Raw genomic sequence first — 57,144 nt, 5'->3', positions numbered from 1 at the left:
TGATTATCTCTCCTTTATGTCTTTGGATACGCGAGTTCAAAAGTTCATCTGAACAATGTGAATAAAACAGTACTGCCCCGAATAAACGGGGCAGCGTTCAACATATATATTGAATTATGGAGCCTTCGCGCCAACTGTCAGGTATGTGGACAAATTGTTGAACTGAGTGTTCAGCTTGTTGCCCAGGGCAGTGGCACCGGTGATGAGCGCGACGGAAATCAGCGCTGCAATCAGGCCGTATTCGATAGCGGTTGCGCCGGATTCGTCCTTGACGAAACGTGCGAAAATCTTGGTCATGGAAACTCTCCTGGTCTGTTGTTTGTTGTTCAGCACACCGACAACTGTTTCCGTTGTTCGGTTGGACAAAACCTACACAGAAGCGATTGCCATCCCCTTAAGAAATCGCCTTAACAAAGTGTGAACGCATTTCTAATTTTGGGATGGTAAATAACTTACTCAATACGTTGAAAAACCGCCTCTATTCTGAAAATTACACAATTTCATAAGTATTCGGACTGGCAATCAACCTCGGATATGCTTCATTTCGAGATTCACCCGCGCGCCAAAATGAAACGCAGGCGTCCAGAATGCCGACAGCAGTGTTTAATGTGACCCATATTAAAATGGTTAAACCGACTTTCGCCTTAACGCTTCATTAACCAAACCTGAGCATTATCTCTCGAATAGGAAATATTGTTCCGGCGTAAAAAAGGCATTTGATGGCAATGGCACTCCGTTCGCTGGCAAAAATCACAATTGCTGCCATGGCAATCCTGTTGCCAATGGCTGGCATTGCCACGTCTGACGACGACATGCTGCGGGTGTCAATGAACCATGCGCGGGTTCTGCGGCTGGATCGTCCCGTCAGCAAAGTGATTGTCGGAAACGCCAAGGTGGCGGACGCGACGGTTTCAGACGCGCATACAATTGTGCTGACTGGCCGCAGCTATGGGACAACCAATCTTGTGCTTCTGGATGCCGACGGCAACGCCATTGTCGATGAACGCATTCTGGTGTCGATTGACGAAGGCAACACGGTGCGCGTGTTCCGTCAAACTGAACGGACGGTGTTGTCCTGTACACCGAACTGTGAGCAGCACTCACAAAATGAAGGGCCTTAACACATCCCTTCATCAGAAAAAAGAAAAGCGGCCCGAAGACCGCTTCTCTTGAAAATATGGACTGGAAAAATCAGGCGTTATTCTCGTTGATCAAACGCTTTAGAAGTTCAACCTCATGGCCGAGCTTGGTATCTGCGCCAATCAGTTCCTCGATCTTGCGCACGGCATGCAGAACAGTGGTGTGATCGCGGCCACCAAAACGACGTCCGATTTCCGGAAAGGAACGCGGGGTCAGCATTTTTGACAGGTACATGGCGACCTGACGTGGTTTGACGATAACGCGTGTGCGACGGTTCGAGACAAGCTCCTGTCGAGACACGTTATAATGACGGGCCACAATACGCTGGATGTCTTCGATACGAACCCGCTTTGCTTCCCCGGCCCCTACCAGATGCGACAGAAGCTCGTCGACGCGTTCAACCGACAATAATGGCTCGAATGAACGACGGAAAATGAGCTGGTTGAAAGCACCTTCCAGTTCACGACCACTTGCCGTTACGCTGCGCGCAACATGGGTGAGAATTTCCTCGGGAATTTCCAGAGCCGGATCATCCTGTCTGGCAGTGCCGAGACGACGGTTCAGCATTTCATAACGCATGTCGTAGTCGGGGCCTTCGATTTCGACGGCCATACCGCCCTGAAGACGTGAACGAACACGCGGATCGAGCGATTCCAGTTCCCATGGAGCACGGTCAGCGGCCACAACAACCTGCTTTGCACTATCAAGCAACATATTCAGCAGATGGCAGAACTCGTGTTGGATCATCTTGCCCTGCAGGAACTGCATGTCATCGATGACCAGAAGGTCGATGTTACGCAGTGTATCCTTGAGGGTCAGGGCATCGTTGTCGCGGATCGCGGTCGCGAAACGCCACATGAAATATTCAGCTGTCAGGTAGACCACGCGCGAATTGCGCGGGCTGTCGATTGCAGCATTGGCAATGGCCTGAAGAAGGTGGGTTTTGCCCAAACCAACACCTGCATGGATAAACAGCGGGTTGAAGCGCACAGCACCTGCTCCAGCTTCAGCAATCGTCTTGGCCGCCGCCAGCGCAACACGGTTGGAAGAACCTTCAACGAAGGTATCAAAGGTAAAACGGCTGTCGAGCGGCGAACCGAACAGCGGTCCACCCGATGTCTGGCGTGCAGGCTGAGCCTGGCTTGCGGCTGCTGGTACAGACATACCAATCGGCTGGGCTGCTGCAGTTTTGCTGCGGGCAGCGACCGGTGCCATGGTCTCTGTTGCCGGTTCGGCGCGTTCAGCAGTCTGCGGAACGCGAACATTTGTACGGGTTGCCGAACGGACGAGAATCTCGACCTTCAGAACCTCAGGATCCTCACTCTGCACAAGGCTGGTGATCAGATCAATATAACGGTTGTTGATCCAGGACTTCAAAAACGTCGTTGGAACTGTGAAACGAACGACACTCTTGGAAACCGAATGAAGTTTAAGCCGCGCAAACCAGCTTGCGTAAACTTCAGGACCAACCTGCGCCTTCAAGCGTGCACTGAAGCGTTCAAACAGTGCATCTTGAGTCATCTTCGATTTGTCCCCTACCGGTTCAGAGCAAACGTCATCACATGCCTGCGATGCGCGGTCCCCGTTTACCGCCGCACCCATCACCAAATTCATTTGCATATTGCCGCCTTTCAAATTGCCAATCATAGCCTGACGAAAATACCCCGCCAGGGAAAACCTTCTCGTTATTGCCTTGAGCTACCCCCTCGTTAAGAATCGCTCAAAGTTCGTTTATTGCTCGCGAGCCGGTTGTCCCATTTCCCTCTTCATCATGGAGAGGCCTGCGATGCACTTGTCGGTGCTCCTTTCGTTTCAACTTCAGATCACTTTTTTCAAGACAAAGAAATTCCGCTCTACAACCATCACAGTTGCAGTTTGCATCGTGTCGATATCTGAAAAAACGGGATGAAAAACATCCCGCCGCAAGGAACTATCGAACCTTCGAATTCAATACTCGAAACAGTTGATGGATTGTAATCCGTGCCCCCTGACGAGGTGCATTTAGGCAGGATCGTAGGTTGAGATCAATGGTCATTTTTCTGCAAAGCCGAAGATCAGCCATTGACTCTGACTAACCATTTTGCATCACGCCGGGCCTATTTTGGAGAATCGCTTATGAATCAATGAGATTCAAATTTCTAGGCTTTCGCGAGGCTATCCAAATAAAAAAATTAAAAAAAAACTTGACTCGAAACCTCTGCCACCTTTCGCAGAGAAAGATAGGCTGCCTGATAAAGACCTCTCGCAAGCATTTGATTTAAAAGGATTTTTTGTGTCATCAGCTTGACTTGGGATTGTCATGTTAAATGCCGAGACGTTAATAAACGGTTACAAGCACAAAAAGCCCGGTCCGAAGACCAGGCTTTTAAAATTATATTCCAAAAGGATTATATTAGGCTGCGAGAGCCTTAACGCGCTGTGCCAAACGGGACACCTTGCGGGATGCGGTGTTGCCGTGAAGAACACCCTTTGTGGCTGCGCGCTGGATTTCCGGCTGAGCGGCCTTCAGAGCTTCGGTTGCAACAGCGAGATCGCCAGTTGCAATCGCTTCTTCAACCTTACGGATGAAGCCACGAACGCGCGAACGACGAGCCTTGTTGACTGCAGTGCGGCGAGCGATCTTGCGGGTCGCCTTTTTCGCCGAAGTTGTATTGGCCATGTATGCCTCTCTTCGAATTCGATTTAATTTCCACAACCACAGGACAGAGTCTTTCAAAGACCTCACGTTCCAGAATTGCGGGAGTTATTTAGACAAGCCTGACGGGCTATCCTTTACCGTGGGCGGGCATATAGCTCGAATGCGCGCGCCCGTCAACGCGCATTTTCAACGAAACCAGAGATTCCGACTCCATTGCGCGAAATATCAGCGATTGCGAAACGCCGGTTTCCGCTTCTCCACGAATGCAGCCATACCTTCCTTCTGGTCCTGTGTTGCAAAGAGCGAGTGGAACATACGCCGCTCAAACCGCAGACCTTCTGCAAGCGGCAGTTCAAAGGCGCGGTTGACGCTTTCCTTGGCCATAAGAACGGAGGCACGCGACAGGGAGGCTATACGTGTGGCGGCTTCCACAGCCTCGTCCAGCAGCTTCTCTGGCGCGACAATGCGGGACACAAGGCCAGCACGCTCAGCCTCGACAGCGTCCATCATACGGCCCGTCAAAATGAGATCCATAGCCTTGGCCTTGCCTACGGCGCGGGTTAACCGCTGCGAGCCACCCATGCCGGGTATAATGCCCAGTGTAATTTCGGGCTGGCCAAACTTTGCCGTATCCGATGCGATGATGAAATCGCAGATCATTGCAAGCTCGCAACCACCACCCAGTGCGAAACCGGATACGGCGGCAATGACCGGCTTACGGGTAGCCGCAACATCGTCCCAGCCACCGATAAAGTCGCCCAGATAGGCGTCGACAAAATCGAGCGTCTGCATTTCCTTGATGTCGGCACCAGCCGCAAATGCCTTTTCCGATCCGGTGATGACAATGGCGCCGATGGAATCGTCTGTCGTGAACGACTGCATAATGTGGCGCATCTCTTTCATGACCGTCGAGTTCAGCGCGTTCAGAGCCTTGGGACGATTGAGGGTGATGACACCAACCTCATCGCGCTTTTCCACCAGCAACGTTTCATAATCCATGGCCGTTCTCCCTAGGGCTCGTGTCAGGTCTGGCAAACCGCGCAATAGAAAGTAGAGCGACCTGCCTGCGTGATGCGTGTCACCGTACCCGCGCAACCGGGTGTGCGGCAAGCGTGCCCTTCCCGGTCGTAGACGGAAAAGGAGTGCTGGAAATAACCGAGCGTACCATCCGTCTGGATATGGTCTTTCAGTGACGATCCTCCTGCGGCGATGGCATCGGCAATCACGTCACGAATTTTCTGGGTCAGCAGAACCAGTCGGTCACTCGCCTCACCCGCTTTGGTCACCAGCGTACCGGCTGCCCGCTCCGGCGACAGGCCCGACCGCCACAGGGCCTCACAGACGTAGATATTGCCGAGACCTGCGATGATCTTCTGGTCAAGCAACACTGTCTTCAAGGGCTGCTTACGGCCCGCAAAACGGCTGGCAAGATAATCGGCACTCAAGCTGTTACCTGTGGGTTCCGGGCCAAGGCTTTCAAATGCCGGATAGCGATCGATATGGCGCCGATTGATCAGATGCATGAAACCAAACCGGCGCGGGTCATTATAGATCACGCGCTGCGGCCCACTTTCCGTTTGTAAATGAAAGATCACATGATCGTGCTTTTCATCCTTTGAACGTGGGTGATGGAACTCACCCGGCGTCTCAGGTTCACCCTTGCCACTGCTAACGCCCCCCGCCTCGATACGGAACGATCCGGACATACCAAGATGGGCAACGACCGTGCGGTCTTCCTCCAGATCAATCAGCAGATATTTGGCGCGGCGGCCAAGCGACAGAATCTTGCGACCGGCGAGATCAGAGCCAAAACCTTCCGAGAACGGAAACCGAAGATCAGCCCGACGCAATTCCACCGCGTCAACCAGCGCGCCTTCCATGGTGGGCGCCAGACCGCGCCTGACTGTTTCTACCTCTGGCAATTCGGGCATGGCATTCATCCAGTTGTTTATCGATGCGACTTTATGCTCTATAGACCACCTGCACATATCGCGGCCATTTGATACCGCCACAGATAGCGTCGCGAAAGCGTTTCCGCTATGGTCCGCCGCGCAATAAAGAATGGAGACAGACAATGACCGAGGCCCGCACCACCGCAGATGGCGGCATGGAAACGTCTTACGGCTTTCACAAGGTCGAAGAAGGCCAGAAGCAGGGCATGGTCAACGAGGTCTTCCATAAGGTCGCCAAGAAATATGACATCATGAATGATGTGATGTCGGCCGGTCTGCACCGCCTGTGGAAAGATGCGATGGTATCCTCGCTCAATCCGCGCAAGGATCCGACCTACAAGGTGCTGGATGTTGCGGGCGGCACGGGCGACGTTGCGTTTCGTATCGTGGAAGCCTCCAACCGGCTGGCGCATGCCACGGTTCTCGACATTAATGGCTCCATGCTGGGCGTTGGCCAGGAACGGGCTGCCAAGAAAGGTCTTTCCGAAAATTTGACGTTTGTTGAGGCAAATGCCGAAGAACTGCCGCTGGAAAGCAACAGCTTTGATGCATACACGATTGCATTTGGCATTCGTAACGTACCGCGTATCGATTTCGCCCTGAAAGAAGCCCACCGCGTTCTGAAACGTGGCGGCCGTTTGTTGGTGTTGGAATTTTCCGAAGTGGAAATGCCGCTGCTCGACCGGGTCTATGATCTGTGGTCGTTCAATGCCATTCCGCAGTTCGGCAAGATGATTACCGGTGATGCCGAGCCCTATCAGTATCTGGTGGAATCCATCCGCAAATTTCCCAAGCAGGAAGATTTCGCGACGATGATCCGCACCGCCGGGTTCTCGCGCGTCAGCTACACAAATTATACCGGCGGCATCGCTGCACTGCATTCCGGCTGGAAACTGTAATCCAATGACTTTCTACCGTCAGAACAGAGCATTTGCATGAGCTTACCGGGTGCATATTTCCGGCTGGCACGGGTCGGCTGGGTTCTCGTGCGTGAGGGCGTGTTTCTGGCACTGCCGTCCGATGATCTGCCCGCATCGGCAAAATTTGCCAAAGCGCTGCTGAAACCCTTTGCGCGCAACCGTGCCAAAAGTCGCGAGCGTAGCGACAGGCTGGCGCGTGCGGTGGAACGGCTCGGGCCGTCCTATGTCAAGATGGGCCAGTTTCTGGCGACCCGCCCTGATGTGGTGGGTGCCGAATTTGCCGATGACCTGGCTGGTCTTCAGGACCGTATGGCATTTTTCCCGATCAGCGCGGCAAAGGCCAATATCGAGGGATCGCTCGGCCGTCCGGTGACCGAGCTTTACCGCGAGTTTGGCGATCCGATCGCCGCCGCTTCAATTGCGCAGGTGCATCCGGCCATCGTGGATACGCCAAAGGGACCGCGCAAGGTTGCCGTCAAGGTCATCCGCCCCGGTGTGCGACAGCGCTTCCAGAACGATCTGGAAGCAATGTATCTGATTGCCGACCTGCAGCAGCGTTTCGTTCGTTCTGCCCGGCGCCTGCGTCCGGTTGAAGTCACTCGCGCGCTGGAGCAGACGACCAAGATCGAGATGGACCTGCGCCTTGAGGCTGCAGCCCTTTCAGAGATTGCCGAAAACACCAAAAACGACCCCGGTTTCCGCGTGCCTGACGTGGACTGGGAACGGACCGGCCGTGATGTCGTGACCATGGAGTGGATCGACGGCATCAAGATGTCTGACGTGGAGGCGCTGAAAGTGGCGGGCCACGATCTCGACAAGCTGGCCGATACGCTGATCCAGTCATTCCTGCGCCACACCCTGCGTGATGGCTTTTTCCACGCCGATATGCATCCCGGCAATCTGTTTGTCGATGCCAAGGGCATGATCGTTGCCGTCGACATGGGCATTGCCGGCCGTTTGGGGAAAAAGGAACGCCGATTCCTCGCCGAAATTCTCTATGGCTTCATTACCCGCGATTACATGCGCGTCGCCGAGGTGCATTTTGAGGCGGGTTATGTGCCCGGCCATCATGATATTGCGAGCTTTGCGCAGGCCATCCGCGCCATTGGCGAGCCGATCCACGGTCAACCAGCCGAAACCATTTCAATGGGCAAGTTGCTGACGCTGCTGTTTGAGGTTACCGAGCTTTTCGACATGGAAACCCGGCCTGAGCTGGTGATGCTGCAAAAAACGATGGTGGTAGTGGAAGGCGTTTCGCGCATTCTCAACCCACGCTTCAACATGTGGAAGGCTGCCGATCCGGTGGTTGGCAGCTGGATACGCGACAATCTCGGTCCCAAGCGCATCGTCACTGACTTGAAGGACGGTATGAAGGCGGCTGTAAAGCTGGCCGAGGCCATTCCGGAAATTGCCGCCAAGACCGAAAAACTGCATGGCGAACTGGTCTATATGAGCGAAAACGGCGTGCGTTTCGATCCGCAGACCGCAGAAGCCATCGGCAAGGCAGAAGCGCGTCACACCCGATGGGGCCGTATCGCGCTTTGGATCATTGCTTTGGTGCTAGTTTACATCGCAATACGGATCAGCTGATAGCGATCCCCAGCTCCGTGCGCAGCTTCTTGGTTAGCCCAGATGCTACCACGTCATAGGAGCAGCGCACATAATGCTCCAATTCCTCGCGCTCCAGCGGGGAATGGTCTGCGATCGATATCCATTTGCGTTTGGCGAAATAGGGCGCCTGACCTATGCCTTCGAGCGAGGTGAGGATTTCAAAACTTTCCTCGGAGCACTTCACGACAAGACGCCAGTTATCGCTGTTTCCGAGAACAGCAAAAACCTTTCCCCCGACTTTGGCAACGTGCGAATCCCACTGGTCGACAAAGGTCACACCCGGCCATTTCGACAACAGGTCATCAAAACCATCGCGGTCAAAAATGCTCATGCCAGTTTCTCCGCAATCATCGCTGCGAGACGGTCGGCAACTTCATCCTTGCCCATATCCGGCCAAGCCTCGACGCCATCTTTCGAAATCAGCTTTACCTGATTGCGCAGACCGCCCATCACACCGGTTTCCGGCGATACGTCATTGGCGATGATTATGTCGGCGCCCTTGCGGTCCAGCTTGGCGCGGCCATTATTTTCGACGTCCTGTGTTTCCGCCGCAAAACCGATAACCAAAGTCGGACGTTTTTCATGGTGGCCGACAGTTTTCAGGATATCGGGGTTCTCTGTCAGCATGAGTGCCGGTGGTGCATCACCCGGCTGTTTCTTGATCTTCTGATCGGACGCGGTCGCCACCCGCCAGTCCGCAACCGCTGCCACAAAGACGGCAATGTCGGCAGGCAGACGCCCAATCACCGCATCTCGCATTTCTTCGGCCCGCTCGACATGCACGGTCGTCACGCCAGTCGGGTCTGGGATAGTCACCGGACCGGAAACCAGCGTCACCTTGGCGCCCAGCCGTGCAAGGGCGGCGGCTATGGCGTGGCCCTGCCGTCCAGACGAGCGGTTGGCGATATAACGTACGGGATCAATCGGTTCATGGGTCGGGCCAGAGGTCACAATCGCCGTTTTCCCGGCCAGTGGTTTTGGCGCAGTGTCAAAAAGTACCGCGACGGCCTCAACGATCTGCAGCGGCTCGGCCATACGGCCCGTGCCGCCCTCGCCTTTCTCGGCCATTTCACCAGCCATCGGGCCAATGAAATGAATACCGTCGTTTTTCAATGTCACGATGTTGCGCTGTGTTGCACTGGCCGACCACATTTTCGGGTTCATGGCCGGAGCGATCAAGATTGGCTTGTCAGTGGCCAACAGCACGGTTGAAGCCAAATCATCGGCCAGACCATGTGTCATCTTGGCCATCAGATTTGCAGTAGCTGGGGCAACCAGAACAAGATCGCAATCGCGCGCCAGCCGGATGTGGCCGACATCCTGCTCATCCTGCCGGGAAAAAAGCTCGGTAAAGACGTGGGTGGCTGACAGTGCACCAACCGCCAGCGGCGTGACAAATTCCTGCGCACCTGCGGTCATCACGGGCGTTACCTTTGCGCCACGCTCTTTCAGGCGACGAATAAGATCAAGGCTCTTGTAAGCCGCGATCCCGCCAGAAATGACCAGAAGAATGTGTTTGCCTGAAAGTGTCATGCGCGAAGTAACCGATTGATGTTTCAACCGACCCTAGCGCATCGCAACCAAAATCGGAATCGATTTCGCAAGGTGCAAAACATCCCTCAAAAGCATGAAAGCGCCGTGCATCCTTGACACACGGCGCTCTCGGCATTGGTCACGGGAATGCTATTGATCGGCTATCACGCCGCCTTGGCAGCGTGATATTCCTTGATGGCAACCATCTTGATGGCCGGATAACGCTCAGATTCGTAGCGCAGCGAAAATGCATCCTGTGCTAGGAATACCGGATCGCCGTCCAGATCGCGGGCGATGTCGCCACGCTTGACGTTGAGGAACTTGTCCATTTCCGCAGGCTGGTCCGAGGAAATCCAGCGGCAAACCGAAAAGCGCGACATTTCGAACGACACCGGCAGGCCATATTCGCCCATCAGACGCTCTTTCAAAACGTCCAACTGCAGCGCACCGACCACACCGACGATCGCAGGGGAGCCGTCCTCTGGCGAGAACAGCTGCACAACGCCTTCTTCCGCCATCTGTTGTAGTGCTTCTTTCAGCTTCTTGGCCTTCATCGCATCTTCTAGTCGCACGCGACGCAGAATTTCTGGCGAGAAGTTTGGCACGCCTTGGAACACAAGGTTTTCACCCTCGGTCAGCGTATCGCCGATACGAAGTGTGCCGTGGTTGGGAATGCCCACCACGTCACCGGCAAAGGCCGTATCAGCCAACTGGCGCTGCGAGGCAAAGAAGAACTGCGGCGCCGTGAGACCCATCTGCTTGCCGGTACGGGCCAGACGCGCCTTCATGCCCCGCTCCAGCTTGCCAGAGCAAATCCGGGCAAACGCGATACGGTCGCGGTGGTTCGGGTCCATATTGGCCTGAATCTTGAACACAAAAGCCGTCATCTTGTCTTCCGCCGCATGAACGGTGCGAGTGTCTGCCACCTGGTCACGCGGTGGTGGCGCAAAATCGCCCAGCGCGTTGATGAGATCACGAACACCAAAGTTGCGCAGTGCCGAACCAAAGAACACGGGGGTCATGTGGCCTTCGAGAAAAGCCTGACGATCAAATGGGCGGCAAGCTTCTCTCGCCAGTTCCGTTTCTTCGATAAAGGCTTCACGCTCATTTTCTGGCAGACGGTCTGCAACTGCTCTTGGGCCATCAACCGGCAAAGATTCAACCTGCGTATCGACACCACGGAACGTGTTGTTGGCCAGATTATACGCACCGGAGAATGTCTTGGCGCGGCCAACTGGCCAGGTTATCGGCGCGGTGTCCAGCGCCAGTTTTTCTTCCACCTCATCTAGAATTTCAAATGGGTCGCGGCTTTCACGGTCCATCTTGTTGATGAAGGTGATAATCGGGATGTCGCGCATACGGCAGACTTCAAACAGCTTCAGCGTCCGCGGCTCGATACCCTTGGCGGCATCGATAACCATGATCGCGGCATCCACTGCCGTCAGCGTGCGATAGGTATCGTCCGCAAAGTCTTCGTGGCCCGGTGTATCGAGAATGTTGAACACCCGGTCATTATATTCAAAGGTCATCACCGAGGTGACGACCGAGATGCCGCGCTCGCGCTCGATCTTCATCCAGTCCGAACGGGTCTGGATACGGTCCTTCTTCGCCTTCACTTCACCGGCCAGCTGGATCGCTCCGCCGAACAGCAGCAGTTTTTCGGTCAGCGTCGTCTTACCGGCATCCGGGTGCGCAATAATCGCGAATGTGCGACGGCGGGATACCGCCTCGGCGAGTGTTTCAGCCATTGAGAAATTCCTGTTGATTGGCGCCGTCTTTACAGTTTCAAGCCGCGATATGCAATTGACCTGCACCATGGTGACAAAGCAAATGGCACTATGCCTTACGATATATCCCCATCTCCGCAGCTTAAACTCATCCGTCTTGCCAATGGCGAGGGGTTGGAACTGCCGTCGTACGAAACCAGCGGCGCTGCTGGCATGGACCTGCGCGCTGCCGTGGATGCCGATGCCCCGGTTATCCTGAAGTCCGGTCAGCGCATGCTTGTGCCGACAGGTTTCATCTTCGAAGTGCCCGTTGGCTTTGAAGCGCAAATTCGCCCTCGTTCCGGTCTTGCCATCAAGAACGGTATCACCTGCCTCAATTCACCAGGCACTGTGGACAGCGATTATCGCGGTGAAGTCAAAGTCATTCTCGCCAATCTCGGGCAAGAAGACTTCGTCATCGAACGCGGCATGCGCATCGCCCAGATGGTGATTGCACCTGTGACGCAGGTTGTTGTTAGCGAGGTCAGTGAAACCTCCGAGACCAGCCGTGGAACGGGCGGCTTCGGTTCAACTGGGACTGCCTGAGGGATCTTAAAACACATCGGTTTGCGCGCGCCTGCATCGCCCGAATTGTCCATGATTGAAAAGTTCATGCCAGTTGGATACACCGCACAGCAGAATGTGTTTTCGGAGCCTTCCATGACAATCGGCACCCTGCTTGCCTACGCCACAGCCCTGTTCATTGCCGCTGCCATTCCCGGCCCTGGCATGACTGCCATTGTGGCGCGTGCTCTGGGGTCCGGGTTTCGTGAAACCTTCTTCATGGGTCTCGGTCTTGTTCTCGGGGATATGGTCTATCTGACGGCCGTTATTCTTGGACTTGCCTTTGTCGCGCAAACCTTCCACGAAGCATTTCTGGTGCTGAAATTCGCGGGCGCTGCCTACCTCATCTATATTGCATGGAAGCTTTGGATGGCGGGGCTTTTGTCGACCGACCTGAAAGCGCGTAAATCCACTAGCATCGGCATGTCATTCATGTCAGGTCTTCTAATCACGCTCGGCAACCCCAAAACCATGCTGTTTTACGTGGCGCTTGTTCCAACACTGATTGATATTCGTGTTATCGGTATCTCGGAATATCTGACGCTGATTGCCGTTACATTCGTGGTTTTGTTGGCAGTGCTTCTGCCTTACATCCTGCTTGCCACCAAGGCACGCACCCTGCTGAAGAAACCCCGCGCACTGCAAATTCTCAACCGCACAGCCGCCGGTATTCTGGCGGGAACAGCAGCAATGATTGCCACCCGCGCCAGTTGAAATATTTGTTCGGCCAAAGTGGAGATTTCACGAGAATTTTCCAAGTAACGGCTCGCATAAGAACAAACGTTCGCTAGCCTGAAACGGTGATTGCTCCTATTCTGCGCGGTAATTTCTGCCGGTTGCATATTAAAGGAGACTACCATGTCAGAAGCCCGAAAGCCCGGACGCGGACGTATCTATTCCTCGATCACCGAGACGATTGGTGATACGCCGATCGTGCGCCTCGACAAGCTGGCCAACGAAAAAGGCGTCAAGGCCAACCTTCTGGCAAAGCTCGAATTCTTCAACCCGATTTCGTCGGTCAAGGACCGTATTGGCGTAGCGCTGATCGAGTCGCTCGAAGCGCAGGGCAAGATCACCCCCGGCAAGACAACGCTGGTGGAACCGACCTCCGGCAATACCGGTATCGCACTTGCCTTTGCGGCCGCTTCCAAGGGTTACAAGCTTATTCTGACCATGCCGGAGACCATGTCGGTCGAGCGTCGCAAGATGCTGGTGCTGTTGGGTGCCGAGCTTGTGTTGACCGAAGGCCCGAAGGGTATGAAGGGCGCCATTGCAAAGGCGCAGGAACTGGCAGAAACACTGCCTGACGCCGTTATTCCACAACAGTTCGAAAACCCAGCGAACCCGGAAATCCACCGCAAAACGACTGCCGAGGAAATCTGGAACGACACCGACGGTTCTGCAGACATTCTCGTGTCCGGCATTGGTACCGGCGGCACCATTACCGGTGTTGGCCAGGTATTGAAGGCACGCAAGCCAGGCTTCAAGGTGGTTGCGGTTGAGCCTGCTGACAGCCCGGTTCTTTCCGGTGGCAACCCCGGCCCACACAAGATCCAGGGCATCGGCGCAGGTTTTGCTCCCGCCGTTCTCGACACAACCATCTATGACGAAATCGTCACCGTCACCAATGACGAGGCGTTTGAAACGGCACGCCTCGTTGCGCGCCTTGAAGGTGTTCCGGTTGGCATTTCCTCCGGCGCTGCGCTTGCAGCCGCCATCAAGGTGGGCAGCCGCGAAGAAAACGCTGGCAAGAACATCGTCGTGATCATTCCGTCCTTTGCGGAACGTTATCTTTCGACAGCATTGTTTGAAGGTCTCGGCCTCTAACGCAAAAAGGCCCGCCGTGCTGTCGCGCACGGCGGGCCAATTCTACTCCCAAGTTTTTTAAGCCTCACGCCGCAGCGGTGAGCCTTTCTCCGGCAATACGATAGGAAATGGCTTCCGCCAGATGGATGCGGCTGACGATGTCGTGCCCCTCAAGGTCGGCAAGTGTCCGCGCCACCTTGAGAATACGGTGATAACCCCTTGCTGAGAATTTCAGGCGTTCGGCAGCATCTCGCAGAAGTTGCAAACCAGGCGCGTCCGGTTCAGCAAAACGTTCAATAAGGGCGGTGGAGCAACGGGCATTGGTTCTGATCTCGGCAAAACCGGCACTGGCATACCGTTCCTGCTGACGTTCACGGGCACGCGCTACACGCCTTGCAACATCCACGCTGCTTTCAGCCGCCATCGGGCGGATGAGGTCCGCCGCCGAAACAGCGGGAACATCGACGCGGATATCGATACGGTCCATTAGTGGACCGGAAATCCGGGCCTGATAATCGGAAACGCAGCGTGGTCCTCTGACACAGGTAAAGCCCGGTTCGCCTGCCATACCGCATTTGCACGGGTTCATCGCTGCAACCAGCTGAATTTGCGCCGGATAGCTCACGCGATGATTGGCACGCGCAATGATACATTCGCCGGTTTCCAACGGCTGGCGCAAAGCATCCAGCACCTGCGGTGAAAACTCCGGGAACTCATCCAAAAACAATACGCCATTATGGGCCAGCGATGCCTCACCCGGCTTGGCACGCAAACCGCCGCCGACAAGGGCTGCCATGGTGGCAGAGTGATGCGGCGTCCGAAACGGCCTGCTATCGGACAGTTTTCCGCCAGAAAGCTGGCCTGCAATGGAATGCACCATCGAGACCTCCAGCAATTCTGCTGCCGACAGGGGCGGCAAGATAGACGGCAGTCGTGAAGCCAGCATCGACTTACCAGATCCCGGAGGTCCAACCATCAGCATGTTATGACCGCCGGCGGCAACAACTTCGAGCGCCCGTTTGGCGCTCTCCTGCCCCTTTATGTCGGCAAGGTCTGGCATATTGGCGGGTGTCGCACGGATGGCGGGTTGCGGGCGCGACAAAAGCTGCGTACCGCGAAAATGATTGGCCAGCGCAATCAGGCTGCGCGGTGCCAGAATATCAATATCGGCACCGGCCCATGCGGCTTCCGGGCCGCTGTCCGCCGGGCAAATGAGGCCTCTACCCATGGCATTGGCACCGATGGCAGCCGGCAGTGCGCCAGCCACGGCACCAATCGTTCCATCAAGGTTCAGTTCTCCCAAAACAACGTAACCGGCCAGCGCTTCCGCAGGTATTGCCCCGAGCGCCGCCATGAGGGCAAGCGCAATGGGCAAATCGAAATGACTGCCCTCTTTTGGCAAATCTGCCGGGGCAAGATTGACGATGACCTTCTTTGGGGGAAGTGCAAGCCCGGACGCATGCAAGGCGGCCTGGACGCGTTCACGGCTTTCAGCAACGGCTTTATCCGGCAGTCCGACGATCTGTATGCCGACGCGGCCCGGTGCAACCATAACCTGAACTTCAACGGGCACACCTTCGATGCCCTGAAATGCGACCGTATTGACTCGAGCCACCATGGCCTGCTCCCGTAAACCGCATCCGCTGGTCCGGCGCCTCGTGGCAAGAGACCGGCGGAAGACCTGATTATAGCGGCCATCACCAGAAATGATCTGCCCGTTGTCCGGCCGCCTCAAACAGCCTGACACAAGAGACGTTGCAAAACAAGAACGTTACGTGAACAATTTCACGTATATGGTGTGTTGGAGTTGTAACGGATGCAAAGGAATGGCCATTCCTTCACATCCAGGCAGACAGGGCCAATCAGCCCTGCGCTTCGCGCTTGCGCTCAATGGCGTCCCACAACAGGCTTGCCACGTCGGCACCACCGAATTTTTTCACTTCGCGAATGCCGGTCGGCGAGGTCACGTTGATCTCGGTCATGTAGTCACCGATCACATCGATACCGACGAACAGGAAACCGCGCTCACGCAGTGCAGGGCCGATCCGCTCGCAGATTTCCTTTTCACGCGCGGTCAGCTCTGTGGGCTCGGGGCGACCACCGGCATGCATGTTGGAGCGGGCATCATTTTCAGCCGGCACACGATTAATGGCACCAACCGGCTCACCATCCACCAGCAGGATACGCTTGTCACCCTTGCGGACGTCAGGCAGGTACTGCTGGGCGATATAGGGCTCGCGGAACATCTGGCCGAACATCTCCAGAAGCGACGAAAAGTTGCGGTCGTCACGGGTCGAATGGAATACGCCAGCGCCACCATTGCCGTAGAGCGGCTTCAGGATAATATCGCCCATTTCCTGACGGAAGCGGGCAATCTCGGTCACGTCCTTGGTGATCAGCGTTTCCGGCATCAGGTCTGCAAATTCGGTGACGAATATCTTCTCAGGCGAGTTGCGTACCCAGGCTGGATCATTGACGACCAATGTCTTGGGGTGAATGCGCTCCAGCAGATGCGTGGAGGTAATATAGGCCATGTCGAAGGGCGGATCCTGGCGCAGATGAATGACATCCATCGTCGACAGATCAACGCGCTCCGGTTCTGACAGGGAATAGTGATCGCCATTGATGTCGCGCAGTTCCATCTGCTCGACAGTGGCGTAAATCTTGCCGTCACGCATGCTGAGACGGTCCGGTGTGTAATGAAACAGCCGGTAGCCTCTGGCCTGCGCTTCAAGGCTCATGGCAAAGGTCGAATCCCCGGCAATATTGATGCCGGCTACATGATCCATCTGGATCGCAACGTTCTTGATTTTTGCCATGCGCAGTCCCTTTTCTCAAAGCCCGACAGATTTAGGATAGAGGGGCTTTAAAGGCAACTGCTGCAACATGCGGCATCTATGAGTTTTATTGATACTCTACCTAGCAAGGCTGTAGGAGCGAGCCGAGAAAATCTTGTTCCAGACACGATAGGCCAGAGCCAGCATTGTCGGAAATGGACGGCGCATAAAAGCCACTTTGCGCACGTAGTTGTCCACGCGCCATGTCGCCCATGTTCCGGCGCGGAAATAAGCAACGTCACCGCTGCGCAACACACTCACCACACCGTTTTCAGCCGTGACATGCACTTCACCTTCCAGGATATAAACGGTCTCATCCCAACCGAAAAACCAGCGGAATTCACCGGCTGTGCAGTCCCACATTGCAGTGCTGGAGGCGCGATCACGACTTCTGGAATGGTCTGCGGCACGCGCATGTGGCGTGCCTGACAAAATCCAGTCCGGATTGATTGGCGCGTCCTTCATATCCATGCCATGGCTCGAAGCGGCAACGACGGCGTCCAGATTGCCGCGACGAGACGTCAAGGGAATAAGCGGCACGCTACGAATTGCCATAGCCAACGAACTTGCCAACATGATCTTGATCGACATACGCTTTCCCCAACCGGTTTTGTCGATTGGGGTTTAGCGCAAACAAATAACGATACCGTTCATCCAGTCCGTTCAATTTTATCGATCTGGCCTCAAATGCAGACGTTTCAGCCCGCAAATAAAGGGATAGCAGCGGTCTTTTGTTCTGCATTGAAACGCGCATGTTGCTGCTCAATCCGCTTTCCTGTTTCAACAGAGAAGAAGTGCAGCTTCTCCGGCGCGATGGTCAGCGAGAACTCCAGCGGTACTGGCAGATCCGGCGGGAAGGCAGCCGTCATTGCCTGATCGCCCACAAAACCATGTACGAGGCGCTGCGAACCCAGCTCTTCCACATAATCGACACGGAATGCCAGCCCCTTTTCCTCGGGCCCGGCGATGCGGAAATCTTCGGCTCGCATGCCAACCGTGACAGCACCGGATGCCGGCGCAAAGCTCTTCAGTGTCATGATTTCAGGGCCGATGGCGAGACGATCGCCATGTAATTCACCGGCAACGAGGTTCATGGCCGGCGAGCCGATGAAGCTTGCCACAAACGTCGACGCTGGTGTGTGATAAACATCCAGAGGTGCGCCAATCTGCTCGATACGGCCACCGTTCAGTACAACCAGACGGTCGGCCAGTGTCATCGCTTCCAGCTGGTCATGGGTGACGTAAAGCGATGTCGTGCCAAGACGCTTTTGCAGACGCTTGATTTCACCGCGCATCGAAACACGCAGCTTGGCATCCAGGTTGGACAGAGGTTCATCGAACAGGAAGGCAGCCGGCTTGCGCACGATGGCGCGACCCATGGCAACGCGCTGACGCTGACCACCGGACAGGGCCCGAGGCTTGCGCTCCAGATAGGGCTGCAGTTCCAGCATGCGCGCTGCTTCCTGCACGCGTGCGTCAATCTCAGCCTTTGGTGTCTTGCGGTTTTTCAGACCGTAGGCGAGGTTTTCATACACAGTCATATGCGGGTAAAGCGCATAGTTCTGGAATACCATGGCGATGTCGCGGTCGGCAGGGTCAACGTTATTGACCACACGCCCACCGATTTTCACCGTGCCTTCGGAGATTTCTTCGAGACCCGCGACCATGCGCAAAAGTGTGGACTTGCCGCAGCCGGATGGGCCAACGAGCACGATGAATTCGCCGTCATTGATGGAGATATCGACCCCGTGAACGGCGCGTACGCCACCATGGTAATCCTTGCAGACCTGACTGATTTCGATCTCGGCCATGTTACCTATCCTTTATTTATCGCTTTCGGTGAGGCCCTTGATGAACCACCGCTGGAAAATCACCACGATGAGAACCGGCGGCAGCATGGCGAGCACCGCAAGCGCAAAAGCTTCGTTGTAATCGGGGATCTGTGAGCCGATCCAGACCTGGAGGATGGACTTGATGCCACGCATCAAGGTGAAGAAACTCTCATCCGTGGTCATCAGCATGGGCCAGAGATACTGGTTCCAACCATAGACGAACATGATGATGAAGATGGCGGCCATCATGGTGCGCGACAGCGGCACCAGAACATCAATGAAAAACTTGAGCGGACCGGCGCCGTCGATGCGGGCCGCTTCCAGCAACTCGTCTGGCACAGACTTAAAGAATTGCCGGAAGTAGAAGGTTCCGGTGGCAGAAGCCAGCAACGGCACGATCAGACCACTATAGGTATTAAGCAGACCAAGCTGGCTCATCACCTGATAGGACGGCATGATGCGCACTTCGAGCGGCAAAAGCAGCGTCGTGAAAATGATCCAGAATGCGAGCGTTGCGAAACGGAAACGGAAGTAGACGATGGCGTAGGCCGCCATCATCGACAGCACGATTTTGCCGACGGCAAAACCGACACCGAGGATCAACGAATTGACGACCATATTGAAGCCGGTGATCTGGCCGGTAAAACCGCCCTTCTGCGTCAGGACCTTCTGGTAGGTGGCCACCATGTTGTCACCTGGCAGAATGGTAATGCCGTTGCTGTGAATTTCTGCCGCCGTATGGGTGGACGTCATGAAAGCGACCACGACCGGTAACATCAAAAACAGCGAACCGAGGATCAGCACCAGATGGTCGAGAGGTTTTGTCTTGTACATGTCTGTTCCCCGCTCAGCTGTAGTGAATGCGCTTCTCGAGGAAGCGGAACTGGATGATTGTGAGAGCAAACACCACGAGCATCAAAATGACGGACTGGGCGGACGAACCACCGATATCGTTACCACGGAAACCATCCATGAAGACCTTGTAGACAAGGGTAATGGGGTTATTGGCGGCCTTATCCTTCACCATCACGTCAATGATCGCGAACGTGTCGAACAGCGCATAGGTGATGTTGATGATCAAAAGGAAGAAGGCGGTTGGGGTCAGCAATGGCAGGATAACTGTCCAGAACCGGCGGAAACCTGAACGGCAATCGATGGCTGCTGCTTCACGAACAGATACGGGTACGCCCTGCAGGCCCGACAGGAAGAAGATGAAGTTGTAGGGGATCTGCTTCCACACGGCGACGGTAATCATCGCAAATGCCGTATCGAAGTAGTTCAACCCAACTTTCATGTCCCAGCCAAACCACGAGGCAAGTTTTACGAACGGACCGATGTGCTGGTCAAAGAACATCATGCCGATCAGGCCCGCCACTGGCGGTGCGATCGCATAAACAGAGATCAGCAAGGTCTTGTAGGCGGAACTGCCACGGATGATCTTGTCGGCCTTGATCGCCAGAAGAAGGCCCAGCGATAACGAAAACAGTGTGACAAGTGCCGTGAAGATTACGGTAAACCTGGCAATATTGCCGTATTCCGAACTGGAAACTGCGTCGGTGTAATTGTCGAAACCGACAAAGGTCGAACCGAAACCGAACGGGTCTTCAATATAGAATGAAGACTGAACCGCCTGCACGGACGGCCAGTAGAAGAAGATAAAAATAACCGCCAGCTGCGGCGCAAGAAACAGATAGGGAAGAAACGACGAGGAAAACTGCACCCGTTTCATGCCAGCCGGTTCGGCCAAAACAGCCGGCTTATTCGCCTTGGTGATAAATCCGGGAAGAAACCGGATGCGGCGAGGTTGAGAGGATGTGTAAGCCACGCTCGTTGCTCCTGAAGCAATTCCGGCAAACCGCATGGCGGACAACCTCTAGAATTGCGCAATAGGGGTAATCGCTGAATGGACCTCCCTTCCACAAGGGAAAGGAGGCCCAGTTTACATTCGACTATCGGGGTTCGCTGATATCAGCCAGCCGTCTTGGCGAAACGTGCGAGAAGCTCGTTGCCTTCCTTTTCGATGGTTTCAAACGCCTGCTTCACAGTCGTTTCGCCAGCGAAAATACGGTTGTATTCGCGTTCCATGATCGAACGGATCTGTGGGTAGAAACCGAGACGGTAACCCTTGGACCAGTCGCCACCCTTGAGCATCAGCTGCTTGATACCAACTTCAGCAACAGGCTGCTTTTCGTAGTAGCCTTCAGACTTCGTCAGCTCGTAAGCAGCATTGGTGATGGCAACATAACCGGTTGCTTCATGGTAGAACTTCTGGATTTCCGGCGATGTCAGGAACTGGAAGAAGTCAGCAGAGCACTTGTTTTCTGCTTCAGGCTTGCCAGCCATCGCAAACAGGGCTGCACCACCGATGAAGGTGTTGGTGCCAGCGCCTTCAACCGACTTCCAGTAAGGCAGGAAATCAGCCGAGAAAGGCATGGTTGCAGTCTTCTGCAGACCACCGAACGAACCGGAAGAACCGATCCACATAGCAACCTTGCCCTCTTCGAAAGGCTTCTGGTTGTCGGCCCAGCCAGCGCCGTAATAGGCGTAGTAACCGTTGTCAGCCCAGGACTTCAGCTTCTCGAACATGTTGATCAGGTTCGGGTCGGTGAGGTTCATCTTGGTGTCAACAACGCTGTCGTAACCATTGTTGTTGGTTGCGAACTGCAGGTTATGACGCGAGAAGAAGTTTTCGGTGAACTGCCAGGTCAGCTGCGAGGCGGTCAGCGCGGTGTAACCGGCTTCTTTCAGCTTCGGTGCAATAGTTTCGAATTCTTCCCAGGTCTTTGGCACTTCAACGCCAGCCTTTTTGAAGGCTTCGGTGTTGATGTACATGATCGGCGCGGAAGAGTTGAACGGCATGCCGACAAACTTGCCTTCGGAATCCGCGTAGAAATGACGTACGCCCTGGATGAAGGCTTCGCGGTCGAACTTGTAACCGGCGTTGTTGATCAGGTCTTCAGCAGGAATAACTGCGCCCTTGGCGTTGATGATGGTGGCGGCGCCAGCATCAAAAACCTGAAGGATGTTTGGCTGTTCGCCCGAACGGAATGCTGCGATACCGCTGGCGAGAGCTTCTTCATATGTGCCCTTGGAAACCGGGGTCAGCGCACATTCGGCCTGCGATGCGTTGAACTTCTGCGAAATCTCGTTGATGACTTCGCCGTTACGACCACCCATGCCGTGCCACCAAGTGATGTTGGTTGCCGCCATGGAAGACGTTGCCGAAACGCTGATGGCCAGTGCGGCCATGGAAATCTTTTTGAGCATTACTCGATCCTCTCCACCAGTTGATTGGGGTGAGCATGCGAATAGTGACGTTCCATGACGCCACTTTAACAGTTACATGTCAGATTTGTTACAGTTGTGCATGATGCTGATTGCACGTCTTTATTAGAGCACGCCGCTATGCCGATAAATCACTCCGCAGACGCAAATATTGCTGGACCGCTGTCAATTGATGCACGCCGAACAAAAAGCAGAAGCTGAGTTCGCCACTCCCGCCCCAGCCATAGGCGCGACGCCAACCCTTCCCGATGGCTGAAACGCCTTTAGAAAGCGTCGCGGAAATGCCGGGGCCATGACCATGGCAGGATGGCGACAATATCAAACCGCAGCGACAGGTGGCCTGTGCCGCGCATGCGGGCGAGCCAGACATCGGCGGCCGCGCGGATACGTCGTTGCGATTCAAAACTGACCGCATCCACAGCCGTCGTTTCGGCTTTACGCGCCTTGACCTCAACCATCGCCACCAGTTCACCCTTGCGGGCGATGATATCGATTTCACCGAGCGGCGTGCGATAACGCAGCGCCAGAATGCGGTACCCCTTGAGGACAAGGTAAAGGGCGGCGAGATATTCCGCGAGATGGCCGCGCCGGTGCGCCCTTTTTCGTTTCTTTAGCCGGCCTTCAACCGCCATTGGCATTCTTCATGTCGAGCAATCGCTGATAAAGCTCCTTGCGTGGCAGGCCGGTAAGCCTTGACGCTTCGGCCGCAGCCTTTGCGGTCGGCATGGTGGAGGCCAGATCCTTCAACAGATCCTCTACGTCCTCAATGTCAGGCACTTCGTCAAAGGACGGAGGCTCGATCAACAGCACGATCTCGCCCTTGACCACACGATCCTCATTGTACCACTCGGTCAATTCGCCAAGGGTGCCGCGACGAAACTCCTCAAAGGTCTTGGTCAGTTCACGGCACACAACGGCGCGACGGTTTACACCGAGAACTTCTGACGCAACCTTGATGGTCGCGCAAATACGATGGGGCGATTCAAAAAAGATCAATGTTGCCGGCGTTTTGGCCAGTTCCGACAAACGATCGCGTTTGCCGCGGTCCTTGACCGGCAGAAAGCCTGCAAACATAAACGCGTCGCTTGGCATGCCCGAACCAACAAGTGCGGCAAGTGGCGCGGACGCACCGGGGATGGGAACCACGCGGTAACCGGCTTCGAGCGCCAATTGACCGAGACGATAACCGGGGTCGGAGACCAACGGTGTGCCTGCATCGGAAACCAGAGCGACGGATTTTCCGGCTTCGAGCGCTGCCAGCAATTTTGGCCCCGCTTCATTGGCATTGTGCTCATGATAAGAAAACGGCCGGTTGCGAATGCCGTAACGGTCCAGCAGGATGCGGGTGACGCGGGTATCCTCGCAAGCCAGTACATCGACCGAGGCTAGGGTCTCGAGAGCACGCAGGGTGATATCACCGAGATTGCCGATCGGGGTGGCGACAAGATAAAGCGCCACATCCAGCGGGCGGGCCGGCACTGTCACGCCACCAACCAGATATCCCTTCACGCCACCTGATGACGTGCCGCTCGTTTCATTTTCCGTCACTCTTATTTCCGATCATTATCCGCATCTTTCCTGCCTTTATGGTAAAGAGACGATGTCTGAACAAGGGCACCAAGGTGTTTTTGGCTGTGGATCATGTTGTATAGCACCAAAATGGAGCGCGCCGTGCGCATTCGCCTCTTGCATTTTTCGGTATATCTCTGCCATTTTGCCCGTCCCACAGTTTCTGGTTCAGCCAGACATGCATACAATTGTCGATCCGGGTTTCCGGTTCGCGCGGTCGAAAGCGGTAGTGTCCATGCGTATTACTCTTGAGCGTTCCAACCTTCTGAAATCGCTAAACCACGTCCACAGGGTGGTGGAGCGCCGGAATACGATTCCGATCCTGTCGAACGTATTGCTGCGCGCCTCCGGTGCGAGCCTCGACATGAAGGCAACTGACCTTGACCTCGAGATAACAGAAGCAACACCGGCGATGGTCGAGCAGGCCGGCGCAACAACCGTACCAGCGCATCTGCTATACGAAATCGTGCGCAAGCTGCCTGACGGTTCCGAGGTTCTGTTGGCAACCAATCCGGACGGTTCCTCCATGACGGTTACCTCCGGCCGTTCGAAGTTTTCACTGCAGTGCCTGCCGGAGACAGACTTTCCTGATCTGACAGCTGGCACGTTCAGCCATACATTCAAGCTTAAGGCGAGCGATCTGAAAATGCTGATCGATCGCACCCAGTTCGCCATCTCAACGGAAGAAACCCGTTATTACCTGAACGGAATTTTCTTCCACACGATTGAAAGCGACAACGACCTCAAGCTGCGCGCTGTCGCAACCGATGGCCACCGTCTGGCACGCGCCGATGTCGAGGCACCATCCGGCTCCGAAGGCATGCCGGGCATCATCATTCCACGCAAGACCGTGGGTGAGTTGCAAAAGCTGGTCGATAACCCTGAACTGATCGTGACGGTGGAAGTGTCCGACGCCAAGATTCGTCTGACCATCGGTTCGATTGTCATGACATCCAAGCTGATCGACGGCACTTTCCCGGATTACCAGCGCGTCATCCCGACCGGTAACGACAAGGAAATGCGCGTTGCCTGCCAGAGCTTTGCCCAGGCAGTTGACCGCGTATCGACCATTTCTTCCGAGCGTGGTCGTGCGGTGAAGCTGGCAATCACCAGTGGTCAGTTGACGCTTACCGTCAATAACCCCGATTCCGGCAGCGCGACTGAAGAAGTCGCGATCGACTACGACAACGACTCGATGGAAATCGGCTTCAACGCAAAGTACCTGCTGGATATCACCTCGCAGCTTTCAGGCGACGACGCTATTTTCCTGCTGGCCGACGCGGGATCGCCGACGCTGGTGCGCGACACTGCCGCCGATGATGCTCTTTACGTCCTGATGCCGATGCGCGTGTAACACAGCCGGCTCAACATATAGTCATATCTGTTGAAACGCCGGAGGGTCACCCCTTCGGCGTTTTTCATTCAATGTGATTTAAAGCGTCCAGACGCATTGCAATAGAAGCCTTGAGCGTCAGGCCATCAGGTTATCGCCTGTCGTTATCAAAACACCGTGGCGTTCTTCGGCACGATAAGCTGCAGAAAGAAAATATCTGCAAAGAACCCAATTGCGACATTTTGCCTTGTTTTTGCGGCAAACGAGCGCAACATAACCGCAGACAATGACTGTCGCCGTCAAACGGAGAGGGAACAGATGGGTTTAAGCCTAAAGGAACGTTTTGGGAGAAAATTTGAAGAGGAAATTCGCTTCTTCAAGGGAATGGTCAGCCAGCCAAAGGCTGTTGGCGCAATCGTTCCAACCTCCTCCGTCACCGCACGCAAGATGGCAAGCGTCATCACTCCGCAGTCAGGCCTTCCCGTTCTTGAGCTTGGCCCAGGCACCGGCGTTATCACCAAGGCCATTCTGGCCCGTGGCATCAAACCGGAAAACCTGACAGCAATCGAGTTTTCGACCGATTTCTATAACCAGCTTCTGCGTCATTACCCCGGCGTTAATTTTATCAATGGCGACGCGTTTGATCTGGAAAAGACGCTTGGCGAACAGAAAGACCAGATTTTTGACAGCGTCATTTCCGCTGTGCCACTGCTGAACTTCCCGATGTCGGCCCGCACCAACCTTCTGGAACAGCTGCTGGACCGCGTTCCGGTTGGCCGTCCTGTCATCCAGATTTCCTATGGCCCGGTTTCGCCGATCATTGCGCAGCCATCGCGCTACCATATTCGGCATTTCGACTTCATTGTCCGCAACATTCCGCCGGCACAGTTGTGGTGTTACACCCGCAGCTGAACCAGCAGACTTCGCCAAGAGCCTTTTCAGTGAACATGAAAAGGCTCTCACCATTTGTGGGGTCCGTTTTTTCTTGCGGAACAGCCCATCTCATGCGACTTGGACGCGACCAAAGCATATTGTGTTTCATCACACCGGTGCAACGCAGCGCCGCGCGTCTTTGCGCGGAATGCTTTCAACGAACGGGGAGCCGAGATGACCGCACGCGATCGCCTGATCGTCGGACTTGATATTCCGACAGTAAAAGAAGCCGAAACAATCGTCAGCCAGCTTGGTGATGACGTTCTGTTCTACAAGGTAGGTTATCAGCTGGCCTTTGCTGGCGGGCTTGAATTTGCCCGTGATCTCGTCCAGAGCGGCAAGAAGGTTTTCCTCGATATGAAGTTGCTGGATATCGACAACACGGTTGCATCAGGCGTCGAGAACATTGCCAAGATGGGCGTTTCCATGCTGACGCTTCACGCCTACCCCAAGGCCATGCGGGCTGCCGTCAAGGCTGCACAGGGCTCCGACCTCTGCCTGCTGGGTGTTACCGTGTTGACCTCCATGGACAATGACGACCTCATCGAAGCCGGCTACAGTGGCGACGCCCGCTCACTTGTTCTGCTGCGCGCCAAACAGGCCCGCGAAGCTGGCATGGGCGGCATTGTCTGCTCTGCCGAAGAATCAAGCGCCGTTCGCGAGGTTCTTGGACCAGATATGGCCGTCGTTACCCCGGGCATTCGCCCGGCAGGTGCCGATCACGGAGATCAGAAACGTGTGATGACACCTCTTGATGCCATCCGCGCCGGTTCGAGCCATCTTGTGGTTGCTCGCCCGATCGTCAAAGCTGCTGATCCGAAAGCCGCTGCACGCGCTATTCTCGCTGAAATGCAGACTGCACTTTAAAGGAGTTGAACTGATGGCCAAGGCTTATTGGATTGCCCGCATCGATGTACACGACACCGACCGTTACAAGGACTATGTTTCGACCGCCAAACCTGCCTTTGAGCGGTTCGGCGCAGTGTTTCTGGCCCGTGGAGGTGAGTTTAGCGAACTTGAAGGCAAAGCACGCCAGCGTAACGTGGTAATCGAATTCCCTTCGAGACAGGCGGCCGTCGATTGTTTCAACTCGCCTGAGTACCAAGAAGCCCTGAAAATTCGCCAGGCAGTTTCCGATGCAGAGTTGGTTGTTGTCGAGGGAATTTGACGCAAAACAAGTGTGAATGGAGAACCGTTCATCAAAGGGTAATCCTTGATGCTGTTCTCTCTTCACCTGCTGCCCGCTTTCAGCTAAGAGACCATTAAAACCTCAGTAATTCCGTTCGCAGGAGCCTGTCATGACCTTGGCAAACCTTCCCCCTCTCGTCACCGTGTTCGGCGGTTCGGGCTTTATCGGGCGTCATGTAGTCCGGACGCTGGCAAAGCGCGGTTACCGCATTCGCGTTGCTGTCCGCCGTCCTGATCTTGCCGGCTTCTTGCAACCACTCGGCAATGTTGGCCAGATTTCCTTCGCTCAGGCCAATCTTCGTTACCGCCAATCGATCGACAAGGCTGTCGAGGATGCCGATTACGTGGTCAACTGTGTTGGCCTGCTGCTTGAAAGCGGCCGCAACACATTTGACGCTGTGCAGGAATTTGGTGGTCGCGCAATTGCCGAAGCCAGCCGCGCCGCCGGTGCGAAGCTGACCCATCTCTCGGCAATTGGTGCCGACGCCAACTCTGCATCGTCCTATGCCCGCACCAAGGGTCGTGCGGAAGCTGCCGTACAGAGCATTCTGCCAGACGCGGTTATCCTGCGTCCTTCCGTCGTATTCGGCAATGAAGACGAATTCTTCAACAAGTTTGCCCGCATGGCGCAGACCATGCCGTTCCTGCCGTTGATTGGCGGCGGCAAGACGAAGTTCCAGCCTGTGTATGTTGAAGATGTTGCGGAGGCTGTTGCAAAGTCCGTTGATGGCGCCTTGAAGCCTGGCGCAATCTACGAACTCGGCGGTCAGGAAGTCATGACATTCCGTGACTGTCTTGAGGCAGTTCTGGCTGCCACCTATCGTGAGCGTCCGTTCGTATCACTGCCATTCCCGATCGCTTCGCTGATCGGCAAGATTTCCTCGATGGTTCCACTGATCAAGCCGGCTCTTACTGCTGATCAGGTTACGCTGTTGAAGAAGGACAATGTTGTTTCCGAAAGCGCGGAGAAGAATGGCCTGACACTTGCTGCCATGGGCATTACCCCTGTTCGCGTCTCGTCCGTTTTGCCGACATACATGGTGCATTACCGCGCCCACGGCCAGTTCGCCAAGACTGGAAAAGCCGCCTGAGAGCAAGGCTCAAAATTTTAAAACATCGACAATCGCCCGGGAACCATTTCCGGGCGATTTTCGTTTGGGCCAACAATCGTCAGATACGAAAGCGTGGCACAAGCGCAACGCTGAATAAGACTTTGCATTAACCGAGCATTCAGCAAGCTGTACTATTGATAATGGGCGGTGGGACACATATACCCCAGCCTCGCATCCCCAAGATGGACGACCCGTCATGTGGGCAATATCATTTGAAAGGCATATATAATGGGCAGGTCTATCGCACTGTTTTTTGCGTGTGCGGCATTGGTAGTTCTGGCAGGTTCTTTCATGGCGCCGGGTACTGTGGCCGCCGGAAAGAGTGAATGCGCCCCGGCTTACGGTGTGGATCCCTGCGCAACCGGTGCAATCCACTAAATCACATCTGATTATCAGGTTTGACGAACGGCGCGGTATTTTCATCGTTGACGCCATTTTGAGCCTTTCCCGTTTTAATGAAACAGGAAAGGCTTTTGCATTTCTGGTATCCACCGGGCCAGACATGGTCTTCACATCCAGCTTGGTTTTGTTCTCAAAATTTAGCCGACCGTCAGAAGAGCTATCAGACCTATGGTGCCGATCAGTATGCGCCACCAGGCGAAGACGGCGAAACCACGCTTCGACACGAAATCGAGCAGCGAACGCACCACAAAAAGACCGGACACGAAGGCCGCGATAAAGCCAACGGCGATAAGCGCACCATCATCGAAGCTCAGTGCGTCGCGGTTCTTGTAGAGATCAAGTGTGAAGGCGCCGAGCATGGTCGGCATGGCCAGGAAGAATGAAAATTCTGCCGCAGAGCGCTTGTCAGTCCCCATCAACAACGAACCAACGATGGTGGCACCGGAACGCGACGTTCCGGGAATCATCGCCAGGCACTGGAAGAAACCGATCTTGAGGGCCAATGACGGCGGGTAGTCCATGACGTCGGTATATTTCGGCGTCAGCGTCATGCGATCAACGGCCAGCAGGATAACGCCGCCGATGATCAGCACGACACAGATCAGCATCGGCGTTTCAAATAGCACTTGCTTGATGAAATCATGAGCAAAGGCACCGATGATGGCAGCTGGCAGAAAAGCCAGCAGGACCGCCAGAACAAAGCGGCGAGCCTTGGCACTTGTCGGCAGAGCCATGGCAATCGACAGCAGTTTTTGGAAATAAACCAGCAGGATGGCCAGGATCGCGCCGAGCTGGATCAAAACTGCGAATGTATTGCCAGGAGACTTGAAACCGAGGAAATGTCCGGCAAGCAGCACATGTGCGGTAGACGAAACCGGAATAAACTCCGTCAAGCCTTCTATGATACCAAGCAGCAATGCGCTGATGATCGATTGGTCCGCCATGTGCAATCCTTTTATATGCCGGGGAGAATGTGGATGATGGTCTCTTGGGTTTAAACTTGTTTTGAAATAGCTAAGCTCTTATAGCTTTTGCCACAGGCGCATATTTGCAGCACTGCAGCACGAGCTTTTCACAAATCACCAATCTCTAAATTCGAGCATCAATGCCTACTCTTTATCATTCACCGATGTCTACTGCATCCCGGTTTGTACGTCTTATTCTGTCAGAATACGGCTTTCAGTGCGATTTGGTGGAGGAGCAGCCGTGGGAGAAGCGTAGGGAATTTCTGGCGCTCAACCCGGCCGGCACGTTGCCGGTGTATGTTGATGATAATATGAGAGCACTTTGCGGCCCGAATGTGCTTGCCGAGTTTCTGGACGAAACCCACGGTGTGCTGAAAAGAGATCGTCGTCTGCTGGCCGAAGATCCGTTCCAACGCGCCGAAATTCGCCGCTTGACCGAATGGTTCCTGCAAAAGATGGAAAATGACGTCACCCGCCCCCTTGTGCGGGAACGTGTCTACAAATTGCAGATGACCGCTGCACAGGGCGGTGGCGCCCCCGATTCCAAACTGCTGCGCACAGCGCGCGCCAATATTCGCCAGCATATGCGTTATCTCGAGTGGCTGTCCGGCTCACGGACCTGGCTTGCCGGTGATCGTCTGAGTTATGCCGACCTTGCTGCTGCAGCCGGTGTTTCCGTGCTGGATTATCTGGGAGAGATCGACTGGCTCGAATCCCCCATTACCAAGGAATGGTATCAAAGGCTGAAGTCCCGGCCGTCCTTCCGCCCGATGCTCGGGGAACGGATCCGTGGCCTTGCACCTTCTTCACACTATGCGGACCTCGATTTCTGACCCGGTGACACAAACAGCGCCCTTAAATGACCGCGACAGCCAACGCCGCGCGAAGCTGACGGCTTTTGTGCGCTCGGAGGCAGCAGCGGCCGGGTTCGATCTCTGTCGTATCACCGCCCCTGACAGCATTCCGCAGGCGCCAGCACGGCTCAGAGATTTTCTGGAGGCCGATTACCACGGCACCATGAGCTGGATGGCGGAGACGGAAGAACGACGTGCCGACCCGCGTGTCCTCTGGGAAAGTGTGCGCTCCATCGTCATGTTCGGCATGAATTATGGCCCGGACGAAGACCCGCGCTCCCTGCTGGACAAACCGGACAAGGCTGCAATTTCCGTTTACGCTCGCAACCGTGACTATCACGACCTTATCAAGGGCCGGCTCAAAGAGGTCGCAACGCGCTTTGCTGCCCGTGCTGGTGAAGATGTGAAGGTGTTTGTCGACACCGCACCCGTCATGGAAAAGCCGCTGGCGATGGCAGCCGGTGTCGGCTGGCAGGGCAAACACACCAATATCGTCAGCCGCACGCATGGTTCCTGGTTGTTTCTGGGCAGCCTGTTCACCACGGCCGAACTGGATTTTGACGCGCCGGAGCGTGATCACTGCGGGTCTTGCAGTTCCTGCGTCGATGCCTGCCCGACCGACGCCTTTCCAGCTCCCTACAAGCTGGATGCCCGCCGCTGCATCTCCTACCTGACGATTGAGCACAAGGGCATCATCGACCCACATTTCCGTCCACTGATCGGCAACCGTATCTATGGCTGCGATGACTGTCTTGCGGCCTGTCCGTGGAACAAGTTTGCGCAAAGTGCATCAGAAATGAAGCTGAAGGCGCGTGACGACCTGAACGAACCATCGATCGCCTTTTTGCTGACGCTGGATGATCCGACCTTTCGCACTTTCTTTAGTGGGTCTCCGGTCAAACGTGTCGGTCGCAACCGTTTTATTCGCAATGTGCTGATTGCCGCTGGCAATTCCGGTGACCCCACATTTATCGACCAATGTCTTAATCTCGTGAAAGATCCCTCGCCTGATGTGCGTGGCATGGCCGTCTGGGCCTTGTCGCGACTGATGGACAAACAGGCGTTCCACTCTTACGCTGCAACACGCGGTTCGGAAGATGATCCGGACGTGCTTGAAGAATGGCGACTGGCAGGAGCATAAGACTATAATGCATGCGATGATTTTGGGAGCCGGATATTCCGGCAAGGCGATAGCGACCAACCTTCAATCCCATGTCTCGCAAATTTCAGGCACAACACGCACAGCCGACAAGGCCGATCAGCTTGCAAAAAACGGCATAAAGCCCTTTATTTTCAACGGTGAAGAGCTGAGTGACGCATTGCGTGACACATTTTCAAGTGTAACTCACCTCGTACAATCCATCGGACCGAACGACGCTGGTGATCCGCTGTTGCGCCTTATCGGCAACGTACCGATGCAAAGCCTGATGCCGGAACTGGAATGGGTAGGCTATCTGTCAACAGTTGGCGTTTATGGCGACCACGGCGGAGAATGGGTGGACGAAGACACAGCTTGCCGTCCGGTCTCGGTTCGCTCAGTTCAAAGAGTGACGGCAGAGGACGCATGGATGGCACAGGCCAAAACCTGCGGCCTGCCACTCTCAATCTTGCGGCTTTCCGGTATTTACGGTCCGGGTCGTAATGCATTTCGAAACCTGGAAAACGAAACAGCACGTCGGCTGGTCAAAAAGGATCAGGTCTTCAATCGCATTCGGGTGGAGGACATCGGTGCGGCCTGTGCCTTCCTTTTTGCCCGGAAGGCTGACGGCGTCTTCAATGTAACTGATAGCGAGCCCTGCCCGCCGCAGGATGTTGTGGCCTACGCTGCTCAACTGATGGGGCTTGAGCCACCTACAGAACAGGATTTCGAAACCGCTGAACTCTCCCCGATGGCCCGTTCCTTCTATGGCGAAAACAAACGCGTCTCCAATCGTCGTATCCAGAAGATGGGCTTTGAATTTCGCTACCCGGATTACCGGATGTCGTTATTGCAAATGTGGAACGACAAGGTCTGGCAAGGGTAGCGGATCGCTGAATCCAGCGGCCGTTTTGGCATGAAAAATTCATCCAAAGCCAGTTTAGCGGATGAATTTATCAAGAAGTCGCCACATTAAGATTTGGTTAAACCGGATTTAGGGTGCCAGATTCACAGGCTTGGAAAATTTTTTCATAACAGTTTTGTGAACGGTTAGGCCTTAAAATTTAGTAGCAATTGCTTTTCAATTTGCTGTTGATTCTAAAGAAATTTTTCACCCTTTCTCAAAAAGTTCAACATTTTCAATCATCACGATAAAATCATGATTATTACAGTCATTTATATTTCGTGATTAGAAAAAGGCTCTTTTTTGCCATTTTTCGCCCTTTCTAAGCGCCGCACAGATCAACCGACGCCCGCTGATGATAAAGGGAAGCACAATTTGATGAAGATCGGCCACAAGACTATCGCCGTTGCGACTATAGTTTGCTGTTCGTTTATTGCTCCACTTCAAGCCAATGCAGCAAACGGCTGCGGCGGGGCATCCTGGTACGCACTAACCTCGAAGACTGCTTCCGGTGAACGCATGAACCCATCCAACCTGACGGCGGCCCATCGCTCGCTTCGGTTCGGCACCAAGGTCAAGGTTACCAACAACCGCAATGGCAAGGCTGTGATCGTTCGCATCAACGACCGTGGACCGTTCATCAAGGGTCGTGTTCTCGATCTTTCCAAGGCTGCCGCACAGCATATCGGCATGGTCAGCTCCGGTACTGCAAAAGTTTGCTACCAGATCATCAGCTAAGCCCTGATAAATACGGCTTTACCCGCAAATCGGGTAAACAACGTGAAAGCCTTGCTCTCGCCGCCATTCACCGCTACCAACCAGACGATCATAGTTGAGAGGTAGCATATGCGTTTGGGCGGGCGTTTAGCCGGGGCAATCGAGGTACTGGCCGATATCGAGACGCGCAAGCGCCCTGTGGCCGATGCCTTGAAGGATTGGGGACTTGCACATCGTTTTGCAGGTTCTGGTGACAGGGCAGCCATTGGCAACATCGTTTACGATGCCCTGCGCATGAAACTCTCCCACGCCTGGCTGATGGACGACGATAGCGCAACCGCGCTGGGTTACGGTGTGATGCTGCGCCAATGGAACATGACCGCAGACGCATTGCGGGGCGAGTTCGATGGCGACAAGTTTGCACCAGAGGCGCTGTCCGACAGTGCACTCAATGCATTTCAATCGCGGAACATTTCCGATGCCCCCCTGCATGTTCAAGGTGATATTCCTGACTGGGTGCAGGCTTCGTTTGAGGAAGCGTTTGGTGAAAGCTGGCTGCAGCAGGCACAATCGCTGAATGAGCGTCCAACGCTCGATCTGCGTGCCAACACCTTGAAAGCCACCCGTGAAAAGGTTCTGAAGGCGTTGGACGACGCCGGGGCGGAAAAGACGCTGATTGCACGGCAGGGCATCCGAATTCCCGCGGGCACAGGCCCATCGCGTCTGCCAAATGTCACGGCCGAACTTTCCTTCCAGAAAGGCTGGTTCGAAGTGCAGGACGAAGGGTCCCAGATCGTTGCTGATCTGGCCGGTGCACAAGAGGGCGAACAGGTTCTCGACTATTGCGCTGGCGGCGGCGGCAAGACATTGGCCATGTCCGCATCCATGAACAACAAGGGCCAGGTTCACGCCTTTGACGCTGATCGGAAACGGCTTGCGCCGATTATCGAGCGTCTCAAACGCGCCGGAACCCGCAACGTGCAGGTCCATGATCGCGCCGCGGGCCTTAATTCATTCCTTGGCAAATTTGATCGTGTGCTTGTCGATGCGCCTTGCACAGGCACCGGTACCTGGCGCAGACGCCCGGACACCAAATGGCGCCTGACCACCCGTAACCTTGAAGAGCGTGTTGAACAGCAGAACGATGCACTGAAGCAGGCCAAGGCGTTCGTGCGTCCCGGCGGTTTCCTGCTTTATGTAACCTGCTCGGTTCTGCCGCAGGAAAACGAACGCCAAGTCCGGCATTTCTGCGCAGAGAACCCGGAGTTCAGCATTCAGTCGGCACTTCCACAGTGGGACAGCCTGTTTGGAAAGGCTGGCAAACGCCCGCATTCGTCCGATGGCGACACCATTACATTGACACCTGCTTCAACAGATACGGACGGCTTCTTTTTCTGCGCGATGCAGAAATCCGCCTGATCTCGAGCATTTGACGCCCGTCAAAATGACGGGTGTCAAATTCGACCCTTCTGTTTGAAAAGGTTCTAAACTAGATAATTTGACACAGGTTTGTGATTGGTTCAGAACTCGGCTGCCCGCGGCGCAGGATATTAGCGTCGCAAAAGGAGGGACCATGATCCGCAAATCCATTATCGGCGCCACCCTGGCGCTTCTGGCCGCCTCGGCCACATTTACCGCCATTCCTGCCCGTGCAGCGACCGACCCGGCTGCTGTCGTCAAGCATTATGCGGAGCTCGCACATGCCAAATTCGAAGACTCGCTGAACACGGCGAAGGAACTAGAAAAGGCTGTAGACGCGCTGATCGCGACACCAAGCGAAGATACGTTGAAAGCCGCCCGCGTCGCTTGGATCAAGGCGCGTGTTCCTTACCAGCAGTCAGAAGTCTATCGTTTTGGCAACCCGATCGTTGACGAGTGGGAAGGCAAGGTCAATGCCTGGCCGCTGGACGAAGGCCTGATCGATTACGTCGACGCATCCTACGGCACTGAAAGCGATGAAAACGAGCTTTATGTTGCCAATGTCATCGCCAACAAGACGCTGAAAATCAGCGGCGAAGATGTTGATGCTACCAACATCACACCAGAGCTTCTGCAGAGCCTGCATGAAGCCGGTGAAGTTGAGGCCAACGTCGCCACTGGTTACCATGCCATTGAGTTTCTGCTGTGGGGACAGGATCTGAACGGCACCGGACCCGGTGCAGGCAACCGCCCTTACACCGACTACGACACCAAGAATTGCACCAACGGCAATTGCGACCGCCGCGCGGCCTACCTGAAGGCTGCAACCACGCTGCTGGTTGCTGATCTGCAGGATATGGTCACCGCCTGGGCACCGGAAGGTGAAGCCACCAAGAATGTCACAGCCGATCCCACGGCAGGCATCACTGCCATCCTGACCGGTATGGGTTCGCTCTCCTATGGTGAGTTGGCAGGTGAGCGCATGAAGCTTGGTCTTTTGCTGCACGATCCGGAAGAAGAGCATGATTGCTTCTCCGACAACACCCATGCCTCGCACCTGAACGACGCTATTGGCATCGCTTCGGCCTATACCGGTGAATACACCCGCGTTGACGGCACCAAGGTGACCGGTCCTTCCGTTTCCGAACTGGTAGCGGAAAAGGACAAGGCGCTGGACGAAGAGGTCAAGGGCAAGCTGAACAAGACGCTGGACGCCATGCATGCCATGGAAAAGCGCGCTGAAGCCGGCGAAGCCTATGACCAGATGATTGGTGAAGGCAACGCTGAAGGCAATGCCGTTGTTCAGGCAGCAATCGACGGTCTCGTTGATCAGACCAAGAGCCTCGAGCGCGTGATCACGGCCCTCGACCTCGGCAAGATCGAGTTGGAAGGCTCTGACAGCCTCGACAACCCGAACGCTGTTTTCCAGTAAGAATGAGGCGGGCCGTACATATCCCGTGCGGCCCGGTCCCCCCATGCCCCATTTCCGGCCCTCCCGGTTGCTTCTATGTGCGTTGGCGGCAACAAGTCTGCTGCGTCCTTCTCTAGCAGATGACAAAACCTCCGTGTTGCGCAGCGATCTTTCAGACGAAGACCGCAACCGCGTGAGTGTGGTCACGGCACCGACGGCGGACTTTTCAAAGCCAGAACCTTTTGAAGCAATGTCTGCCGGGGCAACCACCAGCCGAGCAAAACCAAATAGCGGCGCCTTTTCGCATTTTTCCGCCAATATGCCGTTCGAGCGGCGGCAGGATTTCAAGCTGGGCAATGCGCTGTTTCAGAAATTATGGGTGTCCTCCCCCTCCTCCACACAGGCGTCAGACGGTCTGGGGCCGCTTTATAATGCCCGCTCGTGCCAGAGTTGCCACGTCAATGACGGGCGCGGCCGTCCGCCCCGCGAGGGAGAGGACGCCGTCTCGATGTTTCTGCGGCTGGCCCGCACAGCATCAAGCCAGTCCGAACGAGACGCCATCGCTCGCCATGATGTCCTGAATTTCCCCGATCCAATTTATGGCGGGCAATTACAGAACCTCGCCATTCCCGGCTTGAAATCCGAAGGACGCCTAACCGTTACCTATCAGGATATGCCGGTTGTACTTGGTGACGGTGAAGTCATAACACTGCGCAACCCGACTTATCGCATTGACGGGCTGAACTATGGTCCACTTGATCCCTCCACCACGCTATCGGCACGCATTGCGCAGCCAACACTTGGTCTGGGGCTGATCGAAGCCATCCACGACGACGATATTATGGCCAAGGCCGACCCGGAAGACCGGGATGGCAACGGCATTTCCGGTAAACCTGCCTGGGTGCGAGACCAAAGTACGGGCGAGCTCAAACTCGGCCGTTTTGGCTGGAAAGCGCAAAGCGCTAATATACGTGACCAGAGCGCAGCGGCATTCTCCCATGACATCGGCATTTCCACGCCGGACAGACCAAATGCCTATGGTGACTGCACACCCGCACAGACCGACTGTCTTACCTTGCCGACCGGGGTTCAACCCCGGTTGGGCACGACCGAGGCGCCGGACCCTGTCATGGATCTTGTGACCTTTTATACCGAAAATCTTGCCGTCCCTGCACGGCGCAAGGTGAGTGACGCTCAGGTTCTGCGCGGCAAGGAGATGTTCTACACATCCGGCTGTACGAACTGCCACACGCCGAAATATGTCACGCGCCGTGACGCCACCGACACGTTGCAGGCCTTCCAGCTTATCTGGCCCTATTCCGACTTCCTGCTGCACAATATGGGAGATGGTTTGGCCGATGGGCAGCAGGTGGGCGAGGCAAACGGGCGGGAATGGCGCACACAGCCTTTGTGGGGCATTGGCCTCACAAAGACCGTCAATGGAAACACGTTTTATCTGCATGACGGGCGCGCGCGCGACCTGACCGAGGCCATTCTCTGGCACGGCGGAGAAGCGCAGACGGCACGGGATGCATTTGCAGCCTTGCAAAAATCTGACCGGCAGGCTTTGCTGGCGTTTCTGGAGTCCCTTTGATGCGACCTGTCATGCGAAAAACCTTGTGCCTTCTGCCAATCATGCTGGTTCTGACGGCGTTTAACGCCAAAGCGCAGGATGTGGAGCTCTCTCCACCGCCGCCGCTTGATCCTGCCAAGGTGCGGGTCATCATGAAGAAGGCTGTCGATGGTTTTATCAGACCGGGTTATGCAGCGCTTGCGGTGTCTGCGACTTCGCTGGAAGGCAACATGAAAGCGTTGTGTGCGGCACCGTCACAGGAAACGCTGGGTGCAGCTACCGCTGCATTTGCCGACACAGTCAAGAAATGGTCGACGATCGAAATCGTCCGTGTTGGCCCGGTCATTGAACAGAACCGATTTGAGCGTATTCTGTATTACCCTGATCGCAAGGGTCTCGGTCTCAAGCAAGTTCAGCGTTACCTGACCGAAAAAGACGAGACCGTCACAAATGCGGAGACGCTGAAGGGCAAAAGCGTTGCCGCGCAGGGTCTGGGCGCACTGGAGTTTGTTCTTTACGGCACCGGTTCCGAAGCGTTGCAACAGGAAAAAGCCGGCTTCCGTTGCAGATACGGTGCTGCGGTTGCTGGCAACATTGCCAATGTTGCCAGGGACCTTCAGGCCGTATGGGACGAGCCGGATGGTGCTGCCAAGAACTGGACGGAGCCGGGTCAGGAGAATCCGGTATTCCGTGATGAGCGGGAAGCGATCGTCGCTCTGCTGGGCATTCTGGTGCATGGCTCGGAAACCATTCGTGACCAGCGCATCGAGACTTTCTACAAGGGTCCGGAAAAGGTGAAATTTCCGCGCACTGCTATCTACTGGCGCTCAGGGCAGACATGGAAAAGCATCGCCGACAACGTCACCGCCGTTCAAAGTCTGATGAAAACAGCTGGCATGGCTGACCTTTTGCCATCCGACCAACGCTCCATTAGCGGTTCCATCGACTTTCTCGCCAAATCGATGGTGCGGGTTGCTGGCACGATCGATCCAGATGTTGAAAAGGCACTGGCCAATGACGAACAACGTGCCAAAGTTGATTACCTCCTGCTGAATGGCCGGGATTTCATCTACCGACTGAACGACCAGTATGGCGGAGCTATCGGTCTGAGTTCCGGGTTCTCTTTTTCTGATGGCGACTGAGGCTCAAAGATGACAGCCGCGAAAAGCACTCTGTTGATCGACCGGCGCCAATTCATCAAAGCCGCCGGCGCCTCCTTCTTCGCAGCCCTTGGTCCGCGCTCTCTTTATGCGCTCGAGCGGGCTGATGCGGTATTTGCCTCAGGCTTTCGGGCACGCGATGGCTCCTACGGCATTGCGACATTGAGCGAGAGCGGTGAGATCATCGACCGGCTGAAATTGCCAGCACGTGCCCATGGCATGGCCACCTGCCCCAGGTCAGGCATGACGGTGGCGTTTGCTCGCCGGCCCGGTACTTTTGCCATGGCCTTCAACCCCGCCGGTGGTGTCGAGCCCGTTGTCATGCACACCCCCGAAAATCGACACTTTTACGGGCATGGGCAATTTTCCCCCGATGGTTCCATTCTTTACGCCAGCGAAAACGATTTTGAAGGCAATCGTGGTGTCATTGGCCTTTATGACGTTCGGGACGGTTTCAGACGCATCGCAGAGTTTGATGCACACGGCATCGGTACCCACGACATGACCGTCAGCGATGACGGACGCCTGCTTGTTATCGCCAATGGCGGTATTGAAACCCATCCTGACTTCGGGCGCACCAAACTCAACATTGACCGCATGCAGCCATCTCTGGTGCTGCTTGACGCCAAAAGCGGGCATCTGGTGCAGAAACACACTATGCCGGAGAAGTTGAGCCAGCTTTCCACGCGTCACGTCGATCTTGGTGAGGATGGGCGCATCTGGTTTGCCTGCCAATACGAAGGACCGCGCAACGATCTGCCGCCGCTGGCCGGATATTTCTCCAAGGGCGAGGATATCACCTTCATTGACCTGCCGGAGGAGACGACCGAACAACTGGCAAATTATGTCGGAGCCATCGCGGTGAACCGTCGTGACGGGATTGTTGGGCTAACCTCACCCAATGGCAATGCTGCCGTTTTGCTTGATGAGGTGACGGGCCGCGTTCTGTCGGCAACGACAGTACGAGAGGCGGCAGGCGTTGCCGCCGCGACCAAGGGCATTATCGTGTCATCCTATGATGGTCATTTTGGTGACACGCTAACTGATGTGGCTTTCGACCAGCATATTGTCAGGTTGGTCGAATAATCGCTGTCGTATCAGGCGGAAAGCGCTGAAGGTGTCGTGTGGGAAATGGCCTGGCTTTGTTTGCCCATGACGAGCCTGAACGCACTGCCAGCCAGTGCCTGATTGGAATCGAAAACCTTCAAACCATGCTTGGCAAAACGCGGCATAAGGCTGGTCAGTTCGGTGCAACCGAGCAGAATGGTATCTACCCCTGACAGGCGCAGTTTGGAACACAGACGGTCGAGCCGTTCCAGATTGGCATCCCCGACCGCACTGTGAACTTTCACCTCTTCCAGCAGCTGCGAAACAAGCGACTGGTCCTCAGGCGACAGGCGGTGGCATGCCATGCCCTGCTTTTCAATCACGGCACCATAGAGATCAAAATCGGCAAGCGACGTCGAGGTGAAAGGCGTTACCAGCTTTGCCTGCTCATGGCGGGCAAGAGCAACGGTTTCCTCAACGATATTAGGAACAGGAACAGCTGCGTTTACCGCCCAGCGGTCATAAAGCAGATGCGCGGTGTTGCAGGGCAGGACGATTGCCGTCGCACCCATACTCGCCAATTCTCTAATATTCTCAGCTATATAAGGCGAAGGGTCACGCTCTCCAAGCTGGAAGTAACGACCCCGACTTGGCAACTTGGTGTTGGTATCCGTGATAACCCGCGGAAAATGCCAATCCTTGGTGGCTGGAACAAGAGCGTAAAAGGCGCGCAAGAACTCGATGGTCGCCCAGGGCGCAACCCCGACAACACCCAGCACGCCTTCGTCTTCCGGCCAGTCTACGTCGCCACCAAGCGGCAGGATCTTCGCCATTTTCAGAAATCCGGCTTGAACTGATAGATGCGCAAACGGGTTTCGGGATATTTATTGAGCGGCGAACCTTCCTCGAACATGTTCTCGTCGCGAACGATGCTGAAACCGGCAGCGGCAAACATGTCGACATATTGCTGGCGTGTACGGTAGGTGGCAGAATAGTTGGACTGAAGATGTTCCGAAAGCCGGTCATTGATCTCATGACGGTTTTCAAGGCCAGTGCCATCGCGCAACAATATCAAAGTATTGGAGTTGCACGCCTTGACGAGATTTTTCATCAACTCATCGGACTGATCGTCGTTGAGATAAACGAAAAGTCCGGAAATGAAGACAATATCATATGTATCGTCTGCCAGAAATTTCTCGGCTGGAGACACGACGAAATCAATATTATCGACGCCCTGACGTACGGCTTCATTGCGACCGATTTCAGCCAGAGGTGCGGAATATTCCACCGCCGTGACGTGCTTGGCGCCACGGGCCGTAAAGCGGAACGTCCACTGACCGACGCCTGCGCCGAGATCAACGATGGACTTGTCTTTTACATCGCCCAGCCAATCGAACACTTTTTGTGTTTCGCGGTCGATCTTGAGTTCAAGATTATTTTTGTCTTGCTCAAGATTGGCGATGCTTTCGAAAGCAACCGACTCGAAAGTCGAGGCTCGATCATCCCAGAAGCGTTTGACTTTGTCCTTGTCGAGCATGTTCAGAGCGCCTTAGCTATTCAGTGAATCAGAGAAACGGGGCGAAAGAAGGCCCAGTGAAGGGGTGGAGGTCGCCAGACTGCGATCATGCGCCTGCAAGCCGACAACGCGACTGTCGCATAGGAAGTCCAGGTTAAACTCCGTGAATTCGTTTGGTGATTTGTTTGGGATAGGCAGAACACGCACACCGAGCGGCTTGTGCAGCGACAAGGCCATCTGCGCGATATCAAGCGTCAGCCCGGCAATTTCCTCAGGGAAGCTGTTGCCGCTGACCGGCACCATATCCACACCGCAACCGCACACCGCCGACAGGGACACCAGCGCATCCATGTTGATGTTGCGGCGGCTATTGGCAGCGGCAAGCGTGTTGTCTTCCATCAGGGAATACATGACGCCGTTGAAACCGACGCTCAGGGCACCGCTGGCGCGCAACGATGCTCTGATGGCATCTGTGAGCACACCGGTGATGAAAACGCTCCCGTGGCTGCCGACAGGCGCGCCCAGCAGATGTTCGATCAGGGCGGCCACAGACATTTCACCATCCGGGAACGGCGCGAAGGACGCATCCAGTCCTTTGTAAACGGTACCAGTTCTTTCGGCGATCTGCAGACCAAGCTGGTTGATCTCACCCAAAGCTTCGCTCAACCGTTCGACCAGACGATCACGGAACACGTTGATTGGTGGCGCAACGCCCAGTTCCTGGACGACAGAAAGAGCGATGCCTGTTGTTTCCAGCGCAAAGCTGAAAGCGATTTCATCACCTTCGTGGCGCGAGAACGGGAAGAATGGCGAGTTGGCCGGCACGCCGCAGGATGCGCCGACCCGGAAATTGTCGAACCCGTTATTGCTCTTGCGGGCAATACGCGTCACCAGAGAGGCGACGTCATTTACCGCCGAGACAGACATCTTATACTCATCGGCGACGATGAGGTTCATAAACAGACGTGGGAAACGGGTAATGATATCCAGTGCCGTAGACAGACGCTGGCGTCTTGGACCTTCCTCAACAAAATCGAACGGCAGGCAGAACCACCGCACATCGGTCTCGGCTGCCAGATTGTCGATCCAGCGAAGGGTGGAGAGAACCGTTCCCTCATTTTCACCTTCGAGACCAACAGCCGGAAGCGTGTAACGTATCGTACGTGGCACCATGTTGGCATCGCCAAGAATTTCTCTGGCCGTTGCAATCAGCGCCTTAGCGCCTTCTTCCAGTTCGGCTGGAGACTTGGCGCCAACCGGTATGCCAACCGTTACAGATCTGATCATTGGTTTCGGCACCGTTCCATGAAGTTGAGATAATCGCCGGGCGTGTTGATCTCGACGAATGGATGATCCTCGACCGCGACAGATGCGACAGGCGCGCCATCACACGGCAAAGTCTGGCCAACGAAGAGGTTGCCGTGGCGTATGCAGAGTTTTTTCCAGCGCTCGAGAAGATCGGAATTGCTGATCTTGAACAGGCCGATTGCCTCGGGGTGGCGCACATTGCGCACCGCGCCCTGATAGGTTTCCTCAACCGTACCATTGTCGCGCAACATGCAGTGGATAGCGGTCAGTGTGCGGTTTTCGCGCGCTTCGGTCAGCACCAGATCGGCCGGTGCAGCATCCAGCTTTTCAATCAGCGGACGATCAAAGAACACATCGCCCGAGACCACGTAAGTGGGGCGCTCATCCAACGCCAGACCAAGGCTCATGGCATTGTTGGTCAAGGCCCAGTCGTAGTTCACGACATAGTCGAGCTGCGGATACTGTTCCATGATCTGAACGGCACGGAAGCCGACAACAACTGTGATCTGTTTGCCAGCGAAGGCTTCAATTGCATGGTCAAGGATCGTCTTGCCGGTCTTTGGATGACGGATCAGGATCTTGGTGTAACCATCAAGCTGATGACCACGACCTGCGGCAAGAATGATTGCACGATCAACACCACTCATCGCAGATCTTCCAGGCTGTAGCTGATGACAGGAACATCAATCGGGAAACGATGCTTCACGGTCTTGTAAGGATAGATATCGCCGCTGAGCGCACGCTCGGTGACCATCTTCCAGTCGAATTCGTATTTGCCCGGGCGCAGGCTCCAGATCTCAACTTCGGCATAGCTGAACTTGACGGCGGGAACGCGCTTGAGACCCAAGGCACGGGCGACCTCCATGCGGTGCTGCCCATCCATGACGAGCGCGTGTTGGTCATCCAGCGCAAGGGGTTTGTTCCAAATCTTTTCGTTCAGAACCTTTTCCTTGAGCCACTCCACGCGGCGCTTGCTGTAGCCTTCGATGTGTTTGAGGCTTTCGACCTCGACGAGTTCGACCTTCACCTTATGCTCCGTGTCCTGCTGTCATTGCTTCAAATTGATGGCTGGCGTTACGGTATGCGGTAACGTCGTTGTAAGAGGCTGCGAAAAATGCGCTGAGGTTAAGCTCGCGACATGGCAGCAGCTCCAGGTTTTCCACCCATGGTGTCATGTAATATTGCGCGATAGTGCGCTGCATGGCTTGCTTGCGGATGTATCTGTCTGCTTGAACCTCGTTCCTGCCGACATAGAGCGTTCCCAGAAGCTTCGACCAGCCCTCGTATTTTGCGTCATATTTAGGGGCATAGACGATATCAGTGACATTGCCACCGGCACCGGTTTTCAGCGTGCCACCGGTCAGTTGCTCGCTGTAGAGGCCGCGCGTCGACCATTCGGATGCCGTGCGAGCACCGCGGAAAATGCGCTGCCAACCGGGCTCCTGCATCACGATATCGGTCTCGACAATCTGGTAGCCATACTGCGGCTGGCGCAAGGCGTCGACGCCAATATCCGTCGAGAGGATATTGGTATCCTCGGCATAACGTTCATTGAATACCGGGCGAACGGCATCGCCATAGGTGGCACGCACAAAGTCTTCGATATCCGTGTTGCGGTATCCGGTCACGATGGTGATATCGCGCGGCTTTGCAGCCACCGCGACATCCAGAATATGCTGCAGCGCAGGTTTGCCTGCCACCGGCAACAGCGATTTATGCGTATCGCCCGTCAGTTCCGATAACCGGCTACCCCGTCCCGCTGCCAGAAAAACGATATTCATACCAAGCTCCAAATTACCGCGTCTGCCCCGTGGTTTCGGGGATCATGAAGCCTGCCATTGCTAGTGCCTCAATCTTTTCCCAGGCTGATCTGCGATTGCCAGTTCAAGCCGCAGCAGATGCCCGTTCTTTTCCAAGCCCTTCGGCAATCGCGTCGACAATAATCAGTGCCGACGGACGCTCATTGGGCAGCATGATGTTTTGCAGGCGAGCGCGCGTCTCATCGCGTTCAAGCGGCTTGCCCGCCGCATAGGCGAGAACGGCGGCTTCAGCTTCTGCAAGTGTGTTGACGCTCTCGGCGCAATCTACAGCCAACTGTCCCAAGGCGTTGAGCTGCACGTGGCGGCGCGAATCGATAAACACCAACGGTTTGTTGAACAACTGATATTCGGTCAGGAACGACAAGCCATCGGTCAGCATCAGATCAGAGGCGGCGAACAGTTCAGCGTACTGGCCCTCGAAGATCGTGCAGTTTGGTAGGGCCTGCCACTGACGCTTGAATTCATCGAGATTGGCCTGCGACACCAGTCCCATGCGCACAACCAGCGCAAATAGTGCCGGGTGCGGTTTTAGAACGAACTGAATGTGCGGTGCACGCTGTGCCCAACGCAACATGTCCATATACATGTTATGGAACACGCCAAATGCCAGCCAGTCATTACCGACCGAGTGATGCGGTGCCCAGATGACGCGGTAGGGGTTTTCCGGTGTATCCGGCAGCGGCCATTGACCGTGCCCTATCGATCTCAGCAAACGCTCATGCTTAGGATAGCCCGAAAGGACGAACTTGCTTGGATCCGAATGCTGGAAACTGAGGAAATAAGACTTGGTCTGTTCCGTTTCGCAGAAAACGCGCCACGCAGAGCGGTGATAGGGCTGGTCAAACGCCATCGGCGAAATGGTTGTCGGCAGCGCTTCGGAGTGGCTGAACTTCTGCACGATCGACATGCCGTAAGGCACGATGCAAAGGCGAGTAAAGGCAAGTTCTGCCGTGCTGAATGCCGGCGGGTAATCACGATCCCAATGCGACTGGCGGAAAATGACATCCGGCGCCAGAAACCGCAATGTTTCCTGTGCTTCGGTAAAGTTCTGCGTGCCAAGGCGAACGTGCTCAATGCCGAGACTGGTCAACGCACGGCTGACAACATCCTCGCCATTATAGCTGTTGTCACCCGGAAAGGCGCGATTGATGCTGACGACAACCGGCTCGAAGCGGTCGTCGGCACGCATGGCACGATAAATGTCGACCTGCGCATCCCAGGATTCAATCATGTGAACAAGAAACACGCTGCGGATCCTGCCGGACGCCACAGGAAGCTTGCGAAGGCTTATCTGCGCCAACTGGCGCAGCACACGGTAATGTTCTGCCGCAGCCTGCTCACTTTTCGTACCGATGTCCTTCAGGCCACCGGCAACCGCTTCCGTCAGCTTGACGCTCGACTGCATCAAATCATTGGTCTTGTAGATGATTGCTTCCGCCGCACTACGCAACTCCTGAACGTTGACCTGCTGACCTTCCAGAGTTTCCTCACGAAACCGCTGAAAAAACTTGATCAGTTCGACCATAATCTCATCATTGACCTGCTGGCGCTCGGAGAGAGACGCAACACTGGTCAGAAGCTCATCGAGCTTATGATTGATTGAATTCAGGGGATCGGAAGAGAGATGGGAAACAGTATTGTCCATTGTGAACTTTCGCCTAGGTGTCGGCGAAATATTTCATCAATGGCTTGTGCCAAACTGACGTGACAATACCAAGCTACAACAGCAGACGCTGATGAAAGGTCGTTCTTAACATATTGAAATTTAAGGAAGAAATGGCGCACCCGAAGAGATTCGAACTCCTGACCCTCAGATTCGTAGTCTGATGCTCTATCCAGCTGAGCTACGGGTGCGTAACGCGAAGACTTGTTTTGCTTGCGTGGCGATCCTCTAAAACGTCCTCTGACTGAATGCAAGCGCTTTTCGTCATAAATTTGCATTTTAAGCCATTATGCGGCGCAAAAACTTTGAAAACTCGGCTGAAAAATTCCTAAAATATATTTAATTACAAAGACTTATACATTTTACCGCCCAGACAAAGATTTAATTGAGCCATAAGAGAGGTCTTTCGTCTTTATCTTTTCCTTATGTCGTGGCGACAAATTCCCAATCGAAACCTGACCTGATGCGGCTCTACCCTTTAGCCATATCAACAGGAGAACCTGACATGTCCGACCTCATCTTTGTGGGAGTGGGCTTTGGCACCCTACTGGCTCTGGCGCTTTATGCCCGCGCCCTCGACAGGCTTTGAAGGGGCATACCATGATTGAAGCCCTTTTCGGCCTTCTCGTCGCTCTCGCCCTCGGCGTTTATCTCGTGGTCACGCTTTTGCGGCCCGAACACTTCTGATTCTACAGGAGATTCTCATGACTATTATCGGGTGGCTGCAAATCAGCCTCCTTTTCCTCGCCGTGCTTATCACCATCAAACCCCTTGGCCTGTACATGGCTCGGGTCTTTTCAGGTGAGCGCACCGTTCTGTCATCGATATTCGGCCCGCTGGAACGCGGTCTCTACACCACCGCCGGGGTTAACCCCAGCAGGGAACAGGGATGGCTTGGCTATACGCTGTCCATGCTTGTGTTCTCGATCGCAGGTTTTGTGGTGCTTTACGCAATCTTGAGAGGCCAGGCCTATCTGCCGCTCAACAGCCAGGGTTTTGCCGGCATGGCCCCTGATCTTGCCTTTAACACCGCCGTTTCCTTTGTTACCAATACCAACTGGCAGAACTATGCTGGTGAAACCACGCTCAGCCATTTCAGCCAGATGGCCGGTTTGACGGTACAGAACTTTCTTTCTGCCGCCACCGGCATGGCGCTTGCCATGGCGCTGACACGAGCCTTCATCCGGTCCAAGGTATCGACGCTTGGCAACTTCTGGGTCGATATGACCCGGGCCACTCTCTACATATTGTTGCCTATCGCCGTGCTGGTTGCGATTGCTTTTGTTGCCATGGGTCTGCCGCAGACGCTTCAGGCCGCTGTCAATGCCACGACGCTCGAAGGTACCCAGCAGGTTATCTCGCTGGGTCCGGTCGCATCGCAGGAAGCGATCAAGCAACTTGGCACCAATGGCGGCGGGTTCTTTAATGCCAATGCCGCGCATCCATTTGAAAACCCGACCACCTACGCCAACTACCTGAACATGTTCGCGATGCTGTCGATTTCTGCAGCGCTGGTTTACACCTTCGGGCAGATGGTCGGGAACCGCCGTCAAGGCTGGGCGCTGATATCGGCCATGGCGGTGCTGTTGATCGCAGGGGTTACCGTCACCTACTGGGCGGAAGCGCAGGGCAACCCGATTATGACCGCCCTTGGCGTTGACCCCTCTCTCGGTAATATGGAAGGCAAGGAAGTCCGTTTCGGACAGGCCATGACGGCGCTGTATGCCGCCGTGACAACCGGCCTGTCTGACGGTGGCGTAAACGGCATGCATGGCTCGTTCACCGGACTTGGCGGATTGGTGCCAATGTTCCTGATCCAGCTTGGTGAAGTGTTGCCCGGCGGTGTTGGCTCCGGTCTTTACGGAATGCTGGTTTTTGCCATTCTCTCGGTTTTTGTGGCTGGCCTGATGGTGGGTCGTACACCAGAGTTTTTGGGTAAAAAGATCGAAAGCCGGGAAATGAAATTTGCCATGCTGGCAGTGCTGATACTGCCCCTGGTCATTCTCGGTTTCACCGCCGTGTCAGCCATGTTGCCCTTTGCGGTGGCAAGTGTCGGAACCGCAGGTCCGCACGGACTTTCGGAAATTCTCTACGCCTACACGTCGGCAACCGGCAACAATGGCTCGGCGTTCGGTGGCCTCAGCGGCAATACCGTCTGGTACAATACGACCCTGGGAATCGCCATGTTGCTTGGTCGTTTTGCCTATGTCGTGCCGGTCATGGCCATTGCCGGATCGTTGGTCAGCAAAGTCAAAGTGCCAGCATCGTCAGGCACATTTCCGACCAATGGCCCGCTGTTTGTGTGCCTGCTGGTCGGCATCATCCTCATTCTCGGTGGTCTGCAGTTTTTCCCTGCGCTCGCACTCGGCCCTGTTGTCGAGCACCTTGCGATGCTTGCCAACCAGAGCTTCTAAAGGAATACATCATGTCAAAGGACCATAAAGCTCCTGGACTTTTCGACCCTGCCATTGTGCTGCCAGCGATGCGCGACGCTTTTATCAAGCTCGACCCACGTCAGTTGGTGCGCAATCCGGTGATCTTTGTAACCGAGGTGGTTGCGCTGGTGGTGACCCTGCTGTTCCTGCGTGACGTTGGCTACAACCCCTCCCAGGCAACTTTCTCCGGCCAGATCGCCGCATGGCTGTGGTTTACGGTACTGTTTGCCACATTTGCGGAATCAGTTGCTGAAGGCCGAGGCCGGGCCCAAGCCGACAGTCTCAAAAAGACCAAATCCGAACTGGTTGCCCGCAGATTGTTGTCGTCAGGCAAAACGGAAACCGTGCCTGCCACGAACCTCAAAGTTGGCGATATCGTCGTCGTTTCTGCCGGGGAGCTTATTCCCGGCGATGGCGATGTGATTGAAGGTGTGGCATCCGTCAATGAAAGTGCAATAACGGGTGAATCTGCGCCGGTCATCCGTGAGTCCGGTGGTGATCGCTCTGCTGTCACCGGTGGTACACAGGTACTGTCGGATGAAATCCGCATCCGGATTGGCGTTGCTCCCGGCTCCAGTTTTGTCGATCGCATGATTGCGTTGATCGAAGGCGCCAAACGCCAGAAAACACCAAACGAGATTGCGCTTTCCATTCTACTTTCGGGCCTGACGCTGATCTTCCTGTTCGTGTGTGTCGCCATCTGGGGCCTGGCGGGTTACTCCGGCACAGTGCTGTCGGTTACCGTACTTGCCGCACTGCTTGTGACGCTGATCCCAACCACCATTGGCGGCCTTCTGTCGGCTATTGGCATTGCCGGCATGGACCGCCTGGTGCGCTTCAATGTCATTGCCACCTCCGGCCGTGCGGTGGAAGCTGCAGGAGATGTCGACACGCTGCTGTTGGACAAGACCGGCACCATCACCTTCGGCAACCGTATGGCCAGCGATTTTCTTGCCGCTCCCGGTGTCAGCCAGACCGAGCTGGCAGAGGCTGCGCTTATGGCCAGCCTTTCTGATGAAACACCGGAAGGCCGCTCCATCGTGGCCCTTGCGAAAGGTGAATTTGGTATTGCCACGCCAAACAGCACATTTGACAATATCATCCACTTCTCTGCGGAAACGCGCCTGTCCGGTGTCGATATCGGCCAGCGCCGGTTGCGCAAGGGAGCTGTTGATTCCGTCCTCAAATTTGCAGGCGTGAGCGAGGACGCAGCCCCCGCAGCATTTCGCCAGTCCGTGGATGCCATTGCGCGCAGCGGTGGAACGCCACTGGCCGTGACAGACGGGCAACGTTTGCTTGGTGCCATCCACCTCAAGGATGTCGTTAAACCCGGGATCAAAGAACGGTTTGCCGCCTTGCGTGCCATGGGCATCCGCACCGTGATGGTCACTGGCGACAACCCGGTGACTGCGGCGGCCATTGCCTCCGAGGCCGGTGTCGATGACTATCTTGCGCAAGCAACGCCGGAAGATAAACTTTCCTATATCCGCCGCGAGCAGGAAGGTGGTCGTCTCATCGCCATGTGTGGCGACGGTACCAATGATGCGCCAGCACTGGCGCAGGCCGATGTCGGCGTGGCCATGCAGACTGGCACCCAGGCGGCGCGTGAAGCAGCCAACATGGTTGATCTCGATTCCAGCCCGACCAAGCTGATTGAAATCGTAGAGATCGGCAAACAGCTGCTGATGACCCGTGGGTCGCTGACCACCTTTTCCATTGCCAATGACGTGGCGAAATATTTCGCCATTATCCCGGCCTTGTTTGTCGTGACATATCCAGCACTCGGTGCGTTGAACATCATGCAGCTGGCGTCGCCACAGTCGGCCATTCTGTCGGCGGTGATCTTCAACGCGCTGATTATCATTGCGCTTATTCCGCTTGCGCTGCGGGGCATCAGCTATCGTCCGGCTAGTGCCGCCGTGCTGCTGCGCCGCAATCTGCTGATCTACGGCTTTGGCGGTCTTCTCCTGCCCTTTGCTGGCATCAAGATCATCGATCTCACCATTACAGCTCTCCATCTGGTGTAACCATGTTGAACCATATTCGCCCTGCCCTGACATTGCTGTTTGCCTTGACGGCACTTACCGGTCTTGCCTACCCGCTTGCCATTACCGGCATTGCGCAAGCCATTTTCCCTGGTGAGGCCAATGGCAGTCTTATCGAACACAACGGAACGATTGTCGGCTCAAAGCTGATCGGCCAGAATTTTTCCTCTGACAAATATTTCTGGCCACGTCCTTCTGCGACTGGACCGGATGCCTATAATGCGGCAGCCTCTTCCGGCTCCAATCTCGGCACCACGTCCATCAAACTGCGTGACCGCGTTGCTGCAGATGTTGAAAAACTCAAAATTGCCGACATAGGCACGCCAGTACCGGCAGATGCTGTCACGACCTCCGGGTCGGGCCTCGACCCCCACATCTCGGTGGACTATGCCCGCGCACAGATCGAGCGTGTTGCCAAGGCACGTGGTTTACCGCCACAAACCGTGGCGGATCTCGTCACCACACATCTGAAAGGTCGTGATCTTGGTTTCATCGGCGAACCGCGTGTAACTGTGCTAGACATCAATATGGCGCTCGATTCCCTGAAACCGTGAGGCACCGCATGGCGGATACTGACCGCAACCCTGTGCGCAGACCAGATCCGGATGCCTTGCTTGCCCTTGCGGAGAAAGAACGCAGGGGCAAGCTGACCGTTTTTCTGGGTGCCGCACCCGGCGTCGGCAAGACCTACGCCATGTTGTCGCGAGCGCGGCGGCTGAAGGCCGACGGTTGTGATATCATGGTGGGGCTGGTGGAAACCCATGGCCGGAGTGAAACAGCCGCCCTGATCGATGGGCTCGAGATCCTGCCGCGTATCCGGGTTGCTCATCGTGGCCGCATGCTGGAAGAGTTTGACCTGGACGCAGCTCTTTCGCGTCGGCCACGCATTGTTATTGTCGATGAGCTGGCCCACTCCAACCCGGATGGCAGCCGGCACCCCAAACGCTACCAGGATATTGAAGAGCTGATTGCTGCCGGCATCGATGTCTGGACGGCAATGAACATCCAGCATCTGGAAAGCCTTGCCGATCTGGTGGCGCAGATTACAGGCGTGACCGTGCGGGAGCGTGTACCTGACACAGTGCTGAAACGGGCCGACGATGTTCTGCTGGTCGACTTGCCACCAACAGAACTGATTGAGCGTTTAAAGGAGGGCAAAGTCTATCTGCCCGATAGCGCAAGCCGGGCGGTGGATCGCTTTTTCCGCTTAGGAAACCTGACGGCATTGCGTGAACTGGCGCTGCGCCGAACCGCCGACCGCGTTGACGACCAGATGGTTGATTATCTCAGGCAAAATGCCATTGAGGGACCTTGGGCCACCGGCGAAAGGTTGATTGTCTGCATCGGCCCCGATGATCTCTCGGAAAAGGTCATTCGCGTCGCCAGCCGTCTGGCATCCGGTCTCAATGCGCCATGGATCGTGGTGTCTGTCGAACGCGCCGACCGAGAGGTCAGCAGTGCCGAACATTTCCAGCGCATGGAGGCACTGTTCAGACTGGCTGAACAGCTGGGCGCTGAGACACAACACATTATCGGTAGCGACTTTGTAGAAGAAATCCTCAAATGCGCTCGTAGGGAACATGCAACGCAAATCGTCATCGGCACCGGGCAACTTCGCGGTTGGGTCAAATTTGGGGCGCAATCACTGCATGAAGCATTATCACGGCGCGCCGCAGGGCTTGGCATCCATCTGGTGACACCGGAACGCAGCGAAAAACGCGATCGGAAATTGCGTTTCCGGTTGCCAAATTTGGTGGCGCTGCGGCAATCAGCACTGTTTGCCATTGGCTTTACGCTGATAACGACGGCAAGCGCGCTGATTATTGACCGTTTTATCGACCTGCCCAACATATCTTTGTTATTTCTGCTCGCGGTGCTTGGCGCGTCGGTGACGGGCGGCTACATGGCGGCATTTCTCGCCGCGCTGATGTGCACGCTGGCTTACAATTTTTTCTTCATCGACCCGTTCCGGACCTTCACCATTTCCACGCCGCATGAAGTGTTTGCGCTGTTCATATTTCTGGCGGTAGCGATGATTGCCGGTGGTTTTGCCTCTCGTATCAAGGAACAGGCCTCCGTCGCGCGCGTGCGGGCCACGGCCTTGCAGTCGCTCTACGATTTTTCACGCAAACTTTCGACGACAGCCAAGGCCGATGACGCCATCTGGCTGGCGGTGTCGCAGTTGCAGGCCAGCCTCAAGCGCAATGTCGTTTTGTTGCTGCCCGACAACAGCGACGTCAAGGTTGCTGCCGCATGGCCCCCGGACACGGAACTGGACATCACCGATCTGACCGCAGCCCGCTGGAGCCACGACAAACAGGAAACCGCAGGCCACGGCACCGGCACGCTGCCCAACAGTCGTTTCGAGTTCCGTCCCTTGCGAGGACCACATGGCGTGGTTGGCGTGTGCGGTGTCGAGCAAATTAGTGAGCGTCTCCATATCAATGAGGAACGTGCGCTCTCGGCCATTCTCGACCAGACAGCAATCGCCCTGGATCGCGCCCGGCTTGCAGAAGAAAGCGTGACGCAGGCGGCCAAGCTGGAGGGTGAGAAATACCGTGAAGCGCTGTTGTCTTCGATATCGCATGACCTGAAAACGCCGCTTGCCACCATCACCGGTGCGGTGACCAGCCTGAGGGAACTGGGCGACAAAATGCCGCCGGAAAGTCGCGAGGATCTTCTGCAATCCATTGATGAGGAAGGCAGCAGAATGAGCCGTTTTGTGGCCAACCTTCTCGACATGACCCGTATTGAGGCCGGGAATCTCAAACCGCGTCATGACTGGATTGATGTTTCCGACGTGGTGCATGCCTCCGCCGAACGTATCCGCAAATATTTCCCCGATCGCGTGATCGAAACCGGCATTGCCGCAGACCTTCCTCTGATCGAAGGCGACAGCGTTTTGCTGGGGCAGGTTCTATTCAACCTTTTGGACAATGCGGTAAAATATGGCGGCAAGGAACCGGTCTACATCTATGCCCGGCGTGATGGAGACGACGTTCTGGTGTCGGTAACTGACCATGGCAAGGGAATTCCACCAGAGGATCTGGACCGGGTGTTTGAGAAATTCTACCGTCGTGGAAAACCGGACGGACGCGCCGCTGGTACTGGTTTGGGGCTATCCATTGCGCGCGGTTTCGTGGAAGCTATGGGCGGCCATATCCATGCCGAAAGCCCAGCCGTGAAGAAAAAAGGAACACGCATTGTCATGCGTTTTCCGGCGGCCAAACACAAGAAAGTCTACTGACCGAGATGACCGTGACGATTGCCAATATCCTTGTTGTCGACGACGAACCGCAGATACAGCGTTTCCTGAAACCGGCACTGATGGCGGCAGGCTACAGTGTCATTGAAGCCGGGACCGGAGCGGACGCCCTAAAGGCGGCGGCAACGGCCGCCCCTGACCTGATCATTCTCGATCTTGGATTGCCAGATATGGATGGCAAAGAAGTGGTTGCTAGTCTGCGTGGCTGGTCGGATATTCCGATCATCATTCTTTCTGCCCGCGACCGCGAAAATGAGAAGATTGCAGCACTTGATCTCGGTGCTGACGACTATGTCGAAAAGCCCTTTGGTATCGGCGAATTGACGGCCCGTATTCGCAATGCACTGCGCCACCGCGGCCAGAAGGCGGACGCCATGCCTTCGGTTTTCGAGGCGGATGGTCTGCTACTGGATGTGGTGAAACGGACCGTGTCACGCGGTGATCAGCCCATAAGGCTGACGCCAAAGGAATACGACCTGCTGACCCTGCTCGCCCGCCATGCCGGGCGGGTGGTGACCCACAAGACGCTGCTGACCTCCGTCTGGGGACCGGCCCATAGCGACGACCTGCATTACCTGCGGGTGTTCATTGGCCAACTGCGCCAAAAAATCGAACAGAACCCGGTCAATCCGGCGATTATCAGGACCGAACCCGGTGTGGGTTATCGGTTGGTTGCAGATCAGGAATAATTCCTGGCCGCGACTTGGGAGTGACAGATTGCCAACGACATTTGGCGCTTCAAACCCAAGTTCGAAGCGCCATGCGAGCGCCGCCGGGGACGAGGCAGCATTGCTGTTCAGACCTGATTACTTCAGCTGAGCCTGGACCTTGCTGATGGCGGCAACGGCGCAGGCTTCATCGAACTGGCCGCCTGGAGCACCACCAACACCAATTGCGCCAATGGTTGCGTTGCCAACCTTGATCGGCATGCCGCCGGCCAGAACCAGAAAACCGTCGATCGAGGCAAGTTCAGCAGCGGTTGGGTTCTTGGCAATGTTTTCTGCCATTGCGCTGGTTGGCATGCGGGATGACGACGAAGTGTAGGCCTTCTGGCGCGCCGCTTCCGGGGTGTGGGAACCAGCATTGTCAGCCCGCAAAAGCGCACGAAGTACACCGGCGCGGTCAACAACAGCAGCAGAAACATTGTAACCCTCAGCCGAGCAGGCTGCGACAGCTTCGCGTGCAATGGTGCTGGCCAGTTCCATCGAGATATTCTTTTCTTCGAGAACTTGGGCGGAAGCAACCGAGGTCAATACGGCGGCAGCGGTAGCGGCGAGAAGAATGCGCTTCATAGTCGGGTCTCCTTAAAACCATGTCTCGAAAGCTGCTTGCTTTCTGACGCCGGTTTTAACGGCAGCCCGGGTTTGATTGAATCCGCGGTTCCACAGGTGCACCTAGGTAATTCTACCGAGAGGCCGCGGCAACAGTCAGTCGCACGAACTCCGCCACCGAACTGGTTCCGAGTTTTTCAGCAATATTGGCCCGGTGTGCATCTATGGTGCGAGCGGAAATATCAAGGGCGCTGGCGATATCCTTGCTGGCAAAACCCTGACAGACAAGATCAAGCACCTCTCGCTCCCGGCTGGTCAGACTTGCCAAAAGACCTATGGCTTCCTGTCTTTCCAGCGTTGCCTGCAAAAGACCTTGTGCCGACTGGATCGCATCGAGCAACACATCCTCATCGATCGGCTTGCTCAGGAAGTCGCTGACACCGGCCTTGAACGCACGGCGGCAGGCGTTCACATCACCATGACCTGTTATCATGATAATTGGCCAGTCGATGTTCCGTTCAGTCAATTTCTGCTGCACCTGTAAGCCGCTGATCAATGGCATGCGCAGATCAAGCAGCAATATGCCGGGCTGCCTCGTTTCTACATGCGCCAGAAAGGTGGTGGGGTCGGCAAAGGTCTCCACCTGCATGGCGTAGGTTGAAAGCAGCAATGACAGCGCGTTACGCACAGCTTCGTCGTCATCCACCAGATAGATGCGTGTTGCAGTCAAGCGCCTGTCTCCCGTGTTTGAACCGGCAACCGGACAATGAAACAGGCTCCGCCAGCGGCATTATTTTGCGCTTCGATCTGTCCGCCGACACGTTCGACCAATGTCGAGCACAACGCCAGACCCAACCCCATGCCATCCTTTTTTGTGGTAAAAAACGGCTCGAAAAGATGCGGCAACACCTTCTCGTCAATGCCGGGGCCATTATCGCGGATGTCTATTCTTACCCAATCACCGTCCCGCATCGTTTCAATCGTGATCTGGGACCCAGCGCCATTCAGTTGTTCAATGCTGTCGGCAGCGTTACGGATGAGGTTGTTAAAGACCTGCTCAAGTTCGACCGGATCGGCCATCAGTAGCGGTAAATCGGCACCGAGTTCCCATTGCAGCGCGATATGGCGTTTGTCGAGCTCGGCGCGCATCAGCTCAACCGTATCGGCGACAACCCGGTTAACCTCGACCGCGACCGGTCTCGGTGGCCGATTACTGATATAGTCCCGCATACGCTTGAGCATATCGCCGGCCCGTCTTGCCTCACGCACATTGGACGCCAATGCCGTCTTCAAGAGGGTATTATCGATGCCTGCCTGCTCCAGCAAACGCTCGGCAGCGCGGCTCTGGCTCATCAATGCGGTCAAGGGTTGTGCGAGCTCATGGGCAATGCCGGATGCCAGTTCGCCAAGCGAGTTGACCCTGGCGGCGTGGGCAAGGCGCGTTTCACGCGCCAGCAGTGCATTACGCTGTTCTGCCACAAGCGCTGCTGCCTGCAGGCGTTGAGCTTCCCGCCTCTGCCTTATGATGTAGGCAAGCAGTAAAAGCCCGACAAAAGTGACGGCAGCCACGACCGCAAGCGAAACGAAACCGACGAGATCAAACACCGAAATCGGACGTTCCATCGTCAGCAACAGAGGCTGCGACCGGCTGTCGATCATGCGGCTGAACGATGGCATAGACAGCCAATTGGATCTCTGATGTTCGCTGACACGTTCCATGACCACTGTGCCGTTCAGTTGCAACCGCATGGTCAGCCAGGTCGGTACTTCTTCCAGATCCACCAGCCTTTGCGGATCGATCTGCAGCACAATGGACAAAGCGGGATTGGTGTCTCGTAACTTCTTGGTCAGCAGGTAATTGTCGCCAAGCGACGGAGACACATAACTTTTCCCCTCACCAGCCTTTTGCGCAAATATCGCGCTGGCAATTGGTGCGTAATCCGCAACGCTGGCATTTTCCGGAACCGACAGTACCTGTCGCACATCCGTGGCAGCAGACGGCTCCTGCCATGCCAGTTCAATTTCCTGAATAGCGGTGATGCGAGGATAAAAGTGAATGATGCTCTCGCTGACCTGTGACAGCGGCTGTATTTGCCCACCGTCACCTGCGAGGATGAGCGATACCAGTGTCGTCAGATGTGCATCATGTTGTGCCACGCGCTGCGAGATCAGACGATGCAGAAGAAACCCCGCATCATTCAGCTCATCAGTC

At 55.4% G+C, this 57,144-nt stretch carries 55 protein-coding genes and 1 tRNA gene (2 of these 56 only partly in view); 26 read left to right on the top strand and 30 right to left on the bottom strand.

Features of this window, described 5'->3' with window-relative positions:
- On the bottom strand, nt 1 holds a 1-nt sliver of the coding sequence (locus PYL13_RS02765; RefSeq protein WP_259147793.1) for an A24 family peptidase. 512 nt of this gene lie to the left of the window's left edge; only 1 of the gene's 513 nt is visible here; only part of the start codon is in view: it crosses the left edge, with 1 base visible at nt 1; the stop codon falls past the left edge of the window.
- 113 nt (nt 2-114) lie between these two features.
- A complete protein-coding gene (locus PYL13_RS02760; protein WP_192486760.1) occupies nt 115-297 on the bottom strand; it encodes a Flp family type IVb pilin in 183 nt (60 codons plus the stop codon).
- Nucleotides 298-764: 467 nt separating this feature from the next.
- Between PYL13_RS02760 and PYL13_RS02755 the strand changes: the two genes are divergently transcribed.
- Nucleotides 765-1,121 carry a pilus assembly protein N-terminal domain-containing protein gene (locus tag PYL13_RS02755; protein ID WP_405049446.1) on the top strand — a complete coding sequence of 119 codons (357 nt, stop codon included), beginning with the start codon at nt 765-767 and terminating at the stop codon, nt 1,119-1,121.
- A gap of 70 nt (nt 1,122-1,191) precedes the next feature.
- Here PYL13_RS02755 and dnaA read toward each other — a convergent pair whose 3' ends face one another.
- The 4 genes from dnaA to mutM all read right to left on the bottom strand — a co-directional run bounded on the left by dnaA (nt 1,192) and on the right by mutM (nt 5,709).
- A complete protein-coding gene (dnaA, locus tag PYL13_RS02750) occupies nt 1,192-2,760 on the bottom strand; it encodes a chromosomal replication initiator protein DnaA (protein ID WP_192486759.1) in 1,569 nt (522 codons plus the stop codon).
- 772 nt (nt 2,761-3,532) lie between these two features.
- Nucleotides 3,533-3,799 (bottom strand): 30S ribosomal protein S20, encoded by a 267-nt coding sequence (gene rpsT / locus PYL13_RS02745; RefSeq protein WP_192486758.1) that lies wholly within the window; start codon nt 3,797-3,799, stop codon nt 3,533-3,535.
- A gap of 204 nt (nt 3,800-4,003) precedes the next feature.
- Nucleotides 4,004-4,777 carry an enoyl-CoA hydratase gene (locus PYL13_RS02740; RefSeq protein ID WP_192486757.1) on the bottom strand — a complete coding sequence of 258 codons (774 nt, stop codon included), beginning with the start codon at nt 4,775-4,777 and terminating at the stop codon, nt 4,004-4,006.
- Between the two features lie 23 nt (nt 4,778-4,800).
- The gene (mutM, locus tag PYL13_RS02735) at nt 4,801-5,709 is read right to left on the bottom strand and encodes a bifunctional DNA-formamidopyrimidine glycosylase/DNA-(apurinic or apyrimidinic site) lyase (protein ID WP_275640434.1); all 909 of its coding nucleotides are present in this window, start codon (nt 5,707-5,709) and stop codon (nt 4,801-4,803) included.
- A gap of 143 nt (nt 5,710-5,852) precedes the next feature.
- Here mutM and ubiE point away from each other — a divergent pair, with 143 nt between their 5' ends.
- Nucleotides 5,853-6,629, top strand: coding sequence for a bifunctional demethylmenaquinone methyltransferase/2-methoxy-6-polyprenyl-1,4-benzoquinol methylase UbiE (gene ubiE / locus PYL13_RS02730; RefSeq protein ID WP_192486755.1), 777 nt, complete (start codon nt 5,853-5,855; stop codon nt 6,627-6,629).
- A 36-nt stretch (nt 6,630-6,665) separates the two neighbouring features.
- Entirely contained in the window at nt 6,666-8,240 is a 1,575-nt protein-coding gene (gene ubiB, locus PYL13_RS02725; RefSeq protein WP_275640433.1) for a 2-polyprenylphenol 6-hydroxylase, read from the top strand.
- Here the strand turns inward: ubiB and PYL13_RS02720 are convergent.
- From PYL13_RS02720 to PYL13_RS02710, 3 genes are all read right to left on the bottom strand, one after another.
- Nucleotides 8,233-8,592 carry an MmcQ/YjbR family DNA-binding protein gene (locus PYL13_RS02720; RefSeq protein WP_275640432.1) on the bottom strand — a complete coding sequence of 120 codons (360 nt, stop codon included), beginning with the start codon at nt 8,590-8,592 and terminating at the stop codon, nt 8,233-8,235. The two genes, ubiB and PYL13_RS02720, sit on opposite strands and share 8 nt — an antisense overlap.
- A complete protein-coding gene (gene coaBC, locus PYL13_RS02715) occupies nt 8,589-9,794 on the bottom strand; it encodes a bifunctional phosphopantothenoylcysteine decarboxylase/phosphopantothenate--cysteine ligase CoaBC (protein WP_275640431.1) in 1,206 nt (401 codons plus the stop codon). Before coaBC ends, PYL13_RS02720 begins: the two co-directional genes overlap by 4 nt.
- A gap of 164 nt (nt 9,795-9,958) precedes the next feature.
- A complete protein-coding gene (locus PYL13_RS02710; protein ID WP_275640430.1) occupies nt 9,959-11,542 on the bottom strand; it encodes a peptide chain release factor 3 in 1,584 nt (527 codons plus the stop codon).
- A 90-nt stretch (nt 11,543-11,632) separates the two neighbouring features.
- On the opposite strand from PYL13_RS02710, the gene dut reads away from it, so the two are divergent.
- From dut to cysK, 3 genes are all read left to right on the top strand, one after another.
- A complete protein-coding gene (gene dut, locus PYL13_RS02705) occupies nt 11,633-12,106 on the top strand; it encodes a dUTP diphosphatase (RefSeq protein WP_275640429.1) in 474 nt (157 codons plus the stop codon).
- Nucleotides 12,107-12,220: 114 nt separating this feature from the next.
- Nucleotides 12,221-12,838, top strand: coding sequence for a LysE family translocator (locus PYL13_RS02700; RefSeq protein ID WP_275640428.1), 618 nt, complete (start codon nt 12,221-12,223; stop codon nt 12,836-12,838).
- 144 nt (nt 12,839-12,982) lie between these two features.
- On the top strand, nt 12,983-13,951 hold the full coding sequence (gene cysK / locus PYL13_RS02695) for a cysteine synthase A (protein WP_275640427.1): 969 nt from the start codon (nt 12,983-12,985) through the stop codon (nt 13,949-13,951).
- A gap of 64 nt (nt 13,952-14,015) precedes the next feature.
- Here the strand turns inward: cysK and PYL13_RS02690 are convergent, their stop codons facing one another.
- The 9 genes from PYL13_RS02690 to rsmI all read right to left on the bottom strand — a co-directional run bounded on the left by PYL13_RS02690 (nt 14,016) and on the right by rsmI (nt 23,393).
- Entirely contained in the window at nt 14,016-15,548 is a 1,533-nt protein-coding gene (locus tag PYL13_RS02690) for a YifB family Mg chelatase-like AAA ATPase (protein ID WP_275640426.1), read from the bottom strand.
- Between the two features lie 244 nt (nt 15,549-15,792).
- Entirely contained in the window at nt 15,793-16,749 is a 957-nt protein-coding gene (gene gshB / locus PYL13_RS02685; RefSeq protein WP_275640425.1) for a glutathione synthase, read from the bottom strand.
- Between the two features lie 96 nt (nt 16,750-16,845).
- On the bottom strand, nt 16,846-17,358 hold the full coding sequence (locus tag PYL13_RS02680; protein WP_192486746.1) for a cupin domain-containing protein: 513 nt from the start codon (nt 17,356-17,358) through the stop codon (nt 16,846-16,848).
- A 107-nt stretch (nt 17,359-17,465) separates the two neighbouring features.
- Nucleotides 17,466-18,578, bottom strand: coding sequence for a sn-glycerol-3-phosphate import ATP-binding protein UgpC (locus PYL13_RS02675; protein WP_275640424.1), 1,113 nt, complete (start codon nt 18,576-18,578; stop codon nt 17,466-17,468).
- A 12-nt stretch (nt 18,579-18,590) separates the two neighbouring features.
- On the bottom strand, nt 18,591-19,433 hold the full coding sequence (gene ugpE / locus PYL13_RS02670) for a sn-glycerol-3-phosphate ABC transporter permease UgpE (RefSeq protein WP_259147810.1): 843 nt from the start codon (nt 19,431-19,433) through the stop codon (nt 18,591-18,593).
- A gap of 13 nt (nt 19,434-19,446) precedes the next feature.
- Nucleotides 19,447-20,424, bottom strand: coding sequence for an ABC transporter permease subunit (locus PYL13_RS02665; protein WP_250983375.1), 978 nt, complete (start codon nt 20,422-20,424; stop codon nt 19,447-19,449).
- 143 nt (nt 20,425-20,567) lie between these two features.
- Nucleotides 20,568-21,866 carry an extracellular solute-binding protein gene (locus PYL13_RS02660; protein WP_275640423.1) on the bottom strand — a complete coding sequence of 433 codons (1,299 nt, stop codon included), beginning with the start codon at nt 21,864-21,866 and terminating at the stop codon, nt 20,568-20,570.
- Between the two features lie 281 nt (nt 21,867-22,147).
- Nucleotides 22,148-22,516, bottom strand: a complete 369-nt coding sequence (locus tag PYL13_RS02655) for a YraN family protein (protein ID WP_275640422.1) — start codon at nt 22,514-22,516, stop codon at nt 22,148-22,150.
- Nucleotides 22,506-23,393, bottom strand: a complete 888-nt coding sequence (rsmI, locus tag PYL13_RS02650) for a 16S rRNA (cytidine(1402)-2'-O)-methyltransferase (RefSeq protein ID WP_250983691.1) — start codon at nt 23,391-23,393, stop codon at nt 22,506-22,508. The genes PYL13_RS02655 and rsmI overlap by 11 nt, the downstream gene beginning before the upstream one ends.
- A 295-nt stretch (nt 23,394-23,688) precedes the next feature.
- On the opposite strand from rsmI, the gene dnaN reads away from it, so the two are divergent.
- From dnaN to PYL13_RS02625, 5 genes are all read left to right on the top strand, one after another.
- The gene (gene dnaN / locus PYL13_RS02645) at nt 23,689-24,807 is read left to right on the top strand and encodes a DNA polymerase III subunit beta (protein WP_192486741.1); all 1,119 of its coding nucleotides are present in this window, start codon (nt 23,689-23,691) and stop codon (nt 24,805-24,807) included.
- Between the two features lie 297 nt (nt 24,808-25,104).
- Nucleotides 25,105-25,698, top strand: coding sequence for a phospholipid N-methyltransferase PmtA (pmtA, locus tag PYL13_RS02640; RefSeq protein WP_275640421.1), 594 nt, complete (start codon nt 25,105-25,107; stop codon nt 25,696-25,698).
- A 195-nt stretch (nt 25,699-25,893) separates the two neighbouring features.
- Nucleotides 25,894-26,586, top strand: coding sequence for an orotidine-5'-phosphate decarboxylase (pyrF, locus tag PYL13_RS02635; RefSeq protein WP_250983371.1), 693 nt, complete (start codon nt 25,894-25,896; stop codon nt 26,584-26,586).
- A 13-nt stretch (nt 26,587-26,599) separates the two neighbouring features.
- Nucleotides 26,600-26,887 (top strand): DUF1330 domain-containing protein, encoded by a 288-nt coding sequence (locus tag PYL13_RS02630; protein ID WP_250983370.1) that lies wholly within the window; start codon nt 26,600-26,602, stop codon nt 26,885-26,887.
- Between the two features lie 130 nt (nt 26,888-27,017).
- Complete coding sequence (locus PYL13_RS02625; RefSeq protein ID WP_275640420.1) at nt 27,018-27,998, top strand: complex I NDUFA9 subunit family protein; 981 nt, start codon at nt 27,018-27,020, stop codon at nt 27,996-27,998.
- Between the two features lie 560 nt (nt 27,999-28,558).
- On the opposite strand, the gene PYL13_RS02620 is transcribed toward PYL13_RS02625, so the two are convergent.
- Complete coding sequence (locus tag PYL13_RS02620; protein ID WP_259147819.1) at nt 28,559-29,365, bottom strand: undecaprenyl-diphosphate phosphatase; 807 nt, start codon at nt 29,363-29,365, stop codon at nt 28,559-28,561.
- A gap of 161 nt (nt 29,366-29,526) precedes the next feature.
- Here PYL13_RS02620 and PYL13_RS02615 point away from each other — a divergent pair, with 161 nt between their 5' ends.
- The 9 genes from PYL13_RS02615 to PYL13_RS02575 all read left to right on the top strand — a co-directional run bounded on the left by PYL13_RS02615 (nt 29,527) and on the right by PYL13_RS02575 (nt 39,648).
- Entirely contained in the window at nt 29,527-30,219 is a 693-nt protein-coding gene (locus tag PYL13_RS02615) for a glutathione S-transferase family protein (RefSeq protein ID WP_192486735.1), read from the top strand.
- On the top strand, nt 30,200-31,381 hold the full coding sequence (gene queG, locus PYL13_RS02610) for a tRNA epoxyqueuosine(34) reductase QueG (protein ID WP_275641357.1): 1,182 nt from the start codon (nt 30,200-30,202) through the stop codon (nt 31,379-31,381). Before PYL13_RS02615 ends, queG begins: the two co-directional genes overlap by 20 nt.
- A gap of 7 nt (nt 31,382-31,388) precedes the next feature.
- Nucleotides 31,389-32,264, top strand: coding sequence for an SDR family oxidoreductase (locus PYL13_RS02605; protein WP_275640419.1), 876 nt, complete (start codon nt 31,389-31,391; stop codon nt 32,262-32,264).
- A 396-nt stretch (nt 32,265-32,660) separates the two neighbouring features.
- Nucleotides 32,661-33,020, top strand: coding sequence for a septal ring lytic transglycosylase RlpA family protein (locus tag PYL13_RS02600; protein WP_192487804.1), 360 nt, complete (start codon nt 32,661-32,663; stop codon nt 33,018-33,020).
- A gap of 108 nt (nt 33,021-33,128) precedes the next feature.
- Nucleotides 33,129-34,418, top strand: a complete 1,290-nt coding sequence (locus PYL13_RS02595; protein WP_275640418.1) for an RsmB/NOP family class I SAM-dependent RNA methyltransferase — start codon at nt 33,129-33,131, stop codon at nt 34,416-34,418.
- A 154-nt stretch (nt 34,419-34,572) separates the two neighbouring features.
- A complete protein-coding gene (locus PYL13_RS02590) occupies nt 34,573-35,850 on the top strand; it encodes an imelysin family protein (protein WP_275640417.1) in 1,278 nt (425 codons plus the stop codon).
- 43 nt (nt 35,851-35,893) lie between these two features.
- Entirely contained in the window at nt 35,894-37,423 is a 1,530-nt protein-coding gene (locus tag PYL13_RS02585; RefSeq protein ID WP_275640416.1) for a di-heme oxidoreductase family protein, read from the top strand.
- A complete protein-coding gene (locus PYL13_RS02580; RefSeq protein WP_275640415.1) occupies nt 37,423-38,544 on the top strand; it encodes an imelysin family protein in 1,122 nt (373 codons plus the stop codon). The genes PYL13_RS02585 and PYL13_RS02580 overlap by 1 nt, the downstream gene beginning before the upstream one ends.
- Before the next feature lie 9 nt (nt 38,545-38,553).
- Complete coding sequence (locus tag PYL13_RS02575) at nt 38,554-39,648, top strand: DUF1513 domain-containing protein (RefSeq protein WP_275640414.1); 1,095 nt, start codon at nt 38,554-38,556, stop codon at nt 39,646-39,648.
- A gap of 11 nt (nt 39,649-39,659) precedes the next feature.
- On the opposite strand, the gene PYL13_RS02570 is transcribed toward PYL13_RS02575, so the two are convergent.
- From PYL13_RS02570 to PYL13_RS02535, 8 genes are all read right to left on the bottom strand, one after another.
- Nucleotides 39,660-40,442: an aspartate/glutamate racemase family protein gene (locus PYL13_RS02570; RefSeq protein ID WP_275640413.1), complete on the bottom strand. Its 783-nt coding sequence runs from the start codon at nt 40,440-40,442 to the stop codon at nt 39,660-39,662.
- 2 nt (nt 40,443-40,444) lie between these two features.
- Nucleotides 40,445-41,146, bottom strand: coding sequence for a class I SAM-dependent methyltransferase (locus tag PYL13_RS02565; RefSeq protein ID WP_275640412.1), 702 nt, complete (start codon nt 41,144-41,146; stop codon nt 40,445-40,447).
- A gap of 12 nt (nt 41,147-41,158) precedes the next feature.
- The gene (locus PYL13_RS02560; protein WP_250983359.1) at nt 41,159-42,412 is read right to left on the bottom strand and encodes a DUF711 family protein; all 1,254 of its coding nucleotides are present in this window, start codon (nt 42,410-42,412) and stop codon (nt 41,159-41,161) included.
- Nucleotides 42,409-43,080: a phosphocholine cytidylyltransferase family protein gene (locus PYL13_RS02555; RefSeq protein WP_275640411.1), complete on the bottom strand. Its 672-nt coding sequence runs from the start codon at nt 43,078-43,080 to the stop codon at nt 42,409-42,411. Before PYL13_RS02555 ends, PYL13_RS02560 begins: the two co-directional genes overlap by 4 nt.
- Nucleotides 43,077-43,460 carry a hypothetical protein gene (locus PYL13_RS02550; protein ID WP_275640410.1) on the bottom strand — a complete coding sequence of 128 codons (384 nt, stop codon included), beginning with the start codon at nt 43,458-43,460 and terminating at the stop codon, nt 43,077-43,079. The genes PYL13_RS02555 and PYL13_RS02550 overlap by 4 nt, the downstream gene beginning before the upstream one ends.
- Before the next feature lies 1 nt (nt 43,461).
- Entirely contained in the window at nt 43,462-44,214 is a 753-nt protein-coding gene (locus PYL13_RS02545; protein ID WP_275640409.1) for an NTP transferase domain-containing protein, read from the bottom strand.
- Nucleotides 44,215-44,317: 103 nt separating this feature from the next.
- Nucleotides 44,318-45,898: a hypothetical protein gene (locus PYL13_RS02540; protein WP_275640408.1), complete on the bottom strand. Its 1,581-nt coding sequence runs from the start codon at nt 45,896-45,898 to the stop codon at nt 44,318-44,320.
- Between the two features lie 132 nt (nt 45,899-46,030).
- Nucleotides 46,031-46,107, bottom strand: a tRNA-Arg gene (locus tag PYL13_RS02535).
- 409 nt (nt 46,108-46,516) lie between these two features.
- On the opposite strand from PYL13_RS02535, the gene kdpF reads away from it, so the two are divergent.
- From kdpF to PYL13_RS02510, 6 genes are read left to right on the top strand one after another with little or no spacing between them, the layout of a single operon-like run.
- The gene (kdpF, locus tag PYL13_RS26925) at nt 46,517-46,603 is read left to right on the top strand and encodes a K(+)-transporting ATPase subunit F (RefSeq protein WP_368077683.1); all 87 of its coding nucleotides are present in this window, start codon (nt 46,517-46,519) and stop codon (nt 46,601-46,603) included.
- Between the two features lie 17 nt (nt 46,604-46,620).
- Nucleotides 46,621-48,330, top strand: coding sequence for a potassium-transporting ATPase subunit KdpA (gene kdpA / locus PYL13_RS02530; protein WP_275640407.1), 1,710 nt, complete (start codon nt 46,621-46,623; stop codon nt 48,328-48,330).
- A gap of 11 nt (nt 48,331-48,341) precedes the next feature.
- Nucleotides 48,342-50,378, top strand: a complete 2,037-nt coding sequence (gene kdpB, locus PYL13_RS02525) for a potassium-transporting ATPase subunit KdpB (RefSeq protein WP_275640406.1) — start codon at nt 48,342-48,344, stop codon at nt 50,376-50,378.
- 2 nt (nt 50,379-50,380) lie between these two features.
- Entirely contained in the window at nt 50,381-50,950 is a 570-nt protein-coding gene (kdpC, locus tag PYL13_RS02520) for a potassium-transporting ATPase subunit KdpC (protein WP_275640405.1), read from the top strand.
- Between the two features lie 8 nt (nt 50,951-50,958).
- Complete coding sequence (locus PYL13_RS02515) at nt 50,959-53,643, top strand: sensor histidine kinase (RefSeq protein WP_275640404.1); 2,685 nt, start codon at nt 50,959-50,961, stop codon at nt 53,641-53,643.
- 11 nt (nt 53,644-53,654) lie between these two features.
- Nucleotides 53,655-54,350, top strand: a complete 696-nt coding sequence (locus PYL13_RS02510) for a response regulator (protein WP_275640403.1) — start codon at nt 53,655-53,657, stop codon at nt 54,348-54,350.
- Between the two features lie 117 nt (nt 54,351-54,467).
- On the opposite strand, the gene PYL13_RS02505 is transcribed toward PYL13_RS02510, so the two are convergent.
- The 3 genes from PYL13_RS02505 to PYL13_RS02495 form a co-directional block, all read right to left on the bottom strand.
- Nucleotides 54,468-54,953 (bottom strand): GlcG/HbpS family heme-binding protein, encoded by a 486-nt coding sequence (locus tag PYL13_RS02505; RefSeq protein WP_275640402.1) that lies wholly within the window; start codon nt 54,951-54,953, stop codon nt 54,468-54,470.
- Nucleotides 54,954-55,065: 112 nt separating this feature from the next.
- Nucleotides 55,066-55,662, bottom strand: a complete 597-nt coding sequence (locus PYL13_RS02500; protein ID WP_275640401.1) for a response regulator transcription factor — start codon at nt 55,660-55,662, stop codon at nt 55,066-55,068.
- On the bottom strand, nt 55,659-57,144 hold the 3' portion of the coding sequence (locus PYL13_RS02495) for a sensor histidine kinase (protein ID WP_275640400.1). Its footprint extends 113 nt past the window's final position; only the last 1,486 of its 1,599 coding nucleotides appear in the window; its start codon lies off the right edge, out of view — the gene reads right to left on this strand; its stop codon occupies nt 55,659-55,661. Before PYL13_RS02495 ends, PYL13_RS02500 begins: the two co-directional genes overlap by 4 nt.

Source organism: Agrobacterium sp. Azo12, assembly GCF_029193765.2.
Taxonomy (GTDB): domain Bacteria; phylum Pseudomonadota; class Alphaproteobacteria; order Rhizobiales; family Rhizobiaceae; genus Agrobacterium.
Note: the sequence above shows the minus strand (reverse complement) of the source record. Positions and strands in the feature narration are given on the sequence as shown.

Bases quoted from the DNA above. Each gene is read 5' to 3' on its own strand.
- PYL13_RS02760 (WP_192486760.1), bottom strand. From the start codon at position 297: ATGACCAAGATTTTCGCACGTTTCGTCAAGGACGAATCCGGCGCAACC.
- PYL13_RS02755 (WP_405049446.1), top strand. From the start codon at position 765: ATGGCAATCCTGTTGCCAATGGCTGGCATTGCCACGTCTGACGACGAC.
- dnaA (WP_192486759.1), bottom strand. From the start codon at position 2,760: ATGCAAATGAATTTGGTGATGGGTGCGGCGGTAAACGGGGACCGCGCA.
- rpsT (WP_192486758.1), bottom strand. From the start codon at position 3,799: ATGGCCAATACAACTTCGGCGAAAAAGGCGACCCGCAAGATCGCTCGC.
- PYL13_RS02740 (WP_192486757.1), bottom strand. From the start codon at position 4,777: ATGGATTATGAAACGTTGCTGGTGGAAAAGCGCGATGAGGTTGGTGTC.
- mutM (WP_275640434.1), bottom strand. From the start codon at position 5,709: ATGCCCGAATTGCCAGAGGTAGAAACAGTCAGGCGCGGTCTGGCGCCC.
- ubiE (WP_192486755.1), top strand. From the start codon at position 5,853: ATGACCGAGGCCCGCACCACCGCAGATGGCGGCATGGAAACGTCTTAC.
- ubiB (WP_275640433.1), top strand. From the start codon at position 6,666: ATGAGCTTACCGGGTGCATATTTCCGGCTGGCACGGGTCGGCTGGGTT.
- PYL13_RS02720 (WP_275640432.1), bottom strand. From the start codon at position 8,592: ATGAGCATTTTTGACCGCGATGGTTTTGATGACCTGTTGTCGAAATGG.
- coaBC (WP_275640431.1), bottom strand. From the start codon at position 9,794: ATGACACTTTCAGGCAAACACATTCTTCTGGTCATTTCTGGCGGGATC.
- PYL13_RS02710 (WP_275640430.1), bottom strand. From the start codon at position 11,542: ATGGCTGAAACACTCGCCGAGGCGGTATCCCGCCGTCGCACATTCGCG.
- dut (WP_275640429.1), top strand. From the start codon at position 11,633: ATGCCTTACGATATATCCCCATCTCCGCAGCTTAAACTCATCCGTCTT.
- PYL13_RS02700 (WP_275640428.1), top strand. From the start codon at position 12,221: ATGACAATCGGCACCCTGCTTGCCTACGCCACAGCCCTGTTCATTGCC.
- cysK (WP_275640427.1), top strand. From the start codon at position 12,983: ATGTCAGAAGCCCGAAAGCCCGGACGCGGACGTATCTATTCCTCGATC.
- PYL13_RS02690 (WP_275640426.1), bottom strand. From the start codon at position 15,548: ATGGTGGCTCGAGTCAATACGGTCGCATTTCAGGGCATCGAAGGTGTG.
- gshB (WP_275640425.1), bottom strand. From the start codon at position 16,749: ATGGCAAAAATCAAGAACGTTGCGATCCAGATGGATCATGTAGCCGGC.
- PYL13_RS02680 (WP_192486746.1), bottom strand. From the start codon at position 17,358: ATGTCGATCAAGATCATGTTGGCAAGTTCGTTGGCTATGGCAATTCGT.
- PYL13_RS02675 (WP_275640424.1), bottom strand. From the start codon at position 18,578: ATGGCCGAGATCGAAATCAGTCAGGTCTGCAAGGATTACCATGGTGGC.
- ugpE (WP_259147810.1), bottom strand. From the start codon at position 19,433: ATGTACAAGACAAAACCTCTCGACCATCTGGTGCTGATCCTCGGTTCG.
- PYL13_RS02660 (WP_275640423.1), bottom strand. From the start codon at position 21,866: ATGCTCAAAAAGATTTCCATGGCCGCACTGGCCATCAGCGTTTCGGCA.
- PYL13_RS02655 (WP_275640422.1), bottom strand. From the start codon at position 22,516: ATGGCGGTTGAAGGCCGGCTAAAGAAACGAAAAAGGGCGCACCGGCGC.
- dnaN (WP_192486741.1), top strand. From the start codon at position 23,689: ATGCGTATTACTCTTGAGCGTTCCAACCTTCTGAAATCGCTAAACCAC.
- pmtA (WP_275640421.1), top strand. From the start codon at position 25,105: ATGGGTTTAAGCCTAAAGGAACGTTTTGGGAGAAAATTTGAAGAGGAA.
- pyrF (WP_250983371.1), top strand. From the start codon at position 25,894: ATGACCGCACGCGATCGCCTGATCGTCGGACTTGATATTCCGACAGTA.
- PYL13_RS02630 (WP_250983370.1), top strand. From the start codon at position 26,600: ATGGCCAAGGCTTATTGGATTGCCCGCATCGATGTACACGACACCGAC.
- PYL13_RS02625 (WP_275640420.1), top strand. From the start codon at position 27,018: ATGACCTTGGCAAACCTTCCCCCTCTCGTCACCGTGTTCGGCGGTTCG.
- PYL13_RS02620 (WP_259147819.1), bottom strand. From the start codon at position 29,365: ATGGCGGACCAATCGATCATCAGCGCATTGCTGCTTGGTATCATAGAA.
- PYL13_RS02615 (WP_192486735.1), top strand. From the start codon at position 29,527: ATGCCTACTCTTTATCATTCACCGATGTCTACTGCATCCCGGTTTGTA.
- queG (WP_275641357.1), top strand. From the start codon at position 30,200: ATGCGGACCTCGATTTCTGACCCGGTGACACAAACAGCGCCCTTAAAT.
- PYL13_RS02605 (WP_275640419.1), top strand. From the start codon at position 31,389: ATGCATGCGATGATTTTGGGAGCCGGATATTCCGGCAAGGCGATAGCG.
- PYL13_RS02600 (WP_192487804.1), top strand. From the start codon at position 32,661: ATGAAGATCGGCCACAAGACTATCGCCGTTGCGACTATAGTTTGCTGT.
- PYL13_RS02595 (WP_275640418.1), top strand. From the start codon at position 33,129: ATGCGTTTGGGCGGGCGTTTAGCCGGGGCAATCGAGGTACTGGCCGAT.
- PYL13_RS02590 (WP_275640417.1), top strand. From the start codon at position 34,573: ATGATCCGCAAATCCATTATCGGCGCCACCCTGGCGCTTCTGGCCGCC.
- PYL13_RS02585 (WP_275640416.1), top strand. From the start codon at position 35,894: ATGCCCCATTTCCGGCCCTCCCGGTTGCTTCTATGTGCGTTGGCGGCA.
- PYL13_RS02580 (WP_275640415.1), top strand. From the start codon at position 37,423: ATGCGACCTGTCATGCGAAAAACCTTGTGCCTTCTGCCAATCATGCTG.
- PYL13_RS02575 (WP_275640414.1), top strand. From the start codon at position 38,554: ATGACAGCCGCGAAAAGCACTCTGTTGATCGACCGGCGCCAATTCATC.
- PYL13_RS02570 (WP_275640413.1), bottom strand. From the start codon at position 40,442: ATGGCGAAGATCCTGCCGCTTGGTGGCGACGTAGACTGGCCGGAAGAC.
- PYL13_RS02565 (WP_275640412.1), bottom strand. From the start codon at position 41,146: ATGCTCGACAAGGACAAAGTCAAACGCTTCTGGGATGATCGAGCCTCG.
- PYL13_RS02560 (WP_250983359.1), bottom strand. From the start codon at position 42,412: ATGATCAGATCTGTAACGGTTGGCATACCGGTTGGCGCCAAGTCTCCA.
- PYL13_RS02555 (WP_275640411.1), bottom strand. From the start codon at position 43,080: ATGAGTGGTGTTGATCGTGCAATCATTCTTGCCGCAGGTCGTGGTCAT.
- PYL13_RS02545 (WP_275640409.1), bottom strand. From the start codon at position 44,214: ATGAATATCGTTTTTCTGGCAGCGGGACGGGGTAGCCGGTTATCGGAA.
- PYL13_RS02540 (WP_275640408.1), bottom strand. From the start codon at position 45,898: ATGGACAATACTGTTTCCCATCTCTCTTCCGATCCCCTGAATTCAATC.
- kdpF (WP_368077683.1), top strand. From the start codon at position 46,517: ATGATTGAAGCCCTTTTCGGCCTTCTCGTCGCTCTCGCCCTCGGCGTT.
- kdpA (WP_275640407.1), top strand. From the start codon at position 46,621: ATGACTATTATCGGGTGGCTGCAAATCAGCCTCCTTTTCCTCGCCGTG.
- kdpB (WP_275640406.1), top strand. From the start codon at position 48,342: ATGTCAAAGGACCATAAAGCTCCTGGACTTTTCGACCCTGCCATTGTG.
- kdpC (WP_275640405.1), top strand. From the start codon at position 50,381: ATGTTGAACCATATTCGCCCTGCCCTGACATTGCTGTTTGCCTTGACG.
- PYL13_RS02515 (WP_275640404.1), top strand. From the start codon at position 50,959: ATGGCGGATACTGACCGCAACCCTGTGCGCAGACCAGATCCGGATGCC.
- PYL13_RS02505 (WP_275640402.1), bottom strand. From the start codon at position 54,953: ATGAAGCGCATTCTTCTCGCCGCTACCGCTGCCGCCGTATTGACCTCG.